This window comes from Kribbella sancticallisti, assembly GCF_039530625.1.
Taxonomy (GTDB): Bacteria; Actinomycetota; Actinomycetes; order Propionibacteriales; family Kribbellaceae; genus Kribbella; species Kribbella sancticallisti.
In genome coordinates, this window is record NZ_BAAAOS010000020.1 from 114,263 (window position 1) to 160,194 (window position 45,932).

A 45,932-nucleotide genomic window follows, 5' to 3' on the forward strand; every position below is an offset into this window, starting at 1 on the left:
TTGCCCAAGGCATCGCTGGTCGCGATCTCGCGGCCGGCCTCGTCCATCGTCCTGCTCTTCGTCCTGGCCACCATCGGCTACCTGTCGAAGACCTTCCCGGTCTTCGGGCTGGTGCTGGCCGCCGGTGGCTGGATCCAGCTGAACACCTGGCTCTGTCTGCGCTTCTTCGCCGAGAACGAGGCGCGCCTGCACCTGAAAGGGAACTCATGACCATCCTCTCCCGCCGGCGTCTCGCCGTCACCGTCGCGCTGTCGACGGCACTCCTCGCCTCCGCCTGCTCCGGCGGTGACGACGCCGCCGAGCAGGCCGCCGGCACCGAACTGACAGCGATGGCACCGCTGTTCGGCACCGCCCCGGATCCGAACGGCGAACTGCAGCAGGCCGTCGAGAAACTCGTCGGCAAGAAACTCAAGGTCACCTGGGTGCCGAACGCGGAGTACGGCGACAAGACCAACGTCACGCTGGCCTCGGACAACATCCCGGACCTGATGGTGATCAACGAGAAGAGCCCGTCGTTCGTGAAGGCGGCCGAGGCCGGCGCCTTCTGGGACCTGACCGGCAAGCTGGACAAGTACCCGAACCTCAAGCCGGCCGACGAGCAGACCAGCAAGAACACGATGGTCAACGGCAAGACGTACGGCATCTATCGGGTCCGGCCGCTGCTGCGGTCCGGGATCGTGATCCGCAAGGACTGGCTGGCCAAGCTCGGGCTGCAGGAGCCCAAGACCGTCGAGGACCTGTACGCCGTCGCCAAGGCGTTCACCGAGCGCGACCCGGACGGCAACGGCAAGAAGGACACCTACGGCCTGATCATCCCGAAGTGGCCCGGCGGGTACGGCAGCGCCAGCCCGTACGACGTGGTCGAGACGTGGTTCGGCGCGCCGAACGGCTGGGGTGATCGCGGCGGCAAACTGGTCCCGGGCTTCGACACCCCGGAGTTCCTCGAGGCCAACCGCTGGCTGCGCAAGTGGGTCTCCGAGGGCCTGGTGAACAAGGACTTCGCCACCTTGGACAGCGCGAACTGGAACGACCCGTTCGTGCAGGGCAAGGGCGGCATGATCATCGACGTCAACGTCCGGGGGACGCAACTGCTCGACCTGTTCAAGGAGAAGACCCCCAAGGACTTCGACAAGGTCACCCTGGTCGGGAACCTGGCCCGGGCCGACGGGAAGAAGTTCTCCTACCCGTTCACCGGCTACAACATGGTGATCGCGATCTCCAAGCAGCACATCCGCACCGAGGAGCAGCTGGACCAGACCCTGCAGGCGCTGGACAAGCTGCAGTCCAAGGAAGGCTCGATCCTGCTCACCAACGGGATCGAGGGCCGCAACTTCAAGGCCGAGGGCAACTATGCCGTCCCGCTGAACCAGAGCGACCCGAAGGTCAAGGCGATCCAGAACGACGTCGACAAGGCCTTCATCCAGCTCGGTACCCGGGCCAGCGTCGGCATGGGCGCGTACCAGCTGAAGCCGAACGACGCGGCCAGCCGCGCGATGCGGGAGAAGTTCGACGTCCTGATGAACGAGGACCTGAAGACCGCGGTGTTCAACCCGGTGCTCGGCGTCATCGCGCCGACCGCGACCTCGAAGGGCCAGACGCTGCAGAACATCATCCCCGACGCCCGGATCAAGTACCTGTCCGGCGCGATCACCGAGGACCAGTTGAAGGCGGAGATCAAGCGCTGGTACGACAGCGGCGGCACCCAGATCGCCCAGGAGACCAACGACCTCGCCGCGAAGGTCGGCGGCTGACCGAGTCCATCCAGGCGGGCCCGGGCAGGTCCCGGGCCCCCTCGACGAAGGGAGGGCGCCATGGCCACCGATCTGGCGCCGGACCAGGTGGTGCCCCCCGCCTTGCCGATGACGAGCGGCGCATCAGGGGGCCCGCGCCGCAAGCGGCGAGCTCGCCGACGGCCGCTGATGCGGGACCTGTTCCGCTACCGCTGGCTGTATCTGCTGCTGCTGCCCGGGCTCGCGTACTTCATCGTCTTCAAGTACCTGCCGATGTACGGCCTGACCATCGCGTTCAAGGACTACGTGCCCTTCCTCGGGTACTCCGGCAGCGAGTGGGTCGGCCTCGAGCACTTCCGGGAGCTGTTCACCGGTCCGGACTTCGGCCGGCTGATGTTCAACACCCTGCTGCTGGCGCTGCTCACGATCGTCTTCGTGTTCCCGGCGCCGATCGTCGTCGCCCTGCTGCTGAACGAACTGCGGGTCCGGGTGCTGAAGCGGTCGGTGCAGTCGTTGATCTACATCCCGCACTTCCTGTCCTGGACGATCGTCGCCTCGGTGACGTACCTGCTGTTCTCGGTCGACTTCGGCGTGGTCGCCGGCTGGATCCACGGCCTGGTCGGCGGCGAGAAGGTGGACTACGTCGCGCAGGCCGACTGGTTCCGGCCGCTGATCGTGCTGCAACTGCTGTGGAAGCAGACCGGCTGGGGCACGATCATCTATCTGGCCGCGCTGGCCGGTGTCGACTCGCAGTTGTACGAGGCGGCCCGGGTGGACGGCGCGGGGCGGTGGCGTCAGTTCTGGCACATCACCCTGCCCGCGATCCGGCCGACCATCGTGGTGATGGCCATCCTGACCTCCGGCCACCTGATGGACTCCGGCTTCGAGCAAATCTGGCTGATGACCACCTCGCTCAACCGCGACGTGGCCGACGTGTTCGACACCTTCGTGTACTACGTCGGCATCACCCAGGGTTCGTTCAGCTACGCGACCGCCGTCGGCCTGTTCAAGGGCCTGGTCGGAGTAGTGCTGATCTTCGGCTCCAACTGGCTGGCCAAGCGCATGGGCCAGCGAGGCCTGTTCTGAAGGGGATGTGACGATGCCGAGAAAGCAATCCGTGCGGTACTACGACTCCCGCGGCAGCCGCGCCTTCGACGTGGTCAACGGGGTGCTGCTGACCGGCCTCGCGCTGGTCACCGTGCTGCCCCTGCTCTACGTCCTGGCGGCGTCGTTCGCGACCGAGTCGGAGATCAGCTCGCGGCCGTTCTTCCTGTGGCCGGAGAAGTTCGTCACCGACACCTACCAGTACATCTTCTCCACCGACACCTTCGTCCGCGCGCTGCTCACCACGATCTGCGTGACGGCCGTCGGCACTGTGGTGCAGTTGTTCCTCACGCTGACCATGGCCTACCCACTCGCCAAGCGGCATCTGCCGGGACGCGCCCTGGTGCTGAACCTGGTCATCTTCACGCTGGTCTTCAGCGGCGGGATGATCCCGACCTATCTGGTGGTCCGCGACCTGGGGCTGCTGGACAGCTACCTCGCGCTGATCCTGCCGCTGGCGATCAACCCGTTCTACCTGATCGTGGTGAAGAGCTTCTTCCAGGAACTTCCCGAGGCGCTGGAGGAGGCGGCGCGGATCGACGGCTGCAACGAACTGAACGTCTTCCTGCGGATCGTGCTGCCGTTGTCGAAGCCGATCATCGCGACGTTCTCGCTGTTCTACGCGGTGGCGATCTGGAACGACTACATGTCCCCGCTGCTCTACATCGACGACAGCAAGAAGTGGACGCTGCAGATGATCGTCCGCCAGCTCACCGCCACGAACGCCGACTCCGCGAACGTGCTGCAGCAACTGGAGACGGTGACGTTCCCCGAGCAGGGCCTCAAGTTCGCGGTGGTGGTCGTCGCGACCCTGCCGATCCTGCTCTTCTACCCCTTCCTGCAAAAGCACTTCGCCAAGGGCGTGCTGATCGGATCGGTGAAGGAATGACGACAGTCCAGTGGCTCGAAACGCCTGCACGGCAAGGCGTGACCTGGGGTGTCCCGTGGTGCCGCGGCACCGTCGGCGCGGACAGCACCTTCGCGTTGGCCGACGACACACCCGTACAGAGCTGGGTCACGGCGACCTGGCCGGACGGTTCGGTCAAGTGGTCAGCCCATGCGATCGGACCCGCGGAACACCCGGCGACGTCGTACGATCTCGTTCCCGGTGAGGCGCCGGCCGGGCCGGCCGATCCGGTCGAGGTCACGGAAGCCGGCGGCGTGGTCCGCGTGCGGACAGGTGAGACCACCTGGGTGCTCGAAGCGCCGCACCTGATCAAGACCATCCAGTACGGCGACCGCGAGGTGGTCCGTGACGTGCGGCTGGTGAGCTTGCGCCAGGACGCACCCGACGAGGACCTCGGCAGCACCAGGCAACACACCACCGCGCAGGTCGAGCGGATCGTGGTCGAGCAGGACGGGCCGGTTCGTGCCGTGCTCAGGCTGGAAGGCAGACACGGCGACTGGCTGCCGTTCAGCGTCCGCCTGTACTTCTACGCGGGCGCGACCGACGTACGGGTTGTGCACAGCTTCGTCTGGGACGGTGATCCCGACCACGACTTCCTGGCCGGGCTCGGCCTGAGCGCCGACGTGGTAATGCGCGACGATCCGCACGACCGGCACGTTCGGCTGGCGGGCCCAGCCGGCTTCCTCACCGAGGCGGTCCGCGGGCTGACCGGCTTGCGCCGAGATCCCGGCGAGCCCGTACGCCGGGCGCAGGTGGCAGGCCGTCCCGTGGGAGAGATCCCCAACCCCGAGGTGTCTGAGCGGCTGCACCTGATCCCCCAGTGGACCGACTACACGCTCGACCAGAGCAGCGCCGACGGCTTCACCCTGCGCAAGCGGACCGGGCCGGAGCAGGCCTGGGTGACGATCCCCGCGGGCACCAGGTCGCCGGGCTACGGGTATGTCGGTGGTGTCAGCGGCGGACTCGGCTTCGGCCTGCGGGACTTCTGGAAGCTCCACCCCACCCGCCTCGACATCCGTGGGGCCGCAACCGACCTGGCCACCGCGACGGTGTGGATGTGGTCGCCCAGCGCGCCCGCGATGGACGTGCGCTACTGGCACGACGGGATGGACCAGGACAGCTACCAGGAGCAACTCGAAGGCCTGGAGATCACCTACGAGGATTACGAGCCTGGCTTCGGCAACGCCCACGGCATCGCCCGCATGCACGAGCTCACCTTGCGCGTGCACGACACCACACCGACGGCCGAGGAGTTGGCCGAGCACGCCGCACTCCTCAACTCCCCCGGCCTGCTGACCGCTTCCCCTGCTTGGCTTCTGCAGGCCGGGGTGTTCGGCAGCTGGGCGCTCCCCGATGCCGACCACCAGGACATCGAGGGCCGGCTGAACTTCCTCTTCCAGTACTACGTGAGCCAGCGCGAGCAGCGCCGCTGGTACGGGTTCTGGGACTACGGCGACGTCATGCACTCGTACGACCGCGACCGGCACACCTGGCGGTACGACGTCGGCGGCTACGCCTGGGACAACTCCGAGCTCTCGCCGGATCTCTGGCTCTGGTACCAGTACCTCCGAACCGGCCGAGCCGACGTGTTCCGCTTCGCCGAGGCCATGACCCGCCACACCGGTGAGGTCGACGTCCACCATCTCGGCCGGTGGAAAGGCCTCGGCTCGCGCCACAACGTGCAGCACTGGGGTTGCAGTTGCAAGCAACTCCGGATTTCCAGTGCGATCTACCGCCGCTTCTACTTCTACCTGACCGCCGACGAGCGCACTGGCGATCTGCTCGACGAGTTGGCCACTGCCGAGGAGACCTTCCTGGCGGTGGATCCACTGCGCAAGGTGCGCACCGACGTCTACACCCCGGACCCGCGCGCCCTGTCGGTGGGCCTCGGAGTGGACTGGGGTGCATTGGCCGCGGCCTGGCTCACCCGGTGGGAGCGCTACGGCGACGAGCGAGCCCGCGCACGGCTGATGGGGACGATGGCCGACATCGCCGCACTGCCGTACGGCTTCCTCACTGGGCAGGCCGTGCTCGACCTGTCCACCGGCCGGTTCGACACCAGCAGGGACGGTGTCTCGGTTTCTCATCTGTCAGCTGTTTTCGGCCTGCCTGAGATCTGCTCCGAGCTCATCGACCTCGACCTCGACGTCCCCGGGTTCGAGAAGGCTTGGCTGGACTATTGCAGGCTCTACCTCGCCCCTGCCGACCAGCAGGCGGCCGAGGTGGGCCACGCACTGGAAGGCATCTCGCTGGTCCAGGCACACAGCCGCCTCGCCGCGTACGCCGCCGCGCGGACGGGTGATGTCGAGCTGGCCCAGCTGGCCTGGCGCAAGTTCTTCCTCGACGAAGGCGACCAGCTCAACCGCAACGCCCTGCAACGTGAACCCTCCTGGCGCACGACCGCGATCAGCGGCGCGCTGATGCCCGTCGACGAGGCCGTGTTCGTGAGCACGAACGACGCCGCGCAGTACGGGCTGGCCGCGATCCAGAACCTCGCCCTCATCCCCGAACACCGAACCAGCAAAGGTGAAACGGCATGGAGATCACCCGACGCCAAGTCCTAGCCGGACTGGCCGCCGCCCCGGTGGCGTCCCTCCTCGACACCCCCGCCGCGGCCGCAAGGCCCGCCGCGGTACCCGAAGTGAAGCTCAGCTGGCTGGAAGGCCGGCCGGGCAGCGCGGCCGTGACAACCTGGGGTACGCCGTGGCCGAAGGGCTCCGTGCGGCCGGACCAGACGTTCGCGCTCACGGCGGCGGACGGCAGCGCAGTACCGGTGCAAAGCTGGCCGACGGCGTACTGGCCGGACGGAACGCTCAAGTGGAGCGCCCACGCGATCGCCGCCGACGCACCGGCTCATTCCTACACACTCAAAGCCGGTACTGCGACCGCGCCCGCCGTCGCGGTGACCGTCACGGACGCGAAGAACTACCTCGACGTCGACACCGGCGTGATCCGGGCCCGCATCCGCAAGGACGGCGCGGAACTGATCAGCCAGGTGTGGCGCGGTGCGGTCGAGATCGCCCGGAAGGGCCGGCTGGTCAACCTCAAGCAGGACAAGATCGCCGAGGACGAGGAGGCGACGACCAGCCGGGACCGGTTCGAGAGCGACATCACCTCGGTCAAGGTCGAGCAGGCCGGGCCGGTGCGCGCCGTCGTACGGATCGATGGCCGGCACACCAACGCCAAGGGCAAGTCCTGGCTGCCGTTCACGGTCCGGCTGTACTTCTACGCCGGCGCGGAGAACATCCGGATGGTGCACACCTTCGTCTACGACCGGGACGGGCAGCACGACTACATCGCCGGACTCGGGGTCCGGTTCCGGGTGCCGTTGCGCGACGCGACGTACGACCGGCACGTTCGCTTCGTCGGCGCGGGACACGGTCTGCTCAGCGAAGCGGTCAAAGGCATCACCGGCCTGCGTCGCGATCCCGGTGCCGCCGTACGGGCGGCGCAGATCGCCGGGACCAAGCTGCCCGACCCTGCCACCTGGGACCAGCGGGTGACCACCCGCCTGCAGTACATCCCGGAGTGGGGCGACTACACGCTCAGCCAGCTGTCGGCAGACGGCTTCACAGTGCGGAAGCGGACCAAGCAGGGGAACGGCTGGGTCCCGGTCGACCAGGGCGAGCGTGCGTCCGGGCTCGGCTACGTGGGCGGGGTCAGCGGTGGGCTCGCCTTCGGGCTGCGCGACTTCTGGCAGCGGCACCCCACCCAGTTGGACATCAGGGGTGCCCACACCGACGAGGCCGAGGTCACCGTCTGGCTCTGGTCGCCCGACGCCGGCCCGATGGACACCCGCTTCTACCACGACGGCATGGGCCAGGACACCTTCCCTGAGCAGCTCGAAGGGCTCAACATCACCTACGAGGACTACGAGCCCGGCTTCGGTACGCCGTACGGGGTCGCTCGGACCAGTGAGCTGACCTTCTGGGCGCTGGCCGCGACCCCGACGGCCGAACGGCTCGGCGCGATGGCCGACCAGGTCCGCACTCCTCCCCAGCTGATCAACCCGGTGGACCACCTGGTCACGACGAAGGTGTTCGGCGGGCTGGTCACGCCGGTGGACCGGTCGCACCCCGCGAAGAAGGCGATCGAGGACCACCTGGACTTCCTGTTCGACTACTACCGGGGACAGGTCGAGCAGCGCCACTGGTACGGGTTCTGGGACTACGGCGACATCATGCACACGTTCGACGAGGACCGGCTGGTCTGGCGGTACGACATCGGCGGGTACGCCTGGGACAACTCCGAGCTGTCGCCCGACCTCTGGCTCTGGTACGCCTTCCTCCGGTCGGGGCGGGCCGACATCTTCCGCTTCGCCGAGGCGATGACCCGGCATACCGGCGAGGTCGACGTCTACCACCTCGGGCAGTGGGCCGGACTCGGCACTCGGCACGGCGTGCAGCACTGGGCGGACAGCGCCAAGCAGCAGCGGATCAGCACGGCCATCTACCGCCGGTTCTTCTACTACCTCACCGCGGACGAGCGCACCGGTGACCTACTGTCCGAACTGGTCGACTCCGACCGGACCTTCCTGGTGCTCGATCCGCTCCGGAAGATCCGCACCGAGCCGTACACGCCGGACCCGCACGCCCTGGCCATCGGGCTCGGCACCGACTGGAGCGGGCTGGCCGCCGCCTGGCTCACCGAGTGGGAGCGGCAAGGGCCCAAGGCGGCGATCGCCAGAACCAAGCTGCTCGGGACGATGGAGACCATCGCCGCGATGCCCAACGGCTTCGTCACCGGCGGCGGACTGTACGACCTGGACACCGGGCGATTCGCGCCGGTCACCGCGAAGACGGTGAGCGTGTCCCATCTCAGCGCGATGTTCGGCCAGGTGGAGATCTGTGCCGAACTCATCGACCTGGTCGAGATGCCGGCCTTCGAACAGGCGTGGCTGCAGTACTGCCGGCTCTACAACGCCAGCCGGGCCGAGCAGACCGCCGAGTGCGGCGCACACTTCGGCAACCTCATCCTGCGCCAGGGCCACGCACGCCTCACCGCGTACGCCGCCGCCCGGCTGGACCGGGACGACCTGGCCGCCCGCGCCTGGCGGGAGTTCTACACCGGCGACGGCTACGCACCGACGCTGCCGTGGACCGCCCAGCCGGTCGCCTCGACCCTCAACCCCACGGAAGCGGCCACCTGGGTCTCCACCAACACCACAGCCCTCTACGGCCTGGCCGCCATCCAGACTCTCGCCCTGGCCGGCGACCAGATCACCAACCCCTGACGGGATGGCCGGGGTCGGTCAGCCGACCTCGGCCATGACCTCGTCGGAGACGTCGTAGTTGGCGTAGACGTTCTGGACGTCGTCGCTGTCCTCGAGGGCGTCGATCAGGCGGAAGATCTTGCCGGCGCCCTCGGCGTCCAGCTCGACCGTCATCGACGGGACGAACGAGGCGTCGGCCGACTCGTAGTCGATCCCGGCGTCCTGCAGCGCGGTCCGGACCTTGACCAGGTCACTGGCCTCACTGATCACCTCGAACGTGTCGCCCTGGTCGTTGACCTCGTCGGCGCCGGCCTCGAGCACGGCCTCCATCACGTCGTCCTCGGTGTAGGTCTTGCCGTCCTGCTCCTTGGCCAGCACGATGACGCCCTTGCGGTTGAACAGGTACGCGACGCTGTTCGGGTCCGCGAGCGAGCCGCCGTTGCGGGTCATCGCGGTCCGGACGTCGGCCGCGGCCCGGTTCCGGTTGTCGGTCAGGCACTCGATCAGCATCGCCACACCGTTCGGGCCGTAGCCCTCGTAGGTGATCGACTGCCAGTCGGCGCCACCGGCCTCGGCACCGGAACCGCGCTTGACCGCGCGGTCGATGTTGTCGTTCGGCACCGACGACTTCTTGGCCTTCTGGACCGCGTCGTACAGGGTCGGGTTACCCGACAGGTCGCCGCCGCCGGTCCGCGCCGCCACCTCGATGTTCTTGATCAGCTTCGCGAAGAGCTTGCCGCGCCTCGCGTCGATGACGGCCTTCTTGTGCTTCGTGGTGGCCCATTTGGAGTGGCCTGACATCGCGAACCCAACCCTTCTACCGCCTGCTACTGACTGAGAGGTCGCGCACCAGATCGGCGAAGTACCCGTGCAGCCGAGCGTCCCCGGTCATTTCCGGATGGAACGACGTGGCCAGCAACCGATCGTGGCGAACCGCGACGATCCTACTGCGTTGTGCCTCCGGCCCCACCCGGTCCCACCCTGCGTCGGGGCCAGAGCTCACGGTCGAGAGCACCTCGACGTCCCTACCGACCCGTTCCACCCACGGTGCCCGGATGAACACGGCGTGGTACGGCGTGTCGAACGCGGCGAAGTCCAGGTCCGCCTCGAACGAGTCCACCTGCCGCCCGAAGGCGTTCCGGCGGACGGTCACGTCGAGCCCGCCGAGCGTCTCCTGGCCTTCGATCCCGCCGGTGATCTCGTTGGCCAGCATGATCATCCCGGCGCAGGTGCCGAACACCGGCAGCCCGTCCGCGATCCGCTTCTGCAACGGCTCGAACAGGTCGAAAGACCGGGCCAGCTTGTCCATCGTGGTGGACTCGCCGCCGGGCAGGATCAGCCCGTCGACCTCGGCCAGCTCCGACGGACGTCGTACGGGGCGACCCTCGACGCCGACCTGGGCCAGCATCGCCAGATGCTCCCGCACGTTGCCCTGCAGGGCGAAGACGCCGATCACCTTCACAGCTGAATCCTCCGTTGCCAGTTCACGGTCACTTCGATGCGGCCCTCGTCGAAGGTGGCGGGGAGCTCGCGTTCCTGCAGGAGAGCCAGGATGTCCTCCAGCAGCGGCTCCCCCGGCGCCACGTTGGCGGTGTCGGGGTGCCAGACCTTCAACTCCAGCATTCCGAAGTCGACGGCGTGCCAGACGTCCGTGTCGGTGAAGAACACCAGTCCCTTGGGGGCGGTGGCGGACTCCAGCGCCTCCCGGGCGGCGTGGTGGTCGGACGTGTAGCGGACCACCACGAGCCCGAGCGACTCCAGCTCATTCAGTACTACGTCCAGCCGGTCTGGGTCGGTCTCGACCGGCCAGGTCTCCTCGTCGGCAGACAGGTCGGCGAGCGCCTCAGCGATCAGCTCCGGTGCGACGGCCGCCGGGTCCGCCGCTGGGGCATCCTCCTGCACGGCCTCAGTGAGCGCCGCCGTCAAGGCGGCGCGGTCGGCGTACCCGGAGCGGACCAGGACGCGGGCGAGCCCGCGCAACTCCCGGGCTACCCGCTCCCCGATCGCCTGGTCCGTCACAGTCCGCGCTCCTGGAAGCCGGCTGGACTTGTCACCAGCCGCGCTCTGCGAGCCGGTGCGGCTGCGGGATCTCGTCGACGTTGATACCGACCATGGCCTCGCCGAGACCGCGGGACACCTTGGCCAGGACGTCCGGGTCGTCGTAGAAGGTGGTGGCCTTGACGATCGCCTCGGCCCGCTGGGCCGGGTTGCCGGACTTGAAGATGCCGGAGCCGACGAAGACGCCCTCGGCACCGAGCTGCATCATCATCGCCGCGTCGGCCGGGGTGGCGATGCCACCGGCGGTGAACAGCACGACCGGCAGCTTGCCGGCGGCCGCGACCTCCTTGACCAGCTCGTACGGCGCCTGCAGCTCCTTGGCCGCGACGTACAGCTCGTCCTCGGGCAGGTTCTGCAGCTTGCGCAGCTCCTGGCGGATCTGGCGCATGTGGGTGGTCGCGTTGGACACGTCACCGGTGCCGGCCTCGCCCTTGGAGCGGATCATCGCCGCGCCCTCGGTGATCCGGCGCAGCGCCTCGCCCAGGTTGGTCGCGCCGCAGACGAACGGAACGGTGAAGTTCCATTTGTCGATGTGGTTCGCGTAGTCGGCCGGGGTGAGCACCTCGGACTCGTCGATGTAGTCGACGCCGAGGCTCTGCAGCACCTGCGCCTCGACGAAGTGACCGATCCGGGCCTTGGCCATCACCGGGATCGACACGGAGCTGATGATCGAGTCGATCATGTCCGGGTCGCTCATCCGGGAGACGCCGCCCTGGGCGCGGATGTCGGCCGGGACCCGCTCGAGCGCCATCACCGCGACGGCGCCGGCGTCCTCGGCGATTTTGGCCTGCTCGGCGGTGACGACGTCCATGATCACGCCACCCTTGAGCATCTCGGCCATACCCCGCTTGACCTTCGCGGTACCGGTCTGCGGGCTGTTCTGGGGCTGGGTCACGGTCTCGGTCACTGCATCCTCCTGGTCGCGGCTCGTCACGGATCCAGCGTAGGCCGAGTGGACTGACAACCTTCAGTCCACCTCGAATCAACTGGACTGAGCCAGCGCCGTCCCCAACCGGGCCACCACCAGCCGCAGCGTGGCCGGCGGCGCCGTGAACGGGATCCGGATGTGCCGCCGGTCCGTGCCGTCCGGCGTGAACAGATCCCCCGCGCCCAGCAGCAGACCCTGCTCCCGCGCCGCCTCCAGCACCCGCCGCGCCCGGACCTCGGTGAACTCCAGCCAGAGCGTCATCCCACCGGTCGGCGTGGGCCACGCCACGCCGTCCAGCGTGTTCAGTCCGGCCTCCAGGGCCATCAGGTTGGCTTTGAGACGAGTTTTACGACGGGAGATCACCCGGTCGAGCCGGTCGAGGATCGCCTGGGCCAGGAGGTCGTCCAGGGCACTGGGCGACGTCACACTGAGCTGGGCCGACGTGTTGATCCGCCGTCGGAGTTGCCGTCCGGTGCGGACCCAGCCGACCCGCAGCCCACCCCAGACCGTCTTGCTGAGCGACCCGACACTGACTGTGCGCGGGTAGCGACTCAGCGGCTCAGCCTGCTCTCCACTGGCAAGCCAAAGCGGGCGCATGGTCTCGTCGCTGATCAGGGCGGCGTCATACCTCCGGGCGATCTCGACCACCGCTGTACGGCGGTCCGCGGGCAGGCTCAAGCCCGTGGGGTTGTGGTTGTCCGCCTGCAGGTAGATCACCTTCGGCTTGTGCCTTCTACAGAGGTGAGCGAGCTGATCCGTGTCCCAGACGCCTGCAGGCCAGCCCACCACGTCCAGGCGGTGCCGTCGCAGCAGGTCGAAGGCAGCCGGGTAGGTCGGGGACTCGGTGATCGCCACTCCGGGTCCGAGGTCCAAGCCGGCTAGTGCCGCATTGAGCCCGGCCGCGGCACCTACTGTCAGAGTCAGTTGGCCTGGCTCGGTCGGGACTCCCTCGAGGGTCAGCCGCTCTGCGAGCGCAGTACGGAGGTCTAGGGAACCGCCGGAGGGCGGGCCGTCGCCGCCCATGGCATGCGGGAGTCCTTCAGCGACTATCTGCGCAGCAACCTCGGCTACATCGTGCGGTGCGGCAGTAGTGGCGAACCGCAGGTCCAGTACGGGCTGATCCCCGGCAGTGACGGTCGACGCCGGCGCAATTGGGTCCAGCAGCCGGTCGAGCGGCCTGACGTGGGTGCCAGACCCCCGCTTCGTCTCCAGTACTCCGTCCGCCCGCAACTGATCCAGAGCCCGTACTACGGTCACCCGGCTGAGCCCGAGCCGCTCGGCCAGCACCCGCTCAGACGGCAACCGGGACCCGATCGAGAGGTCGCCCCGCTCGATCCGGCGCAGCACCAACGCCTCGACCTGCTCGGTCTTGGTCCCGTCCGCCGGATCCAGATCGCTCCCCCGCCACATAAGTCCAGTCTCCCACTATTGGCCTCACATCCCGCGATTGTCGGTGTGAGGTGTGAGGATTCGGGCATGGACGAGCGGTGGGCGATCGCGCCGGCGGAGGGTGGTGGGGCGCTGCTGGTCGCCCTGCATCCCGACGGGCAGCCTGCCGGTGAGGTGTTGCGAGAGCCGGATCTGGCGGCCGCTGTCGGGTCGCGCCCACAGGTCACTCGGTGGGTGTGGAGGTCCACGCCAGAGATCTACCCGCGGCTGCTGGCCTCCGGGGTGCGGGTTGACCGGTGTTACGACGTCGAGTGCGCCGAGGTGCTGCTGCTCGGGCACGAAGGGCGTCTCGGAGAGCCACGATCCGCGGCGGCTGCCTGGGCCCGACTGACGAACAAGCCAGTGCCGGCTGATCCGCCCCTGCGCGCGGCGACTCCCGGCGAGCAGTCCTCGCTGTTCGAGATCCAGGAGGAGCCGATCTCCTTCGAGGCGCTGCTGCGGGTCTACGCCGACCAGATCCGCCGGCACCAGTCAGCGGAGTACCCGGATCGCATGCGGCTGTTGACCGCCTCCGAGTCCTCCGGGATGTTGGTGGCGGCCGAGATGGACCGGGCCGGGTTGCCGTGGAGTGCCGAGACGCATCGTGCGTTGCTGACCGAGTTGCTCGGTGAGCGGTTCGCGGGCAGTGGCGAGCCCAGACGGCTGACCGAGCTGGCGGACCAGGTGTCCGAGGCGTTCGGCCGGCGGGTCAGGCCGGATCTCCCGGCCGATGTGCTGAAGGCGTTCAAGCAGGCGGGCCACCAGGTCAGCTCGACCAGGAAATGGGAGCTCGAGGGCATCGATCATCCGGCGGTCGCGCCACTGCTGGAGTACAAGACGCTCTACCGGATCTACACGGCCAACGGGTGGAGCTGGCTGAACGACTGGATCCACGACGGCCGGTTCCGGCCCGGCTTCATCCCGGGCGGCACGGTGTCGGGCCGCTGGGTGACGAACGGCGGCGGCGGGCTCCAGATCCCGAAGGTGATCCGTCGCGCGGTGGTTGCCGATCCCGGGTGGCGCCTGGTGGTCGCGGACGCCTCCCAGCTGGAGCCGCGGGTGCTGGCCGCGATCTCACGCGATCCCGGGCTGATGGAGGTCGCCGGAGATGCCGGGGATCTCTACAAAGCCGTGTCGGACAAGGCGTTCTCGGGCGATCGCGCGATGGCGAAGCTCGCCGTGCTGGGCGCCGTCTACGGGCAGACCTCGGGCGACGGGTTGAAGAACCTGGCCGCGCTCCGGAAGCGATTCCCGAAGGCGGTCGCCTACGTGGACGACGCGGCCAGGGCCGGTGAGGAAGGGCGGCTGGTCAGGACGTGGCTCGGCCGGACCTGCCCGCCGTCCGGCTCGCCGATCGACGCGGCGATGCTGGAAGGACCGTCCGAGGAGCGCCCGACGGATGCCCGGCACGCGCGGGCGCGAGGGCGCTTCACCCGGAACTTCGTCGTCCAGGGCAGCGCCGCCGACTGGGCCCTGCTCATGATGGCCGCGCTGCGCCAATCGATCACCGACCTCAAGGCCGAGCTGGTCTTCTTCCAGCACGACGAGGTGATCGTGCACTGCCCCGCCGACGAGGCCGACCAGGTCGCGGCGGCGATCCAGGCGGCCGGCGACCTGGCCGGCCGGATCACCTTCGGCGCGACCCCGACGCGGTTCCCGTTCACCACCGCGATCGTGGAGTGCTACGCCGACGCCAAGTGATCCGGCAGGCCGTAGAGCGCGAAGTCGGTGGTTTCGAAGGCGGTCATCTCGGCGATCTTGCCGTCCTCGATCCGGAACACGCTCAAGCCGAACGGACGGAAGATCGTGTCGCCCGGCTCCCGCAGGAAGTCGGCCAGCGCCGGCTGGCGGTTGACGCCCGCCACCAGGTACTGCCATTCGCCCCGGTAGGCGTCGCCTTCCGGCCCGAAGTTCGCCGCCAGAGCGCGGGTGGCGTCCTCCCGGCCGAAGAACCAGAACGGGTACGGCGGCATCGTGACCCGGATGTCCTCATGCATCAACGCGGCAAGCCCCGCCGCGTCAGCCCGCTCGAAGGCTTCCATGTACTTCGCGAGCAGCGCCTGCTCCTCTGCCGACGGATCCCCCGCCGGAGCCCACTCGGTACGACGCGGCGGTAGGTGCTCCCGTAGTACCGGGCGGGCTCGCTGCAGGGCGCTGTTCACCGAAGCGACGCTGGAGTCCAGCAGGTCGGCCGTCTCCTTCGCGGACCAGCCGAGCACGTCCCGGAAGATCAGTACTGCGCGCTGCCGCGCCGGCAGGTGCTGGATCGCGATCAGGAAGGCCAGCTCGATCGTCTCGCGCCGGACCACCTCGGCGTCGGGCTCCTCGGCACGGTCCAGCAGGACGTCCGGGAACGGCTGCAGCCAGGGCAGGTCGTCCCGGGCCGGCAGCGCCTCCTTCGGGAACGACGCGGGCTCCAGCTGATGTGGCAGCACCCGCTGCGGGCGGCGGGCGTCGTCGATGCAGGCGTTGGTCGCGATTCGGTACAGCCAGGCCCGTAGGGAGCGGCCGTCGCCGTGCTCGCCCTGGAAGGTGGCGCGCTTGCGCCAAGCCCGAAGGAAGGTCTCCTGCACCATGTCCTCGGCGTCGTCGAAGGAGCCGAGCATCCGGTAGCAGTGCACCCGCAACTCGTGCCGGTACTTCTCCGTCTGCTCCGCGAAGGTGTCCTCCGCCAGCTCGCTCATCAGCTGCCGTCCTCCAGTTCGATCGTGCTGGGCATCGGCGCGTGCCCAGCCAGCCGGAACCAGGTGACGAGTCGCCGCCGCCGCAGGTTCCGGGTCGAGACCACGATGTCGTTGTGGAACCGCCTGGCCAACTGGACCCGCCGCATCGCAGTACCGAGTTCTGCTGCCCAGGGTTCCACCTCGGCCGAGGTCGCGCCGACCGCCCGGGTCAGAACCGACTCCGCCTGCTCCCGCTCGTCGCCGTTCGCAGTACGGGCTCGGTGGGCCGCGTCCAGCAGCAGTAGCGACGATGCGGGGTCCAGTACGCCGCTGCCCGCGAGCTCGGCCACCAGGGCCGACCGGCGGGCCAGCTCCGTGTCGAGGACCGCTCGGGCCGTCTTCACCCGATGGTGCAGGCGGTCCAGCCGTCCTGCGGTCCAGCCGCAGTAGGCACCGAGCAGGAGCAGAAGAACTCCCAGCACGAAGAGGGCCCACGGAAGCGTCACCAGCACATTCGACCATCGATTACGGAGCGCTGACGGTCCGGGCGGATTGGGTAGTCGGGGGTCGCGGGACTTCTAGTGTCCCGTAAGCGAGATAGCTTGAACGATGGAGGTGTCCAGGTGCGTGCATCGCAAGGCGGAGAAGCGTCCTCGATGCTCTGGCATCGTGGACGTTTCTCCAACGCCGCGAGGTGCGTGCCTGGGCGCCTCCAGCGTTCAAGCTATCTCGCTTACGGGACACTAGGGTCGAACACATGGCAGAAATCGGCGTGATCGGCGGATCCGGCTTCTACTCGTTCCTCTCCGGCGCCCGGCCGGTCGAGGTGGCGACCCCGTTCGGCCCACCGAGCGAACCACCGGTCGTGGGCGAGGTGAACGGCCGCGAGGTCGCCTTCATCCCCCGGCACGGCGCGGACCACCGGTTCCCGCCGCACCGGGTCAACTACCGCGCGAACCTCTGGGCCCTCCACCACCTCGGCGCCCGCCAGATCCTCGGTCCCTGCGCCGTCGGCTCGCTCCGCCCTGAGCTCACTCCGGGCACGATCGTCGTCCCCGACCAGTACGTCGACCGCACGTGGGGTCGGGAGCACACCGTGTACGACGGTGCTCCGGTCGTGCACGTTTCTGCCGCCGACCCGTACTGCGCCAACGGCCGGGCGGCGGTGATTGCCGCAGGCAACGGCAAGGTGGTTGCCGGGGGCACCATGGTGGTGATCAACGGGCCGCGGTTCTCCACCCGGGCCGAGTCCCGGTGGCATGCGGATCAGGGCTGGTCGGTTGTCGGTATGACGGGTGCGCCGGAGGCGTCGATCGCCCGGGAGCTCGCGCTCTGCTACACCTCGATCGCCGTGGTCACCGACCACGATGCCGGTGTCGATGCGGGTGAGGGTGTCACGCACGCGGAGGTGCTGGAGGTCTTCGGGCGCAGCATCGATCGCCTCAAGACATTGCTTACGGAGGTGATCGGGCAACTTCCGAAGCCCGACGCCGACTGCACGTGCCGCCACTCCCTCGACGGGACGGCCGGAGAGGACCTCTGGTGAAAATCCTGCTCACTGGGGGTGCCGGCTTCATCGGCCGGCATGTCCACGCTCAACTGCTGACCGAAGGTCACGAGGTCGGAGTCCTGGACTCGCTCAGACCAGACGTTCACGGGCAACAGCCCGAGGCTGTCGAGCGGGCTTCCGGCGAGTTGACTGTCGGCGATGTTCGCGATGCCGCGGCGGTTGATCGCGCGCTTGACGGGGTTGACGCGGTGGTTCATCTGGCCGCGAAGGTTGGGCTCGGAGTCGACCTTGACGACATGGACGACTACGTGAGCAGCAACAGTCTGGGGACTGCGGTGTTGCTGCGGCAGATGGGCCGCCGGCAGGTGCGTCGGCTGGTCTACGCCAGTTCGATGGTCGTCTACGGCGAAGGGCACTACGACTGCGACCGGCACGGGCCGGTGGCGCCGGGGCCGCGGCGGGTCGAGGATCTGGAGCGCGGGCAGTTCGAACCGCCCTGCCCGAGGTGTGGCGCGTTCCTGCGGCCGGGTCTGGTTCATGAGGATGCCGCGCTGGACCCGCGGAACACCTACGCCGCCAGCAAGCTCAACGGTGAGCATCTCGCCGCCACTTGGGCTCGGGAGACCGGCGGGCAGGTCGCGGCCATGCGGTTCCACAACGTGTACGGACCAGGCATGCCTCGCGATACGCCGTACGCGGGGGTTGCGGCGATCTTCCGGTCCGCATTGGAGCGGGGTGAGGCGCCGAAGGTGTACGAGGACGGGGGGCAGCGTCGCGACTTCATCCATGTTCGCGACATCGCCACCGCGGTCGCGACGGCAATCTCGGCGGATCACCCGCCGTTCACCGCGTTCAACGTCGGCACCGGCACAGTCCGGACGATCGGCGACCTCGCCGCCGAACTCTCCACCGCCTACGACGGCCCGGCTCCGGTTGTCACTGGCGCCTACCGCCTCGGCGACGTGCGCCACATCACCGCATCCTCGGCCAAGCTCCGCGAAACCCTCGGCTGGAAACCCGACTACGACCTGACCTCAGGCATCGCCGACCTCTTGAAGGATTGACGGATCGGACCGCGCTGGCTGGGGTTGTGGGTGGAATCCTGAGGGCAGGGGCTGGGGACGCGAGCTCGCAGCTGTGGCGCGGGTGGCGCCTTGGCCCCGTAGTTGGGGGCTTCAGGTGTTGGCGGGTACGGGTGGGAGTTCGATTTCGAAGGCGCAGCCGCCGTTGACGTTGGAGACGGCGATGGTGCCTTCGTGGGACTCGACGACGCCGCGGGCGATCGCCAGGCCCAGGCCGCCGCCCGTGCTGCTGGAGGACGGCGTGCGTTGTTCGTCGCCGCGCCAGCCGATGTCGAAGACGCGCCCGAGGTCGTCGTCGGGGATCCCGCCGCAGCCGTCCGTCACGGCCAGCCGGACCCGTCCGTCGCTCTCCCGGTCGACCGCCAGCTTCACCGTGCCACCGGCCTCGGTGTGCCGGATCGCGTTGCCGACCAGATTCGTCACCGCTCGGGTCAGCTCGTCCGCATCCCCGTGTACCGCGAGCCGATCGTCGTTCGGCGGCGTCGAGACGGTCAGCGAGACACCTTCGGACCGGGCGTGCTCACACGTCTCCCCCACCACGTCCTCGGCCAGTTCCCGCAGGCTGACGGCGACCCGTCGGCGCGGCGGCGGAGCCGCCGTCAACCGCGACAGTTCGAACAGGTCGTCCACCAGGCCGGTCATCCGGTCCACCGTCGTCCGCATCTGCCGCAACGCCCCGGGCACGTCGTCGACGACCCCGTCCTCCAGCCCTTCCGAGACCGCCCGCAGCCCGGCGAGCGGAGTACGGAGGTCGTGGGACATGAAGGCGACCAGTTCACGGCGGCTGGCTTCGAGGGCGCGTTCGCGTTCCCGGGAGGCGGCCAGGCGTTGCCGGGTCAGCTCGAGCTCGTCGGTGATCGCGGCCAGTTCGGCCGGCACGTTGCCGTTCGAACCACCCTCGACCGGCTCGTACGACGTACCGAGGTGGCGCAGGCGGCGCCCGACATCGCGCGAGCTGGTGGTGATCCAGTGCCCGAGCAGGATCGACATCGCCAGCCCCAGCAGGCCGGAGAACGCCAGCGTCCAGAGCACGACCAGCGAGTCGTGGGGCGAGATGAACATCGCCCGCACGCTCTGGGCGACCGCGGCCAGCGCGGCGATCATCGGCACCAGGCCGGCCACGATCACGGTGGTCCGCACCGAGCGGCGCCGCAGCCGCCACAGCACCAGTCCGCCGACGCCCGCGACGATCAGGGTCCACAGGGCGGTCAGCCCGAGGATCGTCGCCTGGTCGCGGTTCATTCGGCCTCACCCGCGAAGCGGTAACCGGTCCGGGGCACGGTCAGCACCAGCCGCGGATCGGACGGATCGAGCTCGATCTTCTCCCGCAACCGCCGCACGTGCACGGTCACCGTCGAGGAGTCGCCGAAGTCCCAGCCCCAGACCCGGCGCAGCAGTTCGGCCTTGGTGTAGGCCTTGCCCGGATGCGAGACCAGGAAGGCGAGCAGGTCGAACTCGCGATGCGTCAGCGACAGCTCGGCACCGTCCAGGAAGGCGGTCCGGGCGGCGGTGTCGACGGTGATCGGACCGGCGCTGAGCTTGGTCGGCGTCAGGTCGAGCCCGGCCAGCCGCTCCTCGCGCCGCAGCATCGCCTGCACCCGCAGAGTCAGTTCGCGCGGGCTGAACGGCTTCACCACGTAGTCGTCGGCGCCGAACTCCAGCCCGACCAGCCGATCCTCCTCCTCGCCGCGCGCGGACAGCATGATCACGGCCGCGCTGTCGTCGGCGGCGCGCATCCGGCGCAGTACGTCGAGGCCGGACAGGCCGGGGAGCATCACGTCGAGCACGACGACGGACGGTTTCCACTGCTGCCAGACCTCGACCGCCTTCACGCCGTCGGCGACCACGCGGGCGTCGTACCCGGCCTTGGTCAGGTACGCCGAGACGACGTTCGATACGGTCGGGTCGTCGTCCACCACGAGCACACGAGTAGCCACGGGTCGAGCGTAGATCGTCCGGCCGTCCGGCAGCGCCACCGTGCGGCCGGCGGAAGGGGATGTAAGCGAGCCGTAGCCGCCGTTCGCCCCGGTCGGCGCCGGTTCTTCCCTACCGTCGAAGGGTGTCTGCTGCTGAGGTCGATCTGGTCCTTCCCTGCCTGAACGAGGCAGGCGCGCTGCCGTGGGTGCTCGGCCGCCTGCCCAGCGGAGTACGGGCTGTTGTCGTCGACAACGGATCCACCGATGGGTCCGCCGAGATCGCGGCCGGCCTGGGCGCGCTGGTCGTGCCGTGCGAGGTGCGCGGGTACGGCGCCGCCTGCCACGCGGGGCTGGAGGCCGCGACGGCGCCCGTGGTCGCCTTCCTCGATGCGGACGCGTCCCTGGATCCGCAGCAACTGGTCCGGGTGACCGCGCCGGTTTTGGACGGCCAGATCGACCTCATGCTGGGCCGTCGACGACCTGTCTCGAGGTCGGTGTGGCCGTGGCATCTGCGGCTGGCCAACGCCGAACTGTCGCGGCGCGTCCGGCGCCGTACGGGCGTTCAGTTGCGCGATCTCGGGCCGATGCGGGCCGCTCGTCGCGAGGCGCTGCTCGGTCTGCGGCTGCGGGACCGTCGCTCCGGCTATCCGCTCGAGACCGTCGTGAGAGCGGCCGACGCGGGCTGGCGAATCGCCGAGGTCGACGTCGACTACCTGCCGCGCTCCGGCCGCTCGAAGGTCACCGGTTCTCCGCTCGGCGCCGCGCGCGCCGTGCTCGACATGTCGAAGGTGCTGTCCGGGTGAGGGCCGGCACGCTGATCGTCATCGCGAAGGAGCCTGTGCCAGGACGGGTGAAGACCCGGCTGCAGACCGAGTTCTCCGCGCACGAGGCGGCCGCGCTCGCTCGTGCGTCCTTGTCGGACACCCTCGCCGCCGTCTATTCCAGCGCGGCGGGTCGGCGCGTCCTCGCGCTGGAGGGTGAAGCCGGGCCTTGGCTTCCGGCCGGGTTCCACGTGTTGAAGCAGCGTGGTGCCGGCTTGGACGAACGGCTCGCGGCCGCCTTCGAGGACGCGTACGCCGGTACGCCGATGTTGCTGGTCGGGATGGATACGCCGCAGCTCACCCGGGAGCTTCTGGACGTCGACTGGGCCGGGCACGACGCAGTACTGGGGTTGACCGAGGATGGTGGCTACTGGTGTCTCGGGCTGCGTGAACCCGACCGGCGGGCGCTGGTCGGAGTACCGATGTCGACCGATCACACCGGCGCCGACCAGCTCGTGCGGCTGCGGAAGCTCGGGTATCGGGTGTTGCTGCTGCCGACTCTGCGGGACATGGACACACCGTCGGATGCTGCCGCGATCGCCGCGCTCTTCCCTGCGCTGCGGGTCTCTCGACTGCATCGGCGGCTTCAGCACGCGGCGCATCCCGCGCTGTTGTTCGAGAAGGCGCTGGACGGAGCGCGGGTAGTTGCTACCGGCACCGATGGGCGCGCGGTGCCGTCGCTGGCCGAGGTGGACCGGTGGCGGGCACCGGCGGATGCGGTGGACCGGTTGGCGCTCAGCCGCTGCGAGGGGCCGGTGCTCGACATCGGTTGCGGGCCCGGGCGGATCGTGACAGCTCTGGCCGAGCGTGGCATCCCGGCTCTGGGTGTGGACATCTCGGCGCAGGCGGTGCTGCTGACCACCAAGCGGGGAGCACCGGCCCTGCGGCGTCCGGTTCAGGATCCGTTGCCTGGCGAGGGGCGTTGGGGCAGCGTCCTGCTGATGGACGGCAACATCGGCATCGGCGGAGCCCCCGGCACGCTGCTGCGCCGCTGCGCCGAACTCGTTCGCCCGGACGGTCTGGTCCTGGTCGAGGTCGACCCCGACGACAACCTGGACGATCCGGCACCGATCATCCTGCACGCCGACGGCGGCCGCCGCTCCAGTCCGTTGCCCTGGGCAAGAGTAGGCACACGCGCCGTCCTCCGCCACGCCGTCACCGCCAACCTCCTCGCCACGGAGGACTGGCGCGCCGGCGGCCGAGCCTTCCTCGCCTTCCGCAGCTCCACCGCCTCCCGACTGGCCCGAGCCAACTGATGCCCGCGCGGCTGGAGGTTGGTGGGGTGGTTGCGACCTTCGGGTGCGCGGCGGTGATCTGGACCGGAGCGGTCGATCGGTGGCCTAACGTCACCTTGCTGGGCGCGTCTGTGCTGCTCGGAGCCGTGGCTTGGCTGATCTTCAGACGCCCGGCAGGACCTCGGGCAGTGCTGGTCGTCGTGGCCTTCGCGGCGCTCTGTCAGTTGCCCGGGCTCACCACGCCGCCGATCACCAGCACGGATGCTTACCGGTACGTATGGGACGGCCGGGTCCAACTGTCGGGCAGTTCGCCGTACTCGCATGTGCCTTTGGACGACCAACTGGCGCGCTTGCGGGACCCTGTGCTCTTCCCCGGCTTGTCACCCACGGAGACCTCGGGAGTTGTCGGGCCGCCGCGGGTGCCCCAGGATCCGGCTGCCATCGCTGCTCTCAGCGCCGATGACCCGCGGACCCTGATCAACCGTCCGCGCGTACCCACCATCTACCCGCCCGTCGCGCAGGCCTACTTCACCGCGGTCGCTTTGCTCACTCCATGGTCGGCAGGGACCTTCGGACTCCAAGTAGCCGGAGCCGCACTCGCCGTGGCGCTGACCGCACTCCTCGCGGCCGAACTCCGCCGCAGAGGAAAGGATCCGCGCTGGGCGCTGTTGTGGGGTTGGTCACCGATCGTCGCCCTGGAAGCCGGCAACGCGGCCCATGTCGACGTCCTCGCCACCTTCCTGATCGTCGCCGCGATCATCCTCGCCGTACGCCGTCGCCCGGTCTGGGCCGGCGTCCTCCTCGGCGCCGCCGCGTCCGTCAAACTCCTGCCCCTCCTGCTCATCCCCGCCTTTACCGCGCTGCGCCGGCCCGACCTCCGTACTCCGCTGGTGGCCGTCGGCAGCTTCGCCCTCTCCTACCTCCCGCATCTGCTTGCCGCAGGCACCTTGGTGGTCGGCTTCCTGCCCGGCTACCTGACTCAGGAGGGCTTCACCGACGGCAGCTCCCGGTCGGCGATTCTCGCGCTGGTGTTGCCTCCTGAGGCGCGCCAACTCGCCGTCGGGCTGCTCGCCGTCGCGCTCGCAGTACTGGCTCTGCGGCGGCATGGACGCGAGCCGATCGCGACCACCTGCTGCTGGCTCTTCGGCGCCGCTTTGCTGATCACCACCCCGACATACCCGTGGTACGGGCTGCCGTTGATCGCGCTCGCCGTACTGGCGGGGCGGTTCGAGTGGCTCGCCGTACCGGTCGCCGCGTACCTCGCCTACGCCAGCTTCGGCCACGAGCAGCGGCAGGGGCTGATCTACCTCGCCGCGGCTGTCATCGTTGTCATCGCGACCACGCTGCGTCACCGTCCGCTGGGGAGTAAGCGGTTTGACGAACTGCCGAGGCGCGCCAACACTGATCCGCGTGAGTCCTCGTATCGCACTGGCGAACTCCGCCGACCACGCACAGCTACATTCGCACGACCTGCCGCTCGCGGCCGCCCTCCGGACGGCCGGCTTCGACCCGGTCGCCGAGGTGTGGACCGACCCCTCGGTCGACTGGTCCTCGTACGACGCCGTCGTACTCCGCTCCGTCTGGGACTACCACGTCCGCTACCTCGAGTTCGTCGAGTGGCTCGGCCAGCTCGACAAGGCCGGGGTGCCGGTGCTCAACGAGACCGACCTGGTCTGCTGGAACGCCGACAAGAGCTACCTGCTCGAACTGCGCGAGCGCGGCGTCGCGATCGTGCCGTCGCAGGTCGCGGCCGGAGCCTGCCTGCGGGAGGTCGTCGGCGGTCTCGACGGCCAGGAGATCGTGATCAAGCCGACCGTCAGCGCGACCGCCCGGCACACGATCCGCGGTACGGCCGGCTCGGACGAGTTGAGCCGGGCGATGGACGACCTGCCGGACGCCGTGTACCTGGTGCAGCCGTTCCTGAAGGAGATCCAGTCCGAGGGCGAGTGGTCGGTGATCTACCTCGACGGCGAGTTGAGCCACACCGTCCTGAAGCGCCCGGCTGCTGGTGATTACCGGGTCCAGGACGACTTCGGCGGAACGGCCGAACTGGTGGAGCCGCCGGCCGCAGTACTGGAAGGGGCCGCGGCCGCGCTGGCCGCTGCCAACGCCCGCCGCGCGCCGGTCTACGCGCGCGTCGACGGCATCGTCAGCAACGGCCGCTTCCTGCTGATGGAGCTGGAACTGATCGAGCCCTACCTGTTCCTGCCGCTGGTCCCCGACGCGGCCGACCGCTTCGCCGCCGCGATCGCCGGCCGCCTGAGCTGAGCCCTGAGCTGACCGGCTCAGCTGAGCTGCCTCAGCTGAGCCGCTCGGTCTGGGCCTGCCACTCGTCGCCGATGGAGCGCATCAGCGGCGGGTAGACGAACAAGTGCCGGAAGGGCGCGATCGCGGCCATGTAGGCCGTGCCGAGGAAGCCGTTCGGCTTCACCAGGACGCCCATCTGGCCGCGGTAGCCGCCGGAGCCGTCCGGCACCCAGCCGAGGTGCAGGACGGCGTGCACGGTGCTGTTGCCCATCTCCGCGACCCACTCGTCATCCCTGAGGAAGACCGACTTGAAGGGCAGCTTGTCGAACTCCGGACCGGACGGACCGTCCCGGAGATCGTCGGGCAGGCGGTCGCGCAGGGTCGGCACCCGGGAGCCGACGCCTCGCTGGGGATCGTCCCAGCCGAACCACTCCCCGAGCTTCCAGCGAATCGCGAAGAGCGTGCGGGCGATCCACGACGGGTTGCTCGCCGTGTCACCCGTCGCGAAACTCTGGACCAGTCGCGGGAAGTCGTCGGGACCGCCGGGGGTGGGCAACGCCCAGACGTCGTACAGGCGGAAGTCGGGGGTGAGTTCGTGGACCCGCCAGGGCAGGTCCGTGTGGGCTGTGTCCGGGAGTTTCATGTCGAGCCTCCAACTGGTTCGAGTCCGAGCGCGCCGGCGGCGGCGCGGATCGCGAGCTGCTCGTCGTACGGCGCCTGGCCGGCCAGCGCGATCACCACTCCCTCGAAGGCTCCGAGGTAGGCGAGAGCGAGAGTCCTGACCGGCGGTCCGGGCGGTATCGCCCCCGCCTTGCGGCCGGCGCTGATCAGTCGCATGCACTGCTGGAGGAGCAATTCGTACGCCTCCTCGACCGCCCGCCCTACGGGATGGTCCTGCCCCGAGAACTCCAGCCGCAACGCCACAGCCACCCGCGCGATGTCCCGCCGGCAGAAGACGGCATGACCACCGGCAAGCGCCAGCAGCGCGGCGACCGGCTCGGTCTCCTTCTCCACCCGTACGCCGACCTCGTGCTGCCAGGTCTCGAGAATCCACGCGAACACCGCCAGCGTCAGGTCCTGCTTGTCCTTGAACTGGTGATACAGCGCCCCCCGCGTGTACCCGGCCTCCGCCGCGACCTGCTCGAGCACCAGATTCCTGTACCCGACCCGCGACAGCCCTCGAGCCGCCGACTCCATCAAAGCGGTCCGCGACCGCGACCGCCGATCAGCCTGCGTACTCCGCATGCTCAAAAACATACATACGTGTCTGTAGGTTTGCAAGACTCACGGCCGTCGAGAACGCGGCCATCACCAAGGCGCCCCCGATCGCCGCGACGGTCAGCGGGTGCCGGTCAGGACGATGACGTCGATCTGCTCGTGGTACGGCGCGTGGCCCTCGAGGGCTCGGCCTACTTGTTTGGCGAAGTACGAGCGTTGTTCGAGGGGTGGCAGGAGGTTGACCGGGAGGGCGGAGTACACGCCGCCGATGATCCGGTCGAGGTCCAACTCGTCCTCGTAGTGGAAGTCGGTTCGGCCGACGGTGAAGCCGGCCGCGGCCAGGCTTTCGGAGTACCGGGTCTGGCTGTCCTCGTCGGTGCCGCAGGTCGCCGCGACCTCCGAGTCGAGCCATAGCTCGAGGTATCGGCGGAGGGCCTGCGACCAGGTGCTGTCCTGCAACCAGAGGGGGCTGCCGTTGGTCACGACGGCGACCCCGCCGCCGGGGCGAAGAAGCGGCCGCAGCGACTGGAACAAGCTGTCGTGGTCCATCCAGTGCAGCGCCTGCCCGACCGTGACCGCGCCCAGCGAGGCCTTGCCGAGCAGCGAGCCGACAACCGGTACGTCGGTATCGGCGCCGGCCATCCAGCTGATGTTGGTCCGGTCCGCCGCCACTCGGCGGGCTTCGGCGAGCATGTCCGGCTCCGGATCCATCCCGATGACGGCTCGGACCCGGTCCGCGATCGGCAGCGCCAACTGCCCGGTCCCGCAGCCCAGATCGAGGACGACGTCGTCCCGGGTCAGGCCGAACGCCGACACCAGGGCGTCGATCACCTCGGCGGGATACCCCCGCCGATACCGCTGGTAGAAGCCAGCCACCTCGCCACCGAACCCCAAGTCCACGCCTCCACCTTCTCAGTTCCATCCAAGCGAATCCCGCCGATCCGCTGACAGCAGACCTCCGACGCCGACCGGCACCGTCCGGTTGCGTCCGGCCGTCTAAGGTCTGGGTATGCCGAGCCTCGAGGACATACGCAGCGCCGCCGCCGCCCTGCAGGGGCGGATCCACCGCACCCCGATGCTGGAGTCGTCCGCCCTGGACGCGATCTTCGGCGGCCGGCTCACGCTCAAGGCCGAGCTGTTCCAGAAGACCGGCAGCTTCAAGGTCCGGGGGCTGCTCACCAAGACCTTGCGGCTGACGGCCGAGGAGCGCGAACGTGGGGTGATTACGGTCTCGGCCGGCAACGCCGCCGGCGCGCTGGCCTGGGCCGCGCGCGACGCCGGCGTACCGGCGACCGTGGTGATGGCGAAGACCGCGGTACCGGCCAAGATCGAGGCAGCCCGCGCGTACGGCGCCCAGGTGGAACTCGTCGAGGGTGACCTGATCGGCGCCTACGAGGCGATCCGCGACGAGCGGAAGCTGACCGGCGTGCACCCGTTCGACGACCTCGACGTGATCACCGGGCACGGCAGCCTCGGGCTCGAACTGCTCGAGGACCGCCCGGACCTCGACACCGTGCTGGTCCCGGTCGGCGGCGGCGGGCTGATCTCGGGGGTCGCGCTCGCGGTGAAACTGCTGAAGCCCGGCATCCAGGTGATCGGCATCGAGCCCGAGACGGCCGACGTGGTCAGCCGCAGCCTCGAAGCGGGCGAGCCGCAGAAGCTGCCGACCGCGAAGAGCATCGCCGACGGCCTGGCCGCACCCGTCTGCGGCACCCACAACTTCGGCATCATCCAGCAATACGTCGACCAGGTGGTCCGGGTCAGCGAGGACGCGATCGTCGAGGCGACCAAGCTCGCCATGTCCCGCACCAAGCTGGCCCTCGAACCGGCCGCGGCCGCACCGTTCGCCGCCTTGCTCGAAGACAAGATCGAGCTGACCGGCCTGACCGCGAGCGTGGTCAGCGGCGGCAACCTAGACGTGCGCGGGATCCAGTTTCCGGGGCGGTAGATCCGAGACCACGCCGTCACCCGGATCATCGGCGACGTCGCCCTGCCGCACCGGGTCCCTCTCGGGCAGCAGGATGTCGCGCGCGACCACCAGCATCAGCCACAACGTCCCGGCCATCCGCAGGATCACCGACAGCCAGTAGATCTTGTCCGGCTGGTCCGGCGACCCCGGCACCAGGAATTGGGCCAGATGCAGCCAGACCATCATCCAGTAGAAGCACTCGCAGGCCTGCCAGATCAGCCAGTCCCGCAGCTTCGGCCGGGCCAGCGCGACCAGCGGCAGCAACCACAGCACGTACTGCGGTGAGTACACCTTGTTCACCAGCAGGAACGCGGCGACCACCAGGAACGCCAGTTGCGCGAAGCGTGGCGGTTTGGGCGCCATCAGGCCGAGGATCGCGATCGACAGGCAGAGCCCGGCGAAGATCACGATGTTGAGTTGGTTGACGTCGGCGACCTCGTGCTTGGCCAACTTCAGCACGTACCAGATCGAGCCGTAGTCGCTCTCACGCTCGTCGTTGAAGACCCAGAACGACAGCCACTCGTTCTTGGCCAGCAGGTAGATCGGCGCGTTCACCAGCCCCCAGGCGCAGATCGCCGCCACCGTCGCCTGGAACCACGGCCACAACGTACGGCGGCGCAGACAGACGATCAGCAACGGACCGAGCAGCAGGAACGGGTAGAACTTCGCCGCTGTCCCGAGCCCGAGCAGGATGCCGAACCAGATCGGCTTGCCCCGCGACCACGCGAACATCGCGCCGGCCGTCAGTACCACGGCGAACAGGTCCCAGTTGATCGTCGAGGTGAAGGCCAGCACCGGCGCGGCGGCGACGTACAGCGCGTCGAGTGGCTGCCCACGGGCCGCGCCCGGCCGCGTCGAGACCCCTCGTGCGGTCGCGACCGTCAACCCGACCAGCACGAGGGCGCAAAGGAAGAGCAACGCCACGTTCACGACGAAGAAGACGCCCGCGGTGTCGCGTTTCTGCTCGACCGTCACGTCCTGCTTCGGGTCACCGGTGATCAGCCAGGTGATCTGCGCCGCGACCTCCATGAACCCACCGGTGAGCACCGGGTACTCCAGGACCGGGTAGTTCCCGGTGTCGAGGAACGGCCGGTTGCCCTCCGCGAAGCCGCGCTCCTGGTACAGGTAGCCGATGTCGGAGTAGCACAGCGCCTTGAACGGCCGCCAGCTCTGCCGGTCCCAGCCCGCGTCCATGCACGGAGCCTTCTGCAGTACGCCGAGCGCGAAGGTGACCGTGCAGACGGCCAGGGCGATCCGCAGCGGCGTCCACCAGGACGAACTGAGCCGGGCGAATCGGCCGGTCGGCCCACCCAGTCCCACGGTCAGGCCAGCGACGGCCGGGTCGACCTCCGAGGGGGCCGGCCGGTGCTGCGAGTCCTGCGCGCGTGGTGGCGTCACGGGTGCCATCGTCTCCTATCCGGTCGGCCGCCCGGCAGGCGGCGCCCGCCAGGTTACCCAGGTTGTCCACCCGGGTGCGTCATTCGGTCCTGCCGCGCGCCCCGAAGTCGCGGTCTAGTGCGGTTCCGGTGATGCGCAGGGCCTCGGTGATCGTGTCCGCGACGGGCGCTCCGGTGGCCTTGAGCGCCGCCTTCGTCATCGCGCCGGTGGAGACCAGGACGCACTGGGCTCCGACGGCCTGCGCCGCGAGAGCGTCGTCGACGACATCACCGATCACCAGTACGTCGGCCGGCCGAAGCTCCTGCGCCTCCAGGTGCCGGGCCAGGTGCTCGGTCTTGGACTCGCCACCGAGCTCCGCCGCCAGCCCGTCGATCCGGGAGAACAGGCCGGTCAGACCGAATTCCTCGACCAGCGGGATCAACTGCCGGTGGAACCACATGGACAGCAGCGACTGCGTCCGGCCGGTGCTCGCCCATTCCAGCAGCTGGCCGGGCACATCGGCAGCCAGCTTGCTCGTCGGCAGCAGTACGTCGTACTGGTCGTGGTAGAGCTTGTCGACCCGGGCCCAGTTCTGGTCGTCCAGCACCTGGCCGAGGATCTGCTCGTACGTCGTCCGCACCGGCCGGGCGTACACCTCCCGCCAGTTCTCCCAAGTCAGCTCGGGCCGGCCGTAGGCGGCGCAGACCTGGTTGACCGCGGCGATCACCGCGTCGTTGTCGTGGAGCAACGTCCCGTTCCAGTCCCACACGACGTGAGACACCTTCGCACTGGTCACCGCGCCAGCCTATGTAGCGCGGTTGCGGGACGGCCGGGCGGACCGGTTTGAACTCGCTCGGGCCGGACACCGGGCGGCCATGACTGTCCCGAAGAGCAAGAGCGTCGGCATCGCGATCGTCGCGATGCTGTTCGCGATCCTGCCGGCGGCTTCCGCCGGCACCTCTGCGGCCGCCGCGCCGCAGACAACGACGACCTCGTCGGCTGTGCCTTCCGCCGACTCCCCGTCGCCCACGCTCGGCTCGACCCAATCCAACGCGGACCAGCCCGGCGACAACGACGGCGACGCGTCCGACTTCTCCGGCACCCCCTTGGTGATCGGGGGGATCGCGCTCGTCGTGATCCTGTTGGTCGCGTTCACGCTGTTCACGTTCCGCGGCCGGCGTCGCCGGTCCGAGGAGCGCGGGGATCAGGCCGGCAACAAGGGGCGCATGAAGGACCGGTCGTAGCGCAGTACGCAGCCGCTGTCCCAACCTAGCGGCGGGCGGGGCCTCTCAGCCTAGGCGTCCGGGCCGGTCGACGGGTTGGCCGCCTTGCGCTCGGCGGCCGACTTGATGCCGGCCAGCGTGTGCCGCAGACCGTCCTCGATCGACGAACCATCAGCATGCTCGGTGTGCAACCGGACCGTCAGCTTCGAGGTGCCGTCGGCAACAAAATCCACGTCCAGTTCACCGTGGTACTCATGCGGCCCCGGAGCACCCCAGCGCAGCTTCTTCCCGTCTTCCACCACGTCGATCCAGGCCTCTCCCTCGACCTTGCGCTCAGGCTCGCCCTCCGGCTGGATGACGGCCTCCACCTCTACCCGCTCCCCCTCCGCGACCTCCCCGGCCCGATGCGCCTCCGTCATCTGCGGCAGGTACTCGGGCAACCGCTCGACATCGGACAAGTACTCGAACAGCACGGTCGACGCCACGTCAACCGTCGTCGAAGCCTCGTAGTCACCCATCAGCTGACCTCCCGCTCAGTCGCGCGACACCATTGCCGCCCGGGTACCCGGCGACTGCAGCGGAAAACGTCGGCACGCCGTTCCCCTTCCCGAGCCGCTGGGTACTGGCGTCGCAAGACCGGCCGACTACGCGTGGCGACCTTGAACATCTGGTGCCGCCACGGCGACTGGCCGGCGCGCCGCGAAGTACTGAGGGAGGGATTCCGCAACCTGCGGCCGGATCTCGTGGCGCTGCAGGAAACCGTGGTCGAGGACAGCTACGACCAGGTGTACCTCGACCGCTGACCTCACTGGCGGCGCAGGGCCTCCGGCTTGTGCACGGCCGTACGACCGCTCTTCGAACTACGCACCAGGTACTGCGGCTCGTCGGCGGACGCGTCGATTACCCGGCCGCCCGCGTGGGTCCGCTCGGTGATCCGCTTCTCCACGACTCCCTCCGCCGTACCGCCGTGGCTGTCCCACGCGACCTTGTCTCCCTTGCGGAACTCGTGCGTCATGTCTGTCCTCCTTGGACGAGGTCCCACCGGTACCCCGGCCCACCCGAGGACACGAGCCGTTGCATAAGTTCAATTGTCTTCCGGCGTCCGTCGTGCATAACTTATGCATAGGTTCCGGAGGTGAACGCAGATGGCGGAAGAACGGGCGACAGACCTGCCCCCGGCGGTTCGCTGGCTCGACGACCGGGTCGGAATCGCCAAGCTGGGCAAGAAGAACCTGCGCAAGGTGTTCCCGGACCACTGGTCGTTCATGCTCGGCGAGATCGCGCTCTACAGCTTCATCATCCTGATCCTGACCGGCATCTTCCTGACCTTCTGGTTCAAGCCGTCGATGGCCGAGGTCGAGTACCAGGGCTCGTACAGCCTGCTCAAGGGCCTGCCGATGTCCGAGGCGTACGAGTCGACGCTGCGGATCTCCTTCGACATCCGCGGCGGGCTGCTGATGCGGCAGATCCACCACTGGGCCGCCGTGCTCTTCGTGGCGGCGATGAGCGTGCACCTGCTCCGGATCTTCTTCACCGGCGCGTTCCGCAAGCCGCGTGAGCTGAACTGGCTGATCGGCATCGTGATGCTGTTCCTCGGTATCGTCGAGGGCTTCATCGGCTACGGCCTCCCCGACGACCTGCTGTCCGGCACCGGGCTGCGGATCACCGAAGGCCTGGTCCTCGCCTCGCCCGTCGTCGGCACCTGGCTGAGCTTCTTCATCTTCGGCGGCGAGTTCCCCGGCGACGACTTCGTCTCCCGGTTCTACACGGTGCACGTGCTGCTGATCCCGGGCCTCCTGCTCGGCCTGATCACGCTTCACCTCATCCTCGTCGTCTACCACAAGCACACCCAGTTCCCCGGCCCCGGACGCACCGAGAAGAACGTGGTCGGCTATCCCCTGATGCCCGTCTACATGGCGAAGGCCGGCGGCTTCTTCTTCGTGGTGTTCGGCGTTCTCGCGGTGATGGGCGCGCTGCTGCAGATCAACCCGGTCTGGCTCTACGGTCCGTACAACCCGGCCGAGGTGACCGCCGGCTCCCAGCCCGACTGGTACATGGCCTGGCTCGACGGCGCGGTCCGCCTGATGCCGGGGATCGAGTCGGAGTTCTGGGGAGTCACCATCAGTTGGAACGTCGTCGTACCGGCGCTGCTGATGCCGCCGTTGTTCATCGGGTTCGTCGCGCTGTACCCGTTCCTCGAGCAGTGGGTCACTCGCGACAACCGCGAGCACCACCTGCTGGACCGGCCGCGCAACCAGCCGACCCGGACCGGGATCGGCGTCGCCATCATCGTGTTCTACGGCGTGCTTTGGCTGAACAGCGGCAACGACCTGATCGCGACCCACTTCGACCTGTCCATCAACACGATCACCTGGGTCTGCCGGTTCGCCATCTTCCTCGGCCCGCTCGCCGCGTTCTGGATCACCCGCCGGATCGCCTTGTCCCTCCAGCGCGGCGATCGCGAACGCGTGCTGCACGGCCTGGAGACCGGTGTGATCGTCCGCCTGCCCAGCGGCGAGTACGTCGAACGGCACGCGCCCATCTCGAAGTACGAGGCGTACGCGCTGTCCTCCCCCGAACGGCAGACCCCGCTCGAACTGCCGCCCGCCACGGACGAGAACGGAGTACGGGCACCGCACAATCGGCGCGAGAAACTCCGCGCGAAGCTGTCGGCCTTCTACTTCACCGACAGCAACCGCTGATCCTCGAAGGCCAAGTGGAGCGCCGTGACGGGAGCGAAGTAGTTGAGCAACGCGCCATCTCGCTCCACGGCGGAGTACGGGAGGTGGCGGCGGATCATCCGGATCACTCGGTCGTTGGCCGCGCTGACCACCATGAGGAGTCGGATCGCGCCGGCGGCGTACGCGGCGGCCGCGGCCAGGTTCATCATCCGCAGGCCGAGGCCGCGGCGTTGATCTGATTCGGCGATCACCACGGCCAGTTCGGCGGTCGGCACCGAATCCCCCTTGGCCCACGCCCACATGCCGTGCCCGACAAGCAGGTCGTCCCGCTCGGCCACCCAGGCGTCGCCGGTGGGAGTGAGCAGCGGCTCGACCAGCGTCGGCCGGGGTGGACGGCCGACCGCGGTCTGGAACCGGAAGTACAGGGAGAGGTCGGAGAGCCGGGACAACATCGCCGAAAGACCGTCCGCATCCGCCGGCTCCGCGCGCCGGATCATCGCCTCACCGCGGCCTACCTGAGTCTGATTCACGGAGTCAGCCTCGCTGGGGTTGGCTGAGTCTGTCAAGCAGACTTATCCTCGATCCATGACCGAGTCCCAGACCATCTCTCCATCGACGCCTGCACCGGGCCGCGAAGCAGAGCCCGAGGCGATGCGCTGGTCGACGGCCAACTGCACGATCTCCCGCACGATGGAGGTGCTGGGCGAGAAGTGGACGTTCCACATCCTGCGGGAGGTCTTCGTCGGGATCCGCCGCTTCGACGACATCCGGACCCGCGCGGACATCCCCCGCCAGGTCCTGACCGACCGACTGGCCGCGCTGATCGATCGCGGCCTGCTCCGCCGCGTCCCGTACCGGCTCCCCGGCCAGCGCGAGCGCTACGAGTACCGCCTCACCCAGCCAGGTCTCGATCTCTACCCGGTCCTGGTCGCGATGGTCCAGTGGGGCGACGAGCATCTCCCCCTCGACGGCGGTCCACCCCTGATCTCCCAGCACCGCGACTGCGGCGAAGAGATCACCGTCGTACTGCGCTGCGCCGCGGGCCACGAGCCGACTCCGCGAGAAGTCGCCTTCCGCCCCGGACCCACGGCTCAGCCCCGCATCGTCGAATCGGCCGACTGAGCCCTCTGGCTCATAGGTCGTCGTGACACTGTGTGCTTCGACCCGATCACGGGAGCATCGAGAACCCACCGGTCGACGTACGGGAGGTTGCCCGATGAGGCGATGGATGGCGGCGCCGTACATCGTCGACACCGGCATCTGCGCGGCTCACCTGACCACAGGCAGGCGGCGGCTCAGCGACAGGCAGATCCCGGCGGCGAAGCAGACGACCGCGACGGGAATCATCATCATGCGGTACCCGACCGCCACGGCGAGCAGCGCGCCACCCAACGGGGCGAAGGCACGGGCGATCATCGTCGGCGTCGAGAGAACTCCAGCAACGGTGGCATAGCGGTCAGCGCCGTAGCGGCTGATGAGGATGGCCGGCGTGGTGATGGCAGCCACGCCGAATCCCAGCCCGAAGATGTCGATGCAGACGGCAGCGCCGAGTGGATGATCACCGACGATCGGCAGGGCCGCGATCGCGATGCCCTGCAGCAAGAAGAGCCTGGCCGTGATCGACGATTCGTCCAGCCAGCGACCGAGAGCCGAGATGACGAGTCGCCCGCTGATCGAACAGATCCCGAGCAGCCCGGTGAGCCCTGCCGCGACCGTCGGCCGGTAGCCCAGATCCATCAGGAACAGAACGAGATGCACGGCCACCACCGTCACGGCCGCGCCATGGAAGACGAACGCGGCCGTGATCATCCAGAAGCCGGGATCCCGGAGCGCGCGGCGGACGGACTCGTCCCGAGCCCGATCCCGCCGCCCCGCAGGCATCTTCGGTACTTCGGTCCGCCAGAGCACGATCCCGTGCAGCGGCACGGTGATCAGGTTGTGCCCGAGCCCGAGAATCACCAGCGCGTCCCGCCAGCCGACCCCCTCGATCAACCAGGCCGACAACGGGATGAAGATCGTGCTCGCCAACCCCGCCGCCAGCGTCACCGCCAGCAGCCCCTTCGCCCGCCGTCTCGGCTCGAGAACAGCCACCAGGACAGCGAAAGCGGGCCCGTAGAGCACCATCGCCGACGCGGCCCCGATCAGTACGAACACCGCATAGAGCTGAGGAACGGTCTGCACCTGGGACCAGACGACCACCCCGACACTCGCGAGCAACGACCCGGCCGTCATCAACAGATGAGCGCCATGCGCGTCGACCCACCGACCGACCGGGATCGACAGCACCCCACTGACCAGTACTGCGACCGAGAACGCCCCCGCCGACGTTGCCGTCGAGATCCCCAACTCCACACTCATCGGCTCGAGGAACACGCCGAACACGTAGTACAGAACGCCCCAGCCGACGGTCTGCGTGAGAGCCAGCGCTCCCACCAGTCCATGACTCCGTCGCCCAGACATCGTGGGCCCCACCATAAGCGTGAAAGGCCGGCCCTACCGAATGGACCGGCCCTCCGCTGAGTTGCTCAGGGCACCCGGGTCAGCCACTCCTCGGTACCGAACTTCGCCGCCACCCGATGGTTGGCCTCGGCAAGCGTCTCCTCGTCGATGGTCGCGTCGCCCAGGCCGTAGCGGCCGGCGAAGGAACCGACCAGCCGCTTGATCACCTCGGCGCGATCCAGGCCGGTCTGGCTGCGCAGCGGATCCACCCGCTTGTTGGCGCTCTTGGTGCCCTTGTCGGACAGCTTCTCGCGGCCGATCCGCAGTACTTCGAGCATCTTCGTGGCGTCCATGTCGTAGGCCATCGTCACGTGATGCAGGACCGCGCCGCCCGCGAACCGCTTCTGCGCGGCGCCGGCGATCTTGCCGGCGGGCGAGGTGATGTCGTTGATCGGCTGGTACGTCGCGGCGATGCCGAGGTCGTTCAGCGCGCCGACCACCCAGTCGTCGAGGAAGGCGTAGGAGTCGATGAAGGACAACCCGGACACCAGCGACTCGGGCACGTACAGGGAGTACGTGATGGTGTTGCCCGGCTCGACGAACATCGCGCCGCCACCGCTGATCCGGCGTACGACCGTGACGTCGTGCTTCTCCGCGCCGCTCAGGTCGACCTCGTTGGTCAATGACTGGAAGCTGCCGATGATGACCGCGTTCGAGGCCCACTCCCAGATCCGCAACGTCGGCGGCCGCTCCCCCGACCCGACCTGCTCGGCCAGTACTTCGTCGAGTGCCATCTGCAGCGCGGGCTCCCGCGGTACGTCGTGGACGAACTCCCACGCGTGATCCGTCCAGGCCGTCGCCCCGGTCAACGCCCGCCGTACTGCGACAGCCACGGCCTCGGGCGAGAACCCGAGCATCTCGACGCCATCACCCAGTACGCCTCGAACCCGGGCGGCGATCTGCGCCACCGGGCTGTCGACGGGCAGTCCGCTGAGGGCTCCGTTGATCCGCTCCAGCGCGTCATCCGGTTCGAGGAAGAAGTCGCCGCTGATCTGAGCCCGTCGCACCACCTCGTCCACGACGTCGAGATCGGCTACGACCAACTTGCCACCGGGCACCTTGTATTCACCATGCACATCAACCCACAACCTGCTGGCCCCGAGGGATGTTCCCCCCGGGGCCCTCAGGCTGCTGGACGCTCAGCTGCCGATCGTGTCGAGCTCGGCGACGGCGTCCTCGGGCAGGACCAGCTCGGCCGCGGCGAAGTTCTCGCGCAGGTGGGCGACCGACGACGTCCCGGGGATGAGGACGGTCGTGGCCGACCGCTGCAGCAGCCAGGCCAGCGCGACCTGTTGAGGAGAGGCGCCGACGCGAGCCGCGACCTTGGTGAGCGTCTCGGACTGCAGCGGATTGAATCCGCCCAGCGGGAAGAACGACGCGAACGCGATGTTCTCGGTCGCGCACCGGTCGACCAGCGCGTCGTCCGTCCGGTTGGCCAGGTTGTAGAGGTTCTGCACCGTCACGACCGGGGCGATCTGCTGAGCCTCGGTGAGCTGGGCGTCGGAAACACCGCTCAGCCCGAGATGCTTGATCAGCCCTTGCTGCTGCAGCTCGGCCAACGCGCCGAACTGGTCGGCGATGGAGACGTCCGTCGCCTGCTCGTGTCCCGGCGCGCGCAGGTTGACGACGTCGAGGGCCTCCAGCCCGAGGTGCTCGAGGTTCTCGCGCACCTGCGCCTTCAGGTCCTCGGGGTCCTGGGCGGGGATCCAGCCGGCGTCCGCCCCGCGGCGGGCTCCCACCTTGGTGACGAGGTGCAGGTCGGCGGGGTAGGGGTGCAGGGCTTCCTTGATCAGCTCGTTGGTGACCACCGGGCCGTAGAAGTCGCTGGTGTCGATGTGGGTGATGCCGAGGTCGACGGCGGTCCGCAGTACGGCGATGGCTTCAGCGTGGTTCTTCGGCGGTCCGAAGACGCCCGGCCCGGCCAGCTGCATCGCGCCGTAGCCCATCCGGCTGATCGTCAGGTCGTCCGCCAGGCGCAGCGCGCCACCGGGAAGGTTCGTGGTCATCGTCGACTCCAAAATTGACTAACTGGTTACCCAAAATCGAGGTTACGTCGGGTTAACCGGTTAGTCAATTGTTAGGCTGAGCGCGGAGAGAGAAGGTGAACCGATGGGCAAGGCCGACGTGACCAAGGAGCGGATTCTGGCGGCGGCGCTGGCGGAGTTCTCCGCGTACGGCGTGGCCGGCGCGCGGGTGGACCGCATCGCCAGAACGGCCGGGTGCAACAAGAACCTGATCTACGTCTACTTCGAGAGCAAGGAAACGCTCTTCACCACCGTGCTCGACAAGCACCTCTCCAGGGTGTACTCCGACCTCACCCTGACGCCGGACGATCTCCCCGCCTACGCGGCCCGCGTGTTCGACTTCGCCCTGGAGCACCGCGACCTGCTGCGCCTGATCGCCTGGTCCAACCTGGAAGAACAGGCCGCCGAGCCCGCCGAGCGAGCCAGAGTCCACGGCTCCAAAGTCACCGAACTCGCAGAAGCCCAGGCGGCCGGCGAACTGAATCCGGTCTTGCCCCCCGACTTCCTCCTGACAGCCGTCATGACGCTGGCCACCGCCTGGTCCGCAGCCAACCCCTTCGGCCCCTCACTCGACCCCGAAGCAACCAAGAACTCCACCGAACTCCGCCACCACCTCACCGAAGCCGTTCGCCTCCTCACCAAGCCCGCCTAGCGCGGTGGGGCCGTGCTGCCTCGGCTTACCAGTTCGGTGGGGACGCTGACTGGTTGATGGTGGTGTTCGCCGGCCTGGATTTCGCTGATCAGGGCGTCGACGCTGAGGCGGCCGACCTCGGCGAACTTCTGGCGGACGGTGGTCAGTGGCGGCCAGTAGTGGGCGGCCTCCTCCACGTCGTCGAAGCCGACGACGCTGATGTCGGCCGGGACGGCGCGGCCCGCCTCGTGCAGGGCGCGCAGCAGGCCGAGGGCCATCTGGTCGTTGGCGGCGAACACCGCGGTCACGTCGGGATCGGCGGCCAACTGCTTGCCGGCTTCATACCCGGAGCCTGCCGACCAGTCGCCGACGAGTACCGGAGGCACTGGGCAGCCGCGATCCGTGAGCGTCTTCTCCCAGGAGCGCCGGCGTCTGGAGGCGGCGAAGGACGACGGCGGTCCGCCGAGGTGCCACACCGTGCGGTGCCCGAGGTCGAGCAGATGCTCGGTGGCGAGACGCGCACCCTGCGCCTGGTCGTTGTCGACGATCGGGTAGTCGTAGCGCGCACTGGAATCGACGACGACGACCGGCAGCCCCTCGGGCAGCAGAACCTCCGCTTCGTCGAGCATGTGGGCCTCGATGAGGATGATGACGCCGTCCACCGCCTGCTCCCCCAGCCGGGTGAAGGCGTTCGACACGGCGCCTTGGGTCGCGTCCAGCACGGGCAGCAGGTTGACGGCGTACCCGGTCATCGTCGCGGCCGCGGCGATCGCGTCGAGGGTCCGGGTGTTGCCGACACTGGAGAGTTCGAAGACGATCACGCCGATGCTGCGGAACTGCCCGTTGCGCAGCGCCCGGGCCGCGTTGTTCGGCCGGTAGCCGACCTCGCGCATCGCCGCGAGCACCCTGTCCCGGGTGGCGGCGTCGACGTTGTGCCGGTCGTTCGCGACCCGCGAGACCGTCTGCCCGGACACGCCGGCCAGCCGGGCGACGTCCGCCATGGACGGCCCGCGCCGCGGGCGTACCGGTGTTTCGTCCGCTGCCATCCTTTTCTCCCCTCGGTCCACCGAACTATAGACATGTTGACGTAAACACGTTAGTTTCGCCGCGGCAATGTTGACGTAAACATGAGGAGGCGGCGGACCGATGGCCGAGTCCGTAGTACTGCGCCGGCAGCGCGCGTGGTTCCACCGCGACACCAAGGGCTGGATCTTCGTCGGCCCGTTCCTGGCGGTGTTCGCACTCACCTTCCTGGCGCCGATCGGGTACGCGATCTACCTCAGCCTCTTCCGGGACCAGGCCTTCTTCGGCGGCACGGTGTTCGTCGGGCTGGACAACTACGCCGCGGTGATCCAGGACGCGAAGTTCTGGGAGTCGTTCCTGCGGGTGCTCGCGTTCCTGGCCGTCCAGGTGCCGGTGATGCTCGTCCTGGCGCTGCTCGCCGCGCTCGCGATCGACAGCGCCCGGCTGCACGGCGCGAGCTTCTTCCGGATCGTGATCTTCCTCCCGTACGCCGTACCGGGGGTGGTCGCGGTGCTGATGTGGGGCTTCATCTACGGCAACAACTTCGGCCTGGCGGCAGACCTCAACGAGTTGCTCGGCAGTACCTCGATCCAGCCGCTGAGTCAGCGCTGGATGCTCCCCTCGATCGCGAACATCGTCACCTGGGAGTTCGTCGGCTACAACATGCTGATCTTCTACTCGGCGCTGCGGACCGTGCCCGAGGAGTTGTACGAGGCGGCCGCGATCGACGGCGCCTCCACCGTCCGCACCATCCTCGCGGTCAAGCTCCCGGCCCTGCGCGGCGCCATCGTGATCGCGACCATCTTCTCGATCATCGGCAGCTTCCAGCTCTTCAACGAGCCCAACATCCTGCGCACCCTGGCACCGAACGTGATCACGACGTACTACACGCCGAACATGTACGCCTACAACCTCTCCTTCGCCGGCCAGCAGTTCAACTACTCCGCCACGGTCACGATCGTGATGGGTGTCATCACCGCCGTGATCGCCTACGTCGTCCAGCTGCGCGGATCCCGGGAGGCGATGTGAGCGCCACCGTGTCACCCCTTCGGCCCCGGCGTTCGCCGCTGCTGACCGGGATGATGGTCCTCTACCTGATCTACACCCTGGTGCCGTTGCTCTGGTTGTTGCTCAGCGCAACGAAGACGCAGGCGGACCTGGTCTCCAGCCCCGGCCTGTGGTTCGGCGAGACCTTCGCCCTGTTCAGCAACATCCGGGACACGCTGACCTACGACGGCGGCATCTTCCTGCGCTGGCTCGGCAACACCCTGCTGTACGTGGTGGTCGGTGCCGGTGGCGCGACCCTGCTCGCGACCGCCGCGGGGTACGGGCTGTCGAAGTACAAGTTCGCCGGGCGGCGGGCGGTGTTCGCCATCCTGCTCGGTGCCGTCGCGGTACCGGGGACGGCGCTGGCCGTGCCGACGTTCCTGATGTTCTCCAACCTGGGGCTCACGAACACGGTCTGGGCCATCATCATCCCGTCCCTGGTCAGCCCGTTCGGCCTCTACCTGATGTGGGTCTACGCCACCGACGCGGTGCCGCCGGACCTGCTGGAAGCGGCCCGGATCGACGGCGCCGGGGAGGTCAGGATCTTCTTCACCGTCGCTCTGCGACTGCTTGCCCCAGGCATCGTCACGGTGCTGCTGTTCGCGGTGGTGTCGACCTGGAACAACTACTTTCTGCCGCTCATCATGCTCAGCAAGCCGAACCTCTACCCGCTCACGGTGGGCCTGACCCAGTGGAGCAACCAGGCCACCGGCGTGGGCGCCCGCCCCATCTACAACCTGGTGATCACGGGGTCGCTGCTGACCATCGTGCCCCTCGTCATCGCCTTCCTCCTGCTCCAGCGGTTCTGGCAGTCGGGCCTGAGCGCAGGCAGCGTCAAACAGTGAAAGGAATCCGATGAAACCTGCAGTCTGGCGGAACGCCGCGGTCGCACTGGTCCTGGTGGCCGGCGCGCTGGCGGCCCTTCCCGCCGCCGCCGCACCGGCGAACACGAGCGAGTTCCGGGGGGTGAACTGGGCGGACCCGCGCGACAACTACGCCTCGGACGAGGTCGTCCCGTCCGGTCTCAGTACCGCGGACGACTACGCGACGACGTACCGCAAGGCCACGGGCACCGTGCTGGAGTTCCGCAAGGAACTGCGGGCCAACACGATCCGGCTGCCGATCAACCCGTCCAGCGTCGGGACGGACTGGTGGAAGTCCTACCAGGCCGCGATCGACGCCTCCGTCGGCAACGGCTTCAAGGTGATCCTGAGCTACTGGGAGGCGAACGACGCCAAGGACGGCCGGGTCGACGACCCCGCGGCGTACGCCGCGATGTGGGACACCGTGGTCGCGAAGTACGGCAAGAACCCCCGGGTGTACTTCGAACCGATGAACGAGCCGTTCGGCTACTCCCTCGACGAGTGGGTGTCGCTGACGTCGTCGTGGCTGGCCCGGCACCAGGACGTCCCGCGCAAGCAGGTGGTCATCTCCGGCACGGGCTACAACGACAACGTGACCGGCGTCGGCGCGGCCCCCGAACTGAAGGGCACCCTGCTCTCGCTGCACTTCTACGGGTTCTGGGACGACGCCACCACCGAGGCGGAGTGGCTGGCGAACCTGCGGCCGCGGATCGGCTCGTACGGCTGGCGGACGATCATCGACGAGGCCGGTTCGCCGATGACCACCGGCCTGAACTACGGCAACCACGAGGGCAACGTCTACACCTCGTACTTCGGCGCCCTCACCCAGGTCGCCCGCGAGCAGAGCATGGGCGTCGTCTACTGGCCCGGTCTGCGCGACGGCGACGCGTACTCCATGACGACCCAGGTCGGCGAAGGAGACCTGGCGGTCAACAGCGAATCCGGCCTCGCCCAACTGCAGTGGGGCTGGGGACTGCTGAAGAAGGAGCCGGTCAACGACCTGCCGCCGGCGCCACCCGGTGACGTACTGCGCGGAGTCGAGAGCGGCCGCTGCGTCGACGTACCGGGCTTCTCCACCACCAACGGCACCGCGCTCGACCTGTGGGACTGCAACGGCGGCGGCAACCAGTCGTGGAACTGGACCGCCGAGAAGCAACTGACGGTGTACGGCGAGAAGTGCCTGACCATCGACGGATCCAGCGCCGGCAGCCCGGTGATCATCACCGACTGCACCGGCGCGCAAAACCAGGCGTGGGAACTCCACGCCGACTTGTCCATCAGCAGCATCGGCCACCCAGGCCTCTGCCTCAACGCCGCCGGCACCGGCAACGGAAGTCCGGTCACCGTCGCGGCCTGCAACGGCCAAGCAAACCAGCAGTGGGAACAGTGAAGGGAACCACCATGAAGACCACTCATCGAGGCGGCATCCGGCGGCTCGTCCTCGCCGCAGCCGCCGTCACCGCCTCGTCGGTCCTGCTGGCCGCGTGCGGCGGGTCGGACACCACCGGCAGCGGCAGCCAGCCGCAGGGCTCACCGGACGAGGTGAACGCGGCGCTCGAGAAGGGCGGCACGATCACCTACTGGAGTTGGACTCCGTCGTCCGAGGCGCAGGTGAAGGCGTTCGAGAAGGAGTTCCCGAACGTCAAGGTGAACTACGTCAACGCCGGCACCGGCAACGACCACTACACGAAGCTGCAGAACGTCATCAAGGCGGGCTCGGGGGCGCCGGACGTCGCGCAGATCGAGTACCAGGCACTCCCCCAGTTCGCCCTGCCCGGCTCGCTGGTCGATCTTCGTCAGTACGGCTTCGACTCGCTCGAGTCCGCCTACACGCCGTCGACCTGGACCGCCGTGCACGCAGGCGAGGGGCTCTACGGCCTGCCGCAGGACTCCGGCCCGATGGCGATGTTCTACAACAAGGAGGTCTTCGACAAGTACGGCATCGCCGTACCGAAGACCTGGGACGAGTACGTTGCCGCGGGCAAGAAGCTGCACCAGGCGGACCCGAAGAAGTTCATCACCAACGACACCGGTGACGCCGGCTTCGCGACCAGCATGATCTGGCAGGCCGGCGGCAAGCCGTTCGCCACCGACGGCAAGAACGTCACCATCAACCTGGCCGACGACGGCACGAAGAAGTGGACCGGCGTCTGGAACCAGTTGGTCGAGGGCGGCCTGGTGGCGAGCATCCCGGGCTGGTCGGACGAGTGGTTCAAGGCGATCGGTGACGGCACCATCGCCACCCTCAACATCGGTGCGTGGATGCCCGGCGTACTGGAGTCGTCGGTCAAGGCCGGCGCCGGCAAGTGGCGGGTCGCCCCGCTGCCGACGTACGACGGACAGCCCGCGACGGCGGAGAACGGCGGCAGCACCCAGTCCGTCCTCAAGCAGAGCGCGAACCCCGCGCTGGCGGCCGGATTCGTCCGCTGGCTGAACCACGACGGCGGCGTCAAGCCCTTCCTCGCGAGCGGCGGATTCCCGTCGACCGCGGCCGATCTCAAGGACCCCGCCTTCGTCGACAAGAAGAGCGCGTACTTCGGCGGCCAGCAGATCAACCAGGTCCTCACCGGCGCGGCCGGCTCCGTGGTCCCCGGCTGGCAGTACCTGCCGTTCCAGCTCTACGCCAACAGCATCTTCGGCGACACCGTCGGCAAGTCCTACCAGGCCAAGACGGACCTGAACGCCGGGCTCAAGTCCTGGCAGGACGCGCTGGTGGGCTACGGGAACCAGCAGGGCTTCCAGACCAACGGATAACGCCGTACTCCGGCAGAAAGAGACACATGCCCGACTTCGAGATCGGTGAGTCCGAGTTCCTGCTCGACGGCCGCCCGTTCCGGATCCTGTCCGGGGCCCTGCACTACTTCCGGGTGCATCCAGGGTCCTGGGCGGACCGGATCGAGAAGGCCCGCCTGATGGGGCTCAACACCATCGAGACCTACGTGCCCTGGAACGCCCACAGCCCTCGACGGGGTGTGTTCGGCACCGACGGGATGCTTGATCTCGAGAGGTTCCTGCGCCTGGTCGCCGAGGCCGGCATGTACGCGATCGTCCGGCCCGGCCCGTACATCTGTGCCGAGTGGGACAACGGAGGCCTGCCCGCCTGGCTGTTCCAGCAGCCGGGGGTGGGCGTCCGCCGCAACGAACCGCGGTTCATGGCCGCGATCGAGGAGTACCTCCAGCAGGTACTTCGCATCGTGCGTCCGCTGCAGATCGACCAGGGTGGGCCGGTCCTCCTCGTCCAGGTCGAGAACGAGTACGGCGCCTTCGGGGACGACCAGGCCTACCTGAAGTCGCTGGTGGAGATCATCCGGCAGGCTGGTATCGCCGTCCCCCTGGTGACGGTGGACCAGCCGACCGCCGAGATGCTCGAGGCAGGCGGGCTTGACGGCGTACTGCGGACGGCGTCGTTCGGGTCACGCAGTACGGAACGGCTTCGCACTCTACGGGAGCACCAGCCGTCCGGGCCGCTGATGTGCATGGAGTTCTGGGACGGCTGGTTCGATCACTGGGGCGGGCCGCACCACACGACGAGTGTGGAGGAGACCGCCGCGGAGCTGGACACCCTGCTCGCGTCGGGCGCTTCGGTCAACGTGTACATGTTCCACGGCGGCACGAACTTCGGACTGACGAGCGGCGCCAACGACAAGGGGAGCTACCGGCCCACGATCACCTCCTACGACTACGACGCTCCGTTGGACGAGGCGGGCAATCCGACGCCGAAGTACGAGGCGTTCCGGGAGGTGATCTCCCGGTACGCCCCGGTCCCGCCCGCGGTGGCGAGCTCGGCCGCGCCGGCACCGGAGTACAGCGTGCCGCTGGGCGAGCCGGTGCGACTCCTCGCGAACCCGGGGAGTTGGGGCGTCTGGAGCGACCACGAGGCGATGCCGACGCTCGACGTACTGGGAGCCAGGTTGGCTCTCTTCCGTACCGACCTCGATGCCGAGGGGCCGGCTCTGCTTACCGTCGGGGAGGTGAGGGATCGCGCAACGGTGTTCCTCGACGGCGATCCCGTCGGCGTACTGGATCGGGAGCGGCAGGATCGGGCCATCATGTTGCCCCGCGGAAGTGGCCGGCTCGAGATCGTGGTGGAGGACCAGGGGCGGGTCAACTACGGATCCCGGATCGGTGAGCCGAAGGGCTTGATCGGGCCGGTTCAGCTGGGGTCGGCGGTGCTGTCGAACTGGTCGGCGTGCGTGATCGACCTGGATGAGGTGCCGCGGCTGTGGGGTTCCACGACGGCGACTGGGCCGGGTGTCGGACCGATCGCCTGGCGGGGCTCCTTCGACGTGGATGAGCCCACGGACCACTTCCTGCAGACGAGTGGCTGGGGCAAAGGCGTTGCCTGGGTCAACGGTTTCTGTCTAGGCCGGTACTGGCGTCGCGGACCGCAGCAGACGCTCTTCGTCCCCGGTCCGGTGGTGCGTGCCGGTGCCAACGAACTGGTCGTGCTGGAGCTCGACGTACTGGCTGATCCGATGGCGCGCTTCGTGGCCGGCCCGTCGCTCGGGCCTGTCGAGCTGTAGACGGTCGAGCTGT

The 45,932-nt window shown here is 68.6% G+C and carries 44 protein-coding genes and 1 pseudogene (1 of these 45 cut by a window edge); 24 read left to right on the plus strand and 21 right to left on the minus strand.

Annotated features, from left to right (window positions below; translation table 11 throughout):
- The 6 genes in view from ABD255_RS17095 to ABD255_RS17120 are tightly spaced (at most 60 nt apart) and all read left to right on the plus strand, a layout consistent with a single transcriptional unit that may run on beyond the window.
- Positions 1 to 210, plus strand: the end of a protein-coding gene (locus ABD255_RS17095; RefSeq protein ID WP_344214940.1) for a YesL family protein. 420 nt of this gene lie to the left of the window's left edge; only the last 210 of its 630 coding nucleotides appear in the window; the start codon falls outside the window, past its left edge; the stop codon is at positions 208 to 210.
- Positions 207 to 1,751 (plus strand): extracellular solute-binding protein, encoded by a 1,545-nt coding sequence (locus tag ABD255_RS17100; protein ID WP_344214942.1) that lies wholly within the window; start codon positions 207 to 209, stop codon positions 1,749 to 1,751. The genes ABD255_RS17095 and ABD255_RS17100 overlap by 4 nt, the downstream gene beginning before the upstream one ends.
- A gap of 60 nt (positions 1,752 to 1,811) precedes the next feature.
- Positions 1,812 to 2,816, plus strand: coding sequence for an ABC transporter permease (locus ABD255_RS17105; RefSeq protein WP_344214944.1), 1,005 nt, complete (start codon positions 1,812 to 1,814; stop codon positions 2,814 to 2,816).
- A 13-nt stretch (positions 2,817 to 2,829) separates the two neighbouring features.
- Positions 2,830 to 3,723 (plus strand): carbohydrate ABC transporter permease, encoded by an 894-nt coding sequence (locus ABD255_RS17110; RefSeq protein WP_344214946.1) that lies wholly within the window; start codon positions 2,830 to 2,832, stop codon positions 3,721 to 3,723.
- The gene (locus ABD255_RS17115) at positions 3,720 to 6,305 is read left to right on the plus strand and encodes an exo-rhamnogalacturonan lyase family protein (protein ID WP_344214948.1); all 2,586 of its coding nucleotides are present in this window, start codon (positions 3,720 to 3,722) and stop codon (positions 6,303 to 6,305) included. The genes ABD255_RS17110 and ABD255_RS17115 overlap by 4 nt, the downstream gene beginning before the upstream one ends.
- Complete coding sequence (locus tag ABD255_RS17120) at positions 6,278 to 8,974, plus strand: exo-rhamnogalacturonan lyase family protein (RefSeq protein ID WP_344214950.1); 2,697 nt, start codon at positions 6,278 to 6,280, stop codon at positions 8,972 to 8,974. Before ABD255_RS17115 ends, ABD255_RS17120 begins: the two co-directional genes overlap by 28 nt.
- Positions 8,975 to 8,992: 18 nt before the next feature.
- On the opposite strand, the gene ABD255_RS17125 is transcribed toward ABD255_RS17120, so the two are convergent.
- The 5 genes from ABD255_RS17125 to ABD255_RS17145 form a co-directional block, all read right to left on the minus strand.
- Positions 8,993 to 9,754, minus strand: a complete 762-nt coding sequence (locus tag ABD255_RS17125; RefSeq protein ID WP_344214952.1) for a YebC/PmpR family DNA-binding transcriptional regulator — start codon at positions 9,752 to 9,754, stop codon at positions 8,993 to 8,995.
- Positions 9,755 to 9,770: 16 nt separating this feature from the next.
- Positions 9,771 to 10,415: a pyridoxal 5'-phosphate synthase glutaminase subunit PdxT gene (gene pdxT / locus ABD255_RS17130; protein WP_344214955.1), complete on the minus strand. Its 645-nt coding sequence runs from the start codon at positions 10,413 to 10,415 to the stop codon at positions 9,771 to 9,773.
- Entirely contained in the window at positions 10,412 to 10,972 is a 561-nt protein-coding gene (locus tag ABD255_RS17135) for a DUF6891 domain-containing protein (protein WP_344214957.1), read from the minus strand. The genes pdxT and ABD255_RS17135 overlap by 4 nt, the downstream gene beginning before the upstream one ends.
- A 31-nt stretch (positions 10,973 to 11,003) precedes the next feature.
- Positions 11,004 to 11,918 (minus strand): pyridoxal 5'-phosphate synthase lyase subunit PdxS, encoded by a 915-nt coding sequence (gene pdxS / locus ABD255_RS17140; protein ID WP_425554438.1) that lies wholly within the window; start codon positions 11,916 to 11,918, stop codon positions 11,004 to 11,006.
- 75 nt (positions 11,919 to 11,993) lie between these two features.
- The gene (locus tag ABD255_RS17145) at positions 11,994 to 13,349 is read right to left on the minus strand and encodes an aminotransferase-like domain-containing protein (RefSeq protein WP_344214959.1); all 1,356 of its coding nucleotides are present in this window, start codon (positions 13,347 to 13,349) and stop codon (positions 11,994 to 11,996) included.
- Positions 13,350 to 13,415: 66 nt separating this feature from the next.
- Here ABD255_RS17145 and ABD255_RS17150 point away from each other — a divergent pair, with 66 nt between their 5' ends.
- Complete coding sequence (locus ABD255_RS17150; protein ID WP_344214961.1) at positions 13,416 to 15,068, plus strand: bifunctional 3'-5' exonuclease/DNA polymerase; 1,653 nt, start codon at positions 13,416 to 13,418, stop codon at positions 15,066 to 15,068.
- Here ABD255_RS17150 and ABD255_RS17155 read toward each other — a convergent pair.
- Entirely contained in the window at positions 15,050 to 16,051 is a 1,002-nt protein-coding gene (locus tag ABD255_RS17155) for an RNA polymerase subunit sigma-70 (RefSeq protein WP_344214964.1), read from the minus strand. The two genes, ABD255_RS17150 and ABD255_RS17155, sit on opposite strands and share 19 nt — an antisense overlap.
- Positions 16,051 to 16,536 carry a hypothetical protein gene (locus tag ABD255_RS17160; protein WP_344214966.1) on the minus strand — a complete coding sequence of 162 codons (486 nt, stop codon included), beginning with the start codon at positions 16,534 to 16,536 and terminating at the stop codon, positions 16,051 to 16,053. The genes ABD255_RS17155 and ABD255_RS17160 overlap by 1 nt, the downstream gene beginning before the upstream one ends.
- A 251-nt stretch (positions 16,537 to 16,787) precedes the next feature.
- Here ABD255_RS17160 and ABD255_RS17165 point away from each other — a divergent pair, with 251 nt between their 5' ends.
- Complete coding sequence (locus tag ABD255_RS17165; protein ID WP_344214968.1) at positions 16,788 to 17,576, plus strand: S-methyl-5'-thioadenosine phosphorylase; 789 nt, start codon at positions 16,788 to 16,790, stop codon at positions 17,574 to 17,576.
- Positions 17,573 to 18,604: an NAD-dependent epimerase/dehydratase family protein gene (locus ABD255_RS17170; RefSeq protein WP_344214970.1), complete on the plus strand. Its 1,032-nt coding sequence runs from the start codon at positions 17,573 to 17,575 to the stop codon at positions 18,602 to 18,604. The genes ABD255_RS17165 and ABD255_RS17170 overlap by 4 nt, the downstream gene beginning before the upstream one ends.
- Before the next feature lie 111 nt (positions 18,605 to 18,715).
- Here the strand turns inward: ABD255_RS17170 and ABD255_RS17175 are convergent, their stop codons facing one another.
- Both ABD255_RS17175 and ABD255_RS17180 read right to left on the minus strand, forming a co-directional pair.
- On the minus strand, positions 18,716 to 19,864 hold the full coding sequence (locus tag ABD255_RS17175) for a sensor histidine kinase (protein WP_344214972.1): 1,149 nt from the start codon (positions 19,862 to 19,864) through the stop codon (positions 18,716 to 18,718).
- On the minus strand, positions 19,861 to 20,559 hold the full coding sequence (locus tag ABD255_RS17180) for a response regulator transcription factor (protein WP_344214974.1): 699 nt from the start codon (positions 20,557 to 20,559) through the stop codon (positions 19,861 to 19,863). Before ABD255_RS17180 ends, ABD255_RS17175 begins: the two co-directional genes overlap by 4 nt.
- Positions 20,560 to 20,681: 122 nt before the next feature.
- Between ABD255_RS17180 and ABD255_RS17185 the strand changes: the two genes are divergently transcribed.
- From ABD255_RS17185 to ABD255_RS17200, 4 genes and pseudogenes are all read left to right on the plus strand, one after another.
- A complete protein-coding gene (locus ABD255_RS17185; protein WP_344214976.1) occupies positions 20,682 to 21,341 on the plus strand; it encodes a glycosyltransferase family 2 protein in 660 nt (219 codons plus the stop codon).
- Complete coding sequence (locus tag ABD255_RS17190; RefSeq protein WP_344214978.1) at positions 21,338 to 22,615, plus strand: DUF2064 domain-containing protein; 1,278 nt, start codon at positions 21,338 to 21,340, stop codon at positions 22,613 to 22,615. Before ABD255_RS17185 ends, ABD255_RS17190 begins: the two co-directional genes overlap by 4 nt.
- Positions 22,615 to 23,700: pseudogene (locus ABD255_RS43695) on the plus strand (MptA/MptB family glycosyltransferase); the annotation flags it as partial. The gene ABD255_RS17190 and the pseudogene ABD255_RS43695, both read left to right, overlap by 1 nt.
- Before the next feature lie 304 nt (positions 23,701 to 24,004).
- Positions 24,005 to 24,862 (plus strand): ATP-grasp domain-containing protein, encoded by an 858-nt coding sequence (locus ABD255_RS17200; protein WP_344214982.1) that lies wholly within the window; start codon positions 24,005 to 24,007, stop codon positions 24,860 to 24,862.
- 31 nt (positions 24,863 to 24,893) lie between these two features.
- On the opposite strand, the gene ABD255_RS17205 is transcribed toward ABD255_RS17200, so the two are convergent.
- The 3 genes from ABD255_RS17205 to ABD255_RS17215 all read right to left on the minus strand — a co-directional run bounded on the left by ABD255_RS17205 (position 24,894) and on the right by ABD255_RS17215 (position 26,959).
- The gene (locus ABD255_RS17205; protein ID WP_344214984.1) at positions 24,894 to 25,484 is read right to left on the minus strand and encodes a DUF2867 domain-containing protein; all 591 of its coding nucleotides are present in this window, start codon (positions 25,482 to 25,484) and stop codon (positions 24,894 to 24,896) included.
- Entirely contained in the window at positions 25,481 to 26,086 is a 606-nt protein-coding gene (locus ABD255_RS17210; protein WP_344214986.1) for a TetR/AcrR family transcriptional regulator, read from the minus strand. The genes ABD255_RS17205 and ABD255_RS17210 overlap by 4 nt, the downstream gene beginning before the upstream one ends.
- Positions 26,087 to 26,179: 93 nt before the next feature.
- Positions 26,180 to 26,959 (minus strand): class I SAM-dependent methyltransferase, encoded by a 780-nt coding sequence (locus ABD255_RS17215; protein WP_344214988.1) that lies wholly within the window; start codon positions 26,957 to 26,959, stop codon positions 26,180 to 26,182.
- 109 nt (positions 26,960 to 27,068) lie between these two features.
- Between ABD255_RS17215 and ABD255_RS17220 the strand changes: the two genes are divergently transcribed.
- Entirely contained in the window at positions 27,069 to 28,007 is a 939-nt protein-coding gene (locus ABD255_RS17220) for a threonine/serine dehydratase family protein (RefSeq protein WP_344214990.1), read from the plus strand.
- Here the strand turns inward: ABD255_RS17220 and ABD255_RS17225 are convergent.
- Positions 27,972 to 29,435 carry a glycosyltransferase family 87 protein gene (locus ABD255_RS17225; RefSeq protein WP_344214992.1) on the minus strand — a complete coding sequence of 488 codons (1,464 nt, stop codon included), beginning with the start codon at positions 29,433 to 29,435 and terminating at the stop codon, positions 27,972 to 27,974. The two genes, ABD255_RS17220 and ABD255_RS17225, sit on opposite strands and share 36 nt — an antisense overlap.
- Positions 29,436 to 29,505: 70 nt before the next feature.
- On the minus strand, positions 29,506 to 30,201 hold the full coding sequence (locus tag ABD255_RS17230; protein ID WP_344214994.1) for an HAD family hydrolase: 696 nt from the start codon (positions 30,199 to 30,201) through the stop codon (positions 29,506 to 29,508).
- 79 nt (positions 30,202 to 30,280) lie between these two features.
- Between ABD255_RS17230 and ABD255_RS17235 the strand changes: the two genes are divergently transcribed.
- A complete protein-coding gene (locus ABD255_RS17235) occupies positions 30,281 to 30,649 on the plus strand; it encodes a hypothetical protein (protein ID WP_344214996.1) in 369 nt (122 codons plus the stop codon).
- A gap of 50 nt (positions 30,650 to 30,699) precedes the next feature.
- Here ABD255_RS17235 and ABD255_RS17240 read toward each other — a convergent pair whose 3' ends face one another.
- The gene (locus ABD255_RS17240) at positions 30,700 to 31,146 is read right to left on the minus strand and encodes an SRPBCC family protein (protein WP_344214998.1); all 447 of its coding nucleotides are present in this window, start codon (positions 31,144 to 31,146) and stop codon (positions 30,700 to 30,702) included.
- A 132-nt stretch (positions 31,147 to 31,278) separates the two neighbouring features.
- Here ABD255_RS17240 and ABD255_RS17245 point away from each other — a divergent pair, with 132 nt between their 5' ends.
- Positions 31,279 to 31,431 carry an endonuclease/exonuclease/phosphatase family protein gene (locus ABD255_RS17245; protein WP_344215000.1) on the plus strand — a complete coding sequence of 51 codons (153 nt, stop codon included), beginning with the start codon at positions 31,279 to 31,281 and terminating at the stop codon, positions 31,429 to 31,431.
- A gap of 2 nt (positions 31,432 to 31,433) precedes the next feature.
- Here ABD255_RS17245 and ABD255_RS17250 read toward each other — a convergent pair whose 3' ends face one another.
- A complete protein-coding gene (locus tag ABD255_RS17250; RefSeq protein WP_344215001.1) occupies positions 31,434 to 31,643 on the minus strand; it encodes a hypervirulence associated TUDOR domain-containing protein in 210 nt (69 codons plus the stop codon).
- 130 nt (positions 31,644 to 31,773) lie between these two features.
- On the opposite strand from ABD255_RS17250, the gene qcrB reads away from it, so the two are divergent.
- A complete protein-coding gene (qcrB, locus tag ABD255_RS17255) occupies positions 31,774 to 33,330 on the plus strand; it encodes a cytochrome bc1 complex cytochrome b subunit (protein ID WP_344215003.1) in 1,557 nt (518 codons plus the stop codon).
- Here qcrB and ABD255_RS17260 read toward each other — a convergent pair.
- Positions 33,306 to 33,839, minus strand: coding sequence for a GNAT family N-acetyltransferase (locus tag ABD255_RS17260; RefSeq protein WP_344215005.1), 534 nt, complete (start codon positions 33,837 to 33,839; stop codon positions 33,306 to 33,308). The genes qcrB and ABD255_RS17260 overlap by 25 nt on opposite strands.
- Before the next feature lie 55 nt (positions 33,840 to 33,894).
- On the opposite strand from ABD255_RS17260, the gene ABD255_RS17265 reads away from it, so the two are divergent.
- The gene (locus tag ABD255_RS17265) at positions 33,895 to 34,431 is read left to right on the plus strand and encodes a winged helix-turn-helix transcriptional regulator (RefSeq protein WP_344215007.1); all 537 of its coding nucleotides are present in this window, start codon (positions 33,895 to 33,897) and stop codon (positions 34,429 to 34,431) included.
- Between the two features lie 147 nt (positions 34,432 to 34,578).
- Here ABD255_RS17265 and ABD255_RS17270 read toward each other — a convergent pair whose 3' ends face one another.
- The 3 genes from ABD255_RS17270 to ABD255_RS17280 form a co-directional block, all read right to left on the minus strand.
- Positions 34,579 to 35,769 (minus strand): MFS transporter, encoded by a 1,191-nt coding sequence (locus tag ABD255_RS17270; RefSeq protein ID WP_344215009.1) that lies wholly within the window; start codon positions 35,767 to 35,769, stop codon positions 34,579 to 34,581.
- Positions 35,770 to 35,834: 65 nt separating this feature from the next.
- Positions 35,835 to 36,884, minus strand: a complete 1,050-nt coding sequence (lplAB, locus tag ABD255_RS17275) for a lipoate-protein ligase LplAB (protein ID WP_486336046.1) — start codon at positions 36,882 to 36,884, stop codon at positions 35,835 to 35,837.
- A gap of 63 nt (positions 36,885 to 36,947) precedes the next feature.
- The gene (locus ABD255_RS17280; protein ID WP_344215013.1) at positions 36,948 to 37,814 is read right to left on the minus strand and encodes an oxidoreductase; all 867 of its coding nucleotides are present in this window, start codon (positions 37,812 to 37,814) and stop codon (positions 36,948 to 36,950) included.
- A 103-nt stretch (positions 37,815 to 37,917) separates the two neighbouring features.
- Between ABD255_RS17280 and ABD255_RS17285 the strand changes: the two genes are divergently transcribed.
- Positions 37,918 to 38,484 (plus strand): TetR family transcriptional regulator, encoded by a 567-nt coding sequence (locus ABD255_RS17285; RefSeq protein ID WP_344215015.1) that lies wholly within the window; start codon positions 37,918 to 37,920, stop codon positions 38,482 to 38,484.
- On the opposite strand, the gene ABD255_RS17290 is transcribed toward ABD255_RS17285, so the two are convergent.
- On the minus strand, positions 38,481 to 39,509 hold the full coding sequence (locus tag ABD255_RS17290; RefSeq protein ID WP_344215017.1) for a LacI family DNA-binding transcriptional regulator: 1,029 nt from the start codon (positions 39,507 to 39,509) through the stop codon (positions 38,481 to 38,483). The genes ABD255_RS17285 and ABD255_RS17290 overlap by 4 nt on opposite strands.
- 100 nt (positions 39,510 to 39,609) lie before the next feature.
- On the opposite strand from ABD255_RS17290, the gene ABD255_RS17295 reads away from it, so the two are divergent.
- The 5 genes from ABD255_RS17295 to ABD255_RS17315 are packed head-to-tail and all read left to right on the plus strand — an operon-like array spanning position 39,610 to position 45,919.
- Complete coding sequence (locus ABD255_RS17295) at positions 39,610 to 40,515, plus strand: carbohydrate ABC transporter permease (protein WP_344215019.1); 906 nt, start codon at positions 39,610 to 39,612, stop codon at positions 40,513 to 40,515.
- On the plus strand, positions 40,512 to 41,378 hold the full coding sequence (locus tag ABD255_RS17300; protein WP_344215020.1) for a carbohydrate ABC transporter permease: 867 nt from the start codon (positions 40,512 to 40,514) through the stop codon (positions 41,376 to 41,378). Before ABD255_RS17295 ends, ABD255_RS17300 begins: the two co-directional genes overlap by 4 nt.
- Before the next feature lie 10 nt (positions 41,379 to 41,388).
- Positions 41,389 to 42,786 (plus strand): ricin-type beta-trefoil lectin domain protein, encoded by a 1,398-nt coding sequence (locus ABD255_RS17305; RefSeq protein ID WP_344215022.1) that lies wholly within the window; start codon positions 41,389 to 41,391, stop codon positions 42,784 to 42,786.
- An 11-nt stretch (positions 42,787 to 42,797) separates the two neighbouring features.
- Positions 42,798 to 44,150, plus strand: a complete 1,353-nt coding sequence (locus ABD255_RS17310; protein ID WP_344215024.1) for an ABC transporter substrate-binding protein — start codon at positions 42,798 to 42,800, stop codon at positions 44,148 to 44,150.
- Positions 44,151 to 44,176: 26 nt separating this feature from the next.
- Entirely contained in the window at positions 44,177 to 45,919 is a 1,743-nt protein-coding gene (locus ABD255_RS17315) for a glycoside hydrolase family 35 protein (protein ID WP_344215026.1), read from the plus strand.
- The last annotated feature ends 13 nt before the right edge of the window (positions 45,920 to 45,932 follow it).

Excerpts from the sequence above, each read along its gene's own strand:
- ABD255_RS17100 (WP_344214942.1), top strand. The coding sequence starts at position 207 with ATGACCATCCTCTCCCGCCGGCGTCTCGCCGTCACCGTCGCGCTGTCG.
- ABD255_RS17105 (WP_344214944.1), top strand. The coding sequence starts at position 1,812 with ATGGCCACCGATCTGGCGCCGGACCAGGTGGTGCCCCCCGCCTTGCCG.
- ABD255_RS17110 (WP_344214946.1), top strand. The coding sequence starts at position 2,830 with ATGCCGAGAAAGCAATCCGTGCGGTACTACGACTCCCGCGGCAGCCGC.
- ABD255_RS17115 (WP_344214948.1), top strand. The coding sequence starts at position 3,720 with ATGACGACAGTCCAGTGGCTCGAAACGCCTGCACGGCAAGGCGTGACC.
- ABD255_RS17120 (WP_344214950.1), top strand. The coding sequence starts at position 6,278 with ATGGAGATCACCCGACGCCAAGTCCTAGCCGGACTGGCCGCCGCCCCG.
- ABD255_RS17125 (WP_344214952.1), bottom strand. The coding sequence starts at position 9,754 with ATGTCAGGCCACTCCAAATGGGCCACCACGAAGCACAAGAAGGCCGTC.
- ABD255_RS17145 (WP_344214959.1), bottom strand. The coding sequence starts at position 13,349 with ATGTGGCGGGGGAGCGATCTGGATCCGGCGGACGGGACCAAGACCGAG.
- ABD255_RS17150 (WP_344214961.1), top strand. The coding sequence starts at position 13,416 with ATGGACGAGCGGTGGGCGATCGCGCCGGCGGAGGGTGGTGGGGCGCTG.
- ABD255_RS17155 (WP_344214964.1), bottom strand. The coding sequence starts at position 16,051 with ATGAGCGAGCTGGCGGAGGACACCTTCGCGGAGCAGACGGAGAAGTAC.
- ABD255_RS17165 (WP_344214968.1), top strand. The coding sequence starts at position 16,788 with ATGGCAGAAATCGGCGTGATCGGCGGATCCGGCTTCTACTCGTTCCTC.
- ABD255_RS17175 (WP_344214972.1), bottom strand. The coding sequence starts at position 19,864 with ATGAACCGCGACCAGGCGACGATCCTCGGGCTGACCGCCCTGTGGACC.
- ABD255_RS17205 (WP_344214984.1), bottom strand. The coding sequence starts at position 25,484 with ATGAAACTCCCGGACACAGCCCACACGGACCTGCCCTGGCGGGTCCAC.
- ABD255_RS17210 (WP_344214986.1), bottom strand. The coding sequence starts at position 26,086 with ATGCGGAGTACGCAGGCTGATCGGCGGTCGCGGTCGCGGACCGCTTTG.
- ABD255_RS17220 (WP_344214990.1), top strand. The coding sequence starts at position 27,069 with ATGCCGAGCCTCGAGGACATACGCAGCGCCGCCGCCGCCCTGCAGGGG.
- ABD255_RS17225 (WP_344214992.1), bottom strand. The coding sequence starts at position 29,435 with ATGGCACCCGTGACGCCACCACGCGCGCAGGACTCGCAGCACCGGCCG.
- ABD255_RS17235 (WP_344214996.1), top strand. The coding sequence starts at position 30,281 with ATGACTGTCCCGAAGAGCAAGAGCGTCGGCATCGCGATCGTCGCGATG.
- ABD255_RS17240 (WP_344214998.1), bottom strand. The coding sequence starts at position 31,146 with ATGGGTGACTACGAGGCTTCGACGACGGTTGACGTGGCGTCGACCGTG.
- ABD255_RS17250 (WP_344215001.1), bottom strand. The coding sequence starts at position 31,643 with ATGACGCACGAGTTCCGCAAGGGAGACAAGGTCGCGTGGGACAGCCAC.
- qcrB (WP_344215003.1), top strand. The coding sequence starts at position 31,774 with ATGGCGGAAGAACGGGCGACAGACCTGCCCCCGGCGGTTCGCTGGCTC.
- ABD255_RS17265 (WP_344215007.1), top strand. The coding sequence starts at position 33,895 with ATGACCGAGTCCCAGACCATCTCTCCATCGACGCCTGCACCGGGCCGC.
- ABD255_RS17270 (WP_344215009.1), bottom strand. The coding sequence starts at position 35,769 with ATGTCTGGGCGACGGAGTCATGGACTGGTGGGAGCGCTGGCTCTCACG.
- ABD255_RS17280 (WP_344215013.1), bottom strand. The coding sequence starts at position 37,814 with ATGACCACGAACCTTCCCGGTGGCGCGCTGCGCCTGGCGGACGACCTG.
- ABD255_RS17285 (WP_344215015.1), top strand. The coding sequence starts at position 37,918 with ATGGGCAAGGCCGACGTGACCAAGGAGCGGATTCTGGCGGCGGCGCTG.
- ABD255_RS17290 (WP_344215017.1), bottom strand. The coding sequence starts at position 39,509 with ATGGCAGCGGACGAAACACCGGTACGCCCGCGGCGCGGGCCGTCCATG.
- ABD255_RS17295 (WP_344215019.1), top strand. The coding sequence starts at position 39,610 with ATGGCCGAGTCCGTAGTACTGCGCCGGCAGCGCGCGTGGTTCCACCGC.
- ABD255_RS17305 (WP_344215022.1), top strand. The coding sequence starts at position 41,389 with ATGAAACCTGCAGTCTGGCGGAACGCCGCGGTCGCACTGGTCCTGGTG.
- ABD255_RS17310 (WP_344215024.1), top strand. The coding sequence starts at position 42,798 with ATGAAGACCACTCATCGAGGCGGCATCCGGCGGCTCGTCCTCGCCGCA.
- ABD255_RS17315 (WP_344215026.1), top strand. The coding sequence starts at position 44,177 with ATGCCCGACTTCGAGATCGGTGAGTCCGAGTTCCTGCTCGACGGCCGC.